The 56684-nt window shown below is 61.9% G+C and carries 55 protein-coding genes and 2 tRNA genes (2 of these 57 cut by a window edge); 37 read left to right on the forward strand and 20 right to left on the reverse strand.

Annotated features, from left to right (window positions below; translation table 11 throughout):
- From mscL to MA07_RS22525, 3 genes are all read left to right on the forward strand, one after another.
- On the forward strand, nt 1-110 hold the final stretch of the coding sequence (gene mscL, locus MA07_RS22515) for a large conductance mechanosensitive channel protein MscL (RefSeq protein WP_036357223.1). 325 nt of this gene lie to the left of the window's left edge; only the last 110 of its 435 coding nucleotides appear in the window; its start codon lies beyond the left edge, outside the window; the stop codon is at nt 108-110.
- A 113-nt stretch (nt 111-223) separates the two neighbouring features.
- Complete coding sequence (locus tag MA07_RS22520) at nt 224-1426, forward strand: pyridoxal phosphate-dependent aminotransferase (protein ID WP_052003437.1); 1203 nt, start codon at nt 224-226, stop codon at nt 1424-1426.
- Nucleotides 1427-1544: 118 nt separating this feature from the next.
- Nucleotides 1545-2594: an AbrB family transcriptional regulator gene (locus MA07_RS22525; RefSeq protein WP_036357227.1), complete on the forward strand. Its 1050-nt coding sequence runs from the start codon at nt 1545-1547 to the stop codon at nt 2592-2594.
- Between the two features lie 2 nt (nt 2595-2596).
- Here MA07_RS22525 and MA07_RS22530 read toward each other — a convergent pair whose 3' ends face one another.
- The gene (locus tag MA07_RS22530; protein WP_244445335.1) at nt 2597-3484 is read right to left on the reverse strand and encodes a MurR/RpiR family transcriptional regulator; all 888 of its coding nucleotides are present in this window, start codon (nt 3482-3484) and stop codon (nt 2597-2599) included.
- Between the two features lie 124 nt (nt 3485-3608).
- Here MA07_RS22530 and MA07_RS22535 point away from each other — a divergent pair, with 124 nt between their 5' ends.
- The 5 genes from MA07_RS22535 (at nt 3609) to MA07_RS22555 (ending at nt 10063) form a co-directional block, all read left to right on the forward strand.
- On the forward strand, nt 3609-4397 hold the full coding sequence (locus MA07_RS22535) for an N-formylglutamate amidohydrolase (protein WP_052003438.1): 789 nt from the start codon (nt 3609-3611) through the stop codon (nt 4395-4397).
- Between the two features lie 62 nt (nt 4398-4459).
- Nucleotides 4460-5995 (forward strand): amino acid permease, encoded by a 1536-nt coding sequence (locus MA07_RS22540; protein ID WP_052003439.1) that lies wholly within the window; start codon nt 4460-4462, stop codon nt 5993-5995.
- A 60-nt stretch (nt 5996-6055) separates the two neighbouring features.
- On the forward strand, nt 6056-7426 hold the full coding sequence (locus MA07_RS22545) for a glutamine synthetase (protein WP_036357233.1): 1371 nt from the start codon (nt 6056-6058) through the stop codon (nt 7424-7426).
- 70 nt (nt 7427-7496) lie between these two features.
- On the forward strand, nt 7497-8888 hold the full coding sequence (locus MA07_RS22550; RefSeq protein WP_036357866.1) for an aldehyde dehydrogenase family protein: 1392 nt from the start codon (nt 7497-7499) through the stop codon (nt 8886-8888).
- A gap of 11 nt (nt 8889-8899) precedes the next feature.
- Nucleotides 8900-10063, forward strand: coding sequence for an iron-containing alcohol dehydrogenase (locus MA07_RS22555; RefSeq protein ID WP_036357236.1), 1164 nt, complete (start codon nt 8900-8902; stop codon nt 10061-10063).
- Here MA07_RS22555 and MA07_RS22560 read toward each other — a convergent pair.
- Both MA07_RS22560 and MA07_RS22565 read right to left on the reverse strand, forming a co-directional pair.
- Nucleotides 10060-10431 (reverse strand): MmcQ/YjbR family DNA-binding protein, encoded by a 372-nt coding sequence (locus tag MA07_RS22560; RefSeq protein WP_052003440.1) that lies wholly within the window; start codon nt 10429-10431, stop codon nt 10060-10062. The two genes, MA07_RS22555 and MA07_RS22560, sit on opposite strands and share 4 nt — an antisense overlap.
- Nucleotides 10432-10580: 149 nt before the next feature.
- The gene (locus tag MA07_RS22565) at nt 10581-11177 is read right to left on the reverse strand and encodes an NADPH-dependent FMN reductase (RefSeq protein WP_036357239.1); all 597 of its coding nucleotides are present in this window, start codon (nt 11175-11177) and stop codon (nt 10581-10583) included.
- A 103-nt stretch (nt 11178-11280) separates the two neighbouring features.
- Here MA07_RS22565 and MA07_RS22570 point away from each other — a divergent pair, with 103 nt between their 5' ends.
- The gene (locus MA07_RS22570) at nt 11281-11682 is read left to right on the forward strand and encodes a helix-turn-helix domain-containing protein (RefSeq protein ID WP_036357242.1); all 402 of its coding nucleotides are present in this window, start codon (nt 11281-11283) and stop codon (nt 11680-11682) included.
- Here the strand turns inward: MA07_RS22570 and MA07_RS22575 are convergent.
- Nucleotides 11679-12338: an HAD family phosphatase gene (locus MA07_RS22575; RefSeq protein ID WP_036357244.1), complete on the reverse strand. Its 660-nt coding sequence runs from the start codon at nt 12336-12338 to the stop codon at nt 11679-11681. The genes MA07_RS22570 and MA07_RS22575 overlap by 4 nt on opposite strands.
- 176 nt (nt 12339-12514) lie before the next feature.
- Between MA07_RS22575 and MA07_RS22580 the strand changes: the two genes are divergently transcribed.
- Nucleotides 12515-13282 carry a potassium channel family protein gene (locus MA07_RS22580; RefSeq protein ID WP_036357246.1) on the forward strand — a complete coding sequence of 256 codons (768 nt, stop codon included), beginning with the start codon at nt 12515-12517 and terminating at the stop codon, nt 13280-13282.
- 5 nt (nt 13283-13287) lie between these two features.
- On the opposite strand, the gene MA07_RS22585 is transcribed toward MA07_RS22580, so the two are convergent.
- The 4 genes from MA07_RS22585 to MA07_RS22600 all read right to left on the reverse strand — a co-directional run bounded on the left by MA07_RS22585 (nt 13288) and on the right by MA07_RS22600 (nt 18646).
- Nucleotides 13288-14397: an ABC transporter ATP-binding protein gene (locus tag MA07_RS22585; RefSeq protein ID WP_244445336.1), complete on the reverse strand. Its 1110-nt coding sequence runs from the start codon at nt 14395-14397 to the stop codon at nt 13288-13290.
- A complete protein-coding gene (locus tag MA07_RS22590; RefSeq protein ID WP_036357248.1) occupies nt 14394-16580 on the reverse strand; it encodes an iron ABC transporter permease in 2187 nt (728 codons plus the stop codon). The genes MA07_RS22585 and MA07_RS22590 overlap by 4 nt, the downstream gene beginning before the upstream one ends.
- Before the next feature lie 109 nt (nt 16581-16689).
- A complete protein-coding gene (locus tag MA07_RS22595) occupies nt 16690-17736 on the reverse strand; it encodes an ABC transporter substrate-binding protein (RefSeq protein ID WP_036357250.1) in 1047 nt (348 codons plus the stop codon).
- A 115-nt stretch (nt 17737-17851) separates the two neighbouring features.
- Complete coding sequence (locus tag MA07_RS22600) at nt 17852-18646, reverse strand: inositol monophosphatase family protein (RefSeq protein ID WP_052003441.1); 795 nt, start codon at nt 18644-18646, stop codon at nt 17852-17854.
- Nucleotides 18647-18833: 187 nt separating this feature from the next.
- Here MA07_RS22600 and MA07_RS22605 point away from each other — a divergent pair, with 187 nt between their 5' ends.
- From MA07_RS22605 to MA07_RS22640, 8 genes are all read left to right on the forward strand, one after another.
- Nucleotides 18834-19280, forward strand: coding sequence for an NUDIX hydrolase (locus MA07_RS22605; RefSeq protein ID WP_036357253.1), 447 nt, complete (start codon nt 18834-18836; stop codon nt 19278-19280).
- 116 nt (nt 19281-19396) lie between these two features.
- Entirely contained in the window at nt 19397-20569 is a 1173-nt protein-coding gene (locus tag MA07_RS22610; protein ID WP_036357256.1) for a zinc-dependent alcohol dehydrogenase, read from the forward strand.
- Between the two features lie 11 nt (nt 20570-20580).
- The gene (locus MA07_RS22615; protein WP_036357258.1) at nt 20581-21156 is read left to right on the forward strand and encodes a hypothetical protein; all 576 of its coding nucleotides are present in this window, start codon (nt 20581-20583) and stop codon (nt 21154-21156) included.
- Nucleotides 21157-21164: 8 nt separating this feature from the next.
- Entirely contained in the window at nt 21165-21614 is a 450-nt protein-coding gene (locus tag MA07_RS22620) for a DUF488 domain-containing protein (protein WP_036357263.1), read from the forward strand.
- A gap of 37 nt (nt 21615-21651) precedes the next feature.
- A complete protein-coding gene (locus MA07_RS22625) occupies nt 21652-22194 on the forward strand; it encodes an MOSC domain-containing protein (RefSeq protein WP_036357265.1) in 543 nt (180 codons plus the stop codon).
- Between the two features lie 306 nt (nt 22195-22500).
- Nucleotides 22501-24312, forward strand: a complete 1812-nt coding sequence (locus MA07_RS22630; RefSeq protein ID WP_036357880.1) for an ABC transporter ATP-binding protein — start codon at nt 22501-22503, stop codon at nt 24310-24312.
- Between the two features lie 44 nt (nt 24313-24356).
- On the forward strand, nt 24357-24854 hold the full coding sequence (locus MA07_RS22635; RefSeq protein WP_036357268.1) for a GAF domain-containing protein: 498 nt from the start codon (nt 24357-24359) through the stop codon (nt 24852-24854).
- Between the two features lie 10 nt (nt 24855-24864).
- Nucleotides 24865-26154, forward strand: coding sequence for an FAD-binding oxidoreductase (locus MA07_RS22640; protein ID WP_036357271.1), 1290 nt, complete (start codon nt 24865-24867; stop codon nt 26152-26154).
- A gap of 286 nt (nt 26155-26440) precedes the next feature.
- Here the strand turns inward: MA07_RS22640 and MA07_RS22645 are convergent, their stop codons facing one another.
- The 4 genes from MA07_RS22645 to hemA form a co-directional block, all read right to left on the reverse strand.
- Complete coding sequence (locus tag MA07_RS22645; RefSeq protein WP_036357273.1) at nt 26441-28123, reverse strand: M10 family metallopeptidase C-terminal domain-containing protein; 1683 nt, start codon at nt 28121-28123, stop codon at nt 26441-26443.
- A gap of 448 nt (nt 28124-28571) precedes the next feature.
- Nucleotides 28572-28832 (reverse strand): hypothetical protein, encoded by a 261-nt coding sequence (locus MA07_RS22650; protein WP_152568982.1) that lies wholly within the window; start codon nt 28830-28832, stop codon nt 28572-28574.
- Nucleotides 28833-29074: 242 nt separating this feature from the next.
- Nucleotides 29075-29149: transfer RNA gene (locus tag MA07_RS22655), tRNA-Thr, on the reverse strand.
- Between the two features lie 64 nt (nt 29150-29213).
- Complete coding sequence (gene hemA, locus MA07_RS22660; protein ID WP_036357277.1) at nt 29214-30440, reverse strand: 5-aminolevulinate synthase; 1227 nt, start codon at nt 30438-30440, stop codon at nt 29214-29216.
- Between the two features lie 156 nt (nt 30441-30596).
- On the opposite strand from hemA, the gene MA07_RS30535 reads away from it, so the two are divergent.
- The 6 genes from MA07_RS30535 to MA07_RS22685 all read left to right on the forward strand — a co-directional run bounded on the left by MA07_RS30535 (nt 30597) and on the right by MA07_RS22685 (nt 34992).
- A complete protein-coding gene (locus MA07_RS30535; protein WP_200879418.1) occupies nt 30597-30764 on the forward strand; it encodes a hypothetical protein in 168 nt (55 codons plus the stop codon).
- Between the two features lie 61 nt (nt 30765-30825).
- Entirely contained in the window at nt 30826-32115 is a 1290-nt protein-coding gene (gene murA, locus MA07_RS22665) for a UDP-N-acetylglucosamine 1-carboxyvinyltransferase (protein ID WP_036357279.1), read from the forward strand.
- 130 nt (nt 32116-32245) lie between these two features.
- Nucleotides 32246-32686 carry a DUF2948 family protein gene (locus MA07_RS22670; protein WP_036357281.1) on the forward strand — a complete coding sequence of 147 codons (441 nt, stop codon included), beginning with the start codon at nt 32246-32248 and terminating at the stop codon, nt 32684-32686.
- Entirely contained in the window at nt 32687-33979 is a 1293-nt protein-coding gene (gene hisD, locus MA07_RS22675; RefSeq protein ID WP_036357283.1) for a histidinol dehydrogenase, read from the forward strand.
- Nucleotides 33980-33996: 17 nt separating this feature from the next.
- On the forward strand, nt 33997-34482 hold the full coding sequence (locus MA07_RS22680) for a UPF0262 family protein (RefSeq protein WP_036357284.1): 486 nt from the start codon (nt 33997-33999) through the stop codon (nt 34480-34482).
- Nucleotides 34483-34485: 3 nt separating this feature from the next.
- Nucleotides 34486-34992 carry a low molecular weight phosphatase family protein gene (locus tag MA07_RS22685; protein WP_280114254.1) on the forward strand — a complete coding sequence of 169 codons (507 nt, stop codon included), beginning with the start codon at nt 34486-34488 and terminating at the stop codon, nt 34990-34992.
- Here the strand turns inward: MA07_RS22685 and MA07_RS22690 are convergent.
- The 3 genes from MA07_RS22690 to MA07_RS22700 form a co-directional block, all read right to left on the reverse strand.
- Nucleotides 34957-35280: an AzlD domain-containing protein gene (locus MA07_RS22690; protein WP_052003442.1), complete on the reverse strand. Its 324-nt coding sequence runs from the start codon at nt 35278-35280 to the stop codon at nt 34957-34959. The two genes, MA07_RS22685 and MA07_RS22690, sit on opposite strands and share 36 nt — an antisense overlap.
- Complete coding sequence (locus MA07_RS22695; protein WP_036357285.1) at nt 35277-35987, reverse strand: AzlC family ABC transporter permease; 711 nt, start codon at nt 35985-35987, stop codon at nt 35277-35279. Before MA07_RS22695 ends, MA07_RS22690 begins: the two co-directional genes overlap by 4 nt.
- Before the next feature lie 65 nt (nt 35988-36052).
- Complete coding sequence (locus tag MA07_RS22700; RefSeq protein ID WP_036357287.1) at nt 36053-36724, reverse strand: TerC family protein; 672 nt, start codon at nt 36722-36724, stop codon at nt 36053-36055.
- A gap of 433 nt (nt 36725-37157) precedes the next feature.
- Between MA07_RS22700 and MA07_RS22705 the strand changes: the two genes are divergently transcribed.
- The 4 genes from MA07_RS22705 (at nt 37158) to MA07_RS22720 (ending at nt 40564) form a co-directional block, all read left to right on the forward strand.
- Nucleotides 37158-37826 (forward strand): tripartite tricarboxylate transporter TctB family protein, encoded by a 669-nt coding sequence (locus MA07_RS22705; protein ID WP_036357296.1) that lies wholly within the window; start codon nt 37158-37160, stop codon nt 37824-37826.
- Complete coding sequence (locus MA07_RS22710) at nt 37826-39328, forward strand: tripartite tricarboxylate transporter permease (protein ID WP_036357297.1); 1503 nt, start codon at nt 37826-37828, stop codon at nt 39326-39328. The genes MA07_RS22705 and MA07_RS22710 overlap by 1 nt, the downstream gene beginning before the upstream one ends.
- Nucleotides 39329-39390: 62 nt before the next feature.
- On the forward strand, nt 39391-40365 hold the full coding sequence (locus MA07_RS22715) for a tripartite tricarboxylate transporter substrate-binding protein (RefSeq protein WP_036357299.1): 975 nt from the start codon (nt 39391-39393) through the stop codon (nt 40363-40365).
- A 122-nt stretch (nt 40366-40487) separates the two neighbouring features.
- Nucleotides 40488-40564, forward strand: a tRNA-His gene (locus MA07_RS22720).
- 535 nt (nt 40565-41099) lie between these two features.
- Here the strand turns inward: MA07_RS22720 and MA07_RS22725 are convergent.
- The gene (locus MA07_RS22725) at nt 41100-41756 is read right to left on the reverse strand and encodes a hypothetical protein (protein ID WP_036357301.1); all 657 of its coding nucleotides are present in this window, start codon (nt 41754-41756) and stop codon (nt 41100-41102) included.
- A gap of 92 nt (nt 41757-41848) precedes the next feature.
- Between MA07_RS22725 and MA07_RS31260 the strand changes: the two genes are divergently transcribed.
- Both MA07_RS31260 and MA07_RS22730 read left to right on the forward strand, forming a co-directional pair.
- Complete coding sequence (locus MA07_RS31260; protein WP_280114255.1) at nt 41849-41980, forward strand: hypothetical protein; 132 nt, start codon at nt 41849-41851, stop codon at nt 41978-41980.
- A 21-nt stretch (nt 41981-42001) separates the two neighbouring features.
- Nucleotides 42002-42205 carry a hypothetical protein gene (locus MA07_RS22730; protein ID WP_152568983.1) on the forward strand — a complete coding sequence of 68 codons (204 nt, stop codon included), beginning with the start codon at nt 42002-42004 and terminating at the stop codon, nt 42203-42205.
- Nucleotides 42206-42479: 274 nt separating this feature from the next.
- Here MA07_RS22730 and MA07_RS22735 read toward each other — a convergent pair whose 3' ends face one another.
- The 4 genes from MA07_RS22735 to MA07_RS22750 all read right to left on the reverse strand — a co-directional run bounded on the left by MA07_RS22735 (nt 42480) and on the right by MA07_RS22750 (nt 45231).
- On the reverse strand, nt 42480-43445 hold the full coding sequence (locus tag MA07_RS22735; RefSeq protein WP_036357304.1) for a hypothetical protein: 966 nt from the start codon (nt 43443-43445) through the stop codon (nt 42480-42482).
- 561 nt (nt 43446-44006) lie between these two features.
- Nucleotides 44007-44270, reverse strand: a complete 264-nt coding sequence (locus tag MA07_RS29775; protein WP_152568984.1) for a hypothetical protein — start codon at nt 44268-44270, stop codon at nt 44007-44009.
- A 67-nt stretch (nt 44271-44337) separates the two neighbouring features.
- Nucleotides 44338-44994: a DUF2971 domain-containing protein gene (locus MA07_RS22745; RefSeq protein ID WP_036357307.1), complete on the reverse strand. Its 657-nt coding sequence runs from the start codon at nt 44992-44994 to the stop codon at nt 44338-44340.
- Between the two features lie 24 nt (nt 44995-45018).
- A complete protein-coding gene (locus tag MA07_RS22750; RefSeq protein ID WP_036357309.1) occupies nt 45019-45231 on the reverse strand; it encodes a hypothetical protein in 213 nt (70 codons plus the stop codon).
- A gap of 856 nt (nt 45232-46087) precedes the next feature.
- On the opposite strand from MA07_RS22750, the gene MA07_RS22755 reads away from it, so the two are divergent.
- From MA07_RS22755 to MA07_RS22790, 7 genes are all read left to right on the forward strand, one after another.
- The gene (locus MA07_RS22755; RefSeq protein ID WP_036357889.1) at nt 46088-46279 is read left to right on the forward strand and encodes a type II toxin-antitoxin system prevent-host-death family antitoxin; all 192 of its coding nucleotides are present in this window, start codon (nt 46088-46090) and stop codon (nt 46277-46279) included.
- Nucleotides 46280-46386: 107 nt separating this feature from the next.
- A complete protein-coding gene (locus MA07_RS22760; protein WP_160195480.1) occupies nt 46387-46890 on the forward strand; it encodes a BrxE family protein in 504 nt (167 codons plus the stop codon).
- 1 nt (nt 46891) lies between these two features.
- Entirely contained in the window at nt 46892-47677 is a 786-nt protein-coding gene (locus MA07_RS22765; protein ID WP_036357313.1) for a DUF1819 family protein, read from the forward strand.
- The gene (locus tag MA07_RS22770; RefSeq protein WP_036357315.1) at nt 47658-48233 is read left to right on the forward strand and encodes a BREX protein BrxB domain-containing protein; all 576 of its coding nucleotides are present in this window, start codon (nt 47658-47660) and stop codon (nt 48231-48233) included. The genes MA07_RS22765 and MA07_RS22770 overlap by 20 nt, the downstream gene beginning before the upstream one ends.
- Nucleotides 48234-48256: 23 nt before the next feature.
- Nucleotides 48257-51883, forward strand: coding sequence for a BREX system P-loop protein BrxC (gene brxC / locus MA07_RS22775; protein ID WP_036357316.1), 3627 nt, complete (start codon nt 48257-48259; stop codon nt 51881-51883).
- Nucleotides 51884-51885: 2 nt separating this feature from the next.
- A complete protein-coding gene (gene pglX, locus MA07_RS29780; protein ID WP_152568985.1) occupies nt 51886-55653 on the forward strand; it encodes a BREX-1 system adenine-specific DNA-methyltransferase PglX in 3768 nt (1255 codons plus the stop codon).
- Between the two features lie 102 nt (nt 55654-55755).
- Nucleotides 55756-56684 carry the beginning of a PglZ domain-containing protein gene (locus tag MA07_RS22790; RefSeq protein ID WP_036357317.1) on the forward strand. The gene runs 1600 nt beyond the window's last position, so 929 of the gene's 2529 nt are visible here — the first part of the coding sequence; its start codon is at nt 55756-55758; its stop codon lies off the right edge, out of view.

Below are 56684 nucleotides of genomic sequence, written 5' to 3' on the forward strand. Positions count from 1 at the left end.
GCACGGAGGACGCTAAGACCGGTACCGCCGACAAGCCTGCGGAAATCCCGGCCGACGTGAAGCTGCTGACGGAAATCCGCGACCTGATGAAATCCGGCCGAGCCGTGTAACTCATCACTGGTTTCGATCGGATTCTTCGCCTTTTGTCATGCGACGCATTCAACGCTTGCCTTGAGGGGCCGAACGGGCCATCCCTGTTCGCCGGCTTCCAAGGAAATTCCCCATGAATGCGTCCGTGTCGATTCCGTCCGTTCTCAACCTGCGCCCCGAAGCGGAGCAGGCGCCGACCAGCGGCATCGTCGACGTGTTCAGCTATGGCCGGCTGAAGCCCGGCATCATTCCGCTCTGGGTGGGCGAGGGCGATCTGCCGACGCCGTCCTTCATCTGCGAGGCGGCGGCCCAGTCGCTCGCGAAGGGCGAGACCTTCTACACCTATCAGCGCGGCATTCCCGAACTGCGCCAGGCCATCGCCCGCTATCACGAGCAGGTCTACCGCAAGACTTTCGATCCCGAGCGCTTCTTCGTGACCTCCGGCGGCATGCCGGCCATGCAGCTTGCCTTCCGCATGCTCGCAGGCAACGGCGACGAGGTGCTGATCCCCACGCCTGCCTGGCCGAACTTCGCAGGCGCCATCACCATCGCCGGCGCGCGTCCCGTGCCGGTGCCGATGACCATCAACGACAAGGGATGGCACCTGGATTTCGAGCGTCTTGAGAAGGCGATCACGCCGCGCACCCGCGTGCTCGTCATCAACTCCCCGTCGAACCCGACGGGCTGGGTGGCAAGCCACGCCGATCTTCGCGCAGCCCTCGATCTGGCCCGCCGACACGGGCTCTGGATCGTGGCGGACGAGATCTACAGCCGCTTCATCCACGATCCGTCCCTCACCATCGATGGGCGCACGCCTTCGTTCCGCGATGTGATGGAGCCGGACGACAAGATCATCTTCGTCCAGACCTTCTCCAAGAACTGGGCCATGACCGGCTGGCGGCTCGGTTGGTTGGAGGCCCCGCCTGCTCTCGGGCAGGTGATCGAGAACCTGATCCAGTATCAGACCTCCGGAACCCCGACTTTTATCCAGCGCGCGGGCGTCGCTGCCATCGAGCAGGGCGAAAGCTTCCTGGCCGATCAGATCGTCCGGGCCCGCCAAGGCCGCGACATCGTCGGGCGGCTTGCCGAAACGGGTCTTGTGGAACTGCCGCCACCGAGCGGTGCCTTCTACGCCTTCCTGAAGATCAAGGGCGCCAGGAACTCCAAGGAGATTGCCTTCCGCCTCATCGATGAAGCCAATGTAGGTTTGGCCCCGGGCTCCGCCTTCGGCGAGGCGGGCGAGGGGTACCTGCGCCTGTGCTACCTGCGCAAGCCCGATGACGTGGAAGAGGCAGTCCGCCGCATCAGCGAAGCCCTGCCGCGGCTCGTCGCCTAAGCGTCCGCGCCTCGACTTCAGGGCACCGGTCTGCGGCCGCGCAGCCCCCGCCGCATGGCTTGTGCGCGCCACGCGCATTTGACCGGCGGGGAAAGGGCGTCCATTGAGCAATACCGTGATGCGTCCCTTTCTCGCCCATCTCGTCCAGATCCTGATCGCTGCCCTCGGCGGCCTCGTCTTCCACTGGCTCGGCGTTCCGGCGGCTTGGCTGTCCGGTGCGGCCATCGCGGCCACCCTGTGGGGGCTCACCGGATGGGCCGTGACCATGCCGCGTGCGCTCGCCGATGCAGCCATGCTGATCTCGGGCGCCGCCATGGGCGCGGCGGTGACGCCGGAAGCCATTGCCGCCATGGGCCGCTATCCCGGCAGCCTCATTCTTCTGGTGATCGGCGTGGTGGCGATCTCGGCGGCCTCGACCGCGTGGCTCGTGCGCATGTCGGGCTGGCGCAGGGCCGATGCGGTGCTGGCCTCCGTGCCGGGTGCGCTGTCCACCGTTCTCGCCGTGGCAGCCGAGCGCAAGGCTGAGGTCGCCTCCATCGCCATCGTGCAGAACTTTCGTCTGTTCGTGCTGATCGCCCTGCTGCCGAGCCTCGTCGTGCTCACAGGCGATGGTGGCAACACGGGCGCGCTGATCGGCGAAGGCTTGCCTGTCGAGAGCCCGGGCGGCATGGCTCTGATCCTCCTCGGCGGATTGGCCCTTGGCGCTGTGTTCAAGCAGTTGAGGGTTGCCGCCCCGATCCTGCTCGGCGCAACCGTCATGAGTTCGGTGAGCCATGGCACCGCATGGGTCACCGGCGTCATTCCTCCCGTCATCGCGACCGGCGGTCTCGTGCTGATCGGCCTCTTCATCGCCGAGCGCTTCCGCAACGTCCAGCGCTCGACCCTGAAGCGCGCCTTCATCGCGGCGCTCGGCTCCTTCACCGTGGGCATGATCGTGGCTGCACTCTTTGCAGGCGTGGCCGCTTGGCTTGCGGGCGTCAGCTTCGCCAATGGTCTCGTGGCCTTCGCGCCTGGCGGCCTTGAGGCTATGACGGTCCTCGCGCTCATTCTCGGGTTGGACCCGCTCTATGTGGGCATCCACCATCTCGTTCGATTCCTGGGCATCGGCCTCGTGCTGCCGTTCCTGATCGGCTGGCTGCAGCGGGACAAGACGGCGGCTGCGGAATAGGCTCAGGATCGCTCGTTGCGCAGGCGCTCCACCGTCTCCATGCGGGGCTTTGCGGTCTCCCACAGGCGCTTGGTCACGGTCGCCACGAGAGCCTCGGTCAGCAGCAGAAGGCCTGCCGAGGAATCCCAGTTCGACGGGGCGACGATGTGAGCGGGCAGCACGTGCCGCGCCACGCGGGCGATGGGGGAGAGCCACGGGTCGGTGAGCAGGACCACCGTGGCTCCCTGCTTCGCGGCCGTTTCGCAGAGCGCCGTGACATCCTCCTGGTAGCGGCGGATGTCGAAGGCGACGATCACGTCCTTGCGTCCGATCTCGATCATCCGGTCGCGCCACAGGGCAGGCTGGCCCTCGATGAAGTCCACATGGCTGCGCACGATGCGGAAATGGCTCTCGGCGTAGCGCGCAAGCGCGCCCGTGAATCGCCCGCCGGTGAAATGGATGTGTCGTCGCTGATCGGAGAGAAGCGCCACGACCGCCTCGAACTCGGCCGGCGCGATGTTCTCCACCGTCGCCTTCAAATTGCCGATCACGGCCTCGGCAAAGGAAGCGAGCGCTGGAGCGCCCTGGCCCTTGTCGGAGGGACTGGCCTTGGCCAGCGGCGAGAGCAGCTGCGCTTCCAGCTCCTCCCGCAGGTGCTTCTGAAAATCCGGGAAGCCGCCGAATCCCAGCCGGGTGACGAAGCGCAGAACCGATGGCGCCGAAATGCCGGCCCGCGAGGCAAATTCCGCAACGGTGTCGAGTCCGGCGAAGGGATAGTGGCTCAGGAGCAGGTGGGCGGCGCGCTTCTCGCTGGGCGTAAAGGATTCCATGTCGAGCCGGATGCGCTCGGCGAGGCTCGGCGGGTCTGTGGGAGGGAGGTGGCGGTCGCCACGCATACCGGATTGATTCACAGCCCCTCCTTGACGCCTCTCAAAAGCTGTATCAGAAATTTCAGAACCTGGGAATTCCATAAGAAACGTATCAAGCGTTCAACCGGGGACAACCCTGCCTTAGGGCAGGTTGACGGAGAACCGCATGACGCAGGCGAGCCGGGTGCCAGCCGATCACGTCTCTGCCGCAACGGCAGGGCAGCCGGTTGCCGCGATCGAGAACCCGCAAGGGCGCTCGCCCATCCTGCTCATCTGCGAACATGCCTCCAACCATCTGCCGGCCCGCTACGGCACCCTGGGGCTCGAGCCCGACGCACTCGAAAGCCATATCGCCTGGGACCCCGGCGCGCTCGGCGTGGCGCGGGAACTCTCGCGGCTCCTCGATGCGCCGCTGATCCATGCGACCGTCTCGCGCCTCGTGCTCGATCTCAACCGCGAGCCGTCCGCGCCGGATTCGATCTGGACCCTGAGCGAGCGCACCACGATCCCGGGCAACCTCGACCTCGACGCGGAGGACCGGGCAATCCGCGTGCGCGAGGTCTACGATGCATTTCATGATGCGGTCGATGCCTTTGCCGATGCACGCCATGCGGCAGGCCAGCTCGGCGCGGTCGTGTCGATCCATTCCTTCACGCCCGTGTACCGGGACGTGCCGAGGCCCTGGCAGATCGGCCTCATCTTCAATCGCGATGAGCGCTACGCCCGCTCTGTGGAGGCAGGCCTGAAGCAGGATCCGGCGCTCACCGTCGGCATGAACGAACCCTATTCGCCAGCAGACCGGGTGTTCCACACCCTGGAGCGCCACGCCGAGAAGCGTGGGCTGCCTCCGCTGATGATCGAAATCCGCAACGACCTGATCCGCACACAAGACGGACAGGCGTCGTGGGCCAACCGTCTGGCGCCGCTTTTGAGGGAGGGGGCACGGACGCTCTGATGACGGGCATGGCGCAGGACGTGCCGTGGCCCGAATGCAGACACTTCTTGGAGGAAGAAACAATGTCAGTCGGACAAGGGAATCCCGGGGTTCACGCCCCACCGGCCGGTGTGCAGAACTCTGCCGGCGTCACCTACACTACGGTGGATCAAAACTACTTCGAAGCCCGGCGTCTCAAGCGCCACGCACGCGTCTGGTCGCTCTGGGCGCTGGGTGTCGGCGCGGTGATCTCGGGGCACTATTCGGGCTGGAACCTCGGCCTCGCCAACGGATTCGGGGCGATGTTCTTCGCCACCATCATCATCGCTATCATGTATCTGGGCCTCACCTTCTCGCTTGCCGAGATGTCGCCGGCCCTGCCGCATACGGGCGGTGCCTATTCCTTCGCCCGCACGTCCATGGGGCCGTGGGCGGGCTACATCACGGGCATCGCGGAGAACATCGAGTTCGTGCTGACCCCGGCCGTGATCGTGTTCTTCATCAGCTCCTATCTCTCGGCGATCTTCGAGACGGCGCCGGCCTTCCAGCCTGTGTACTGGGTGCTGTGCTACGCCTTGTTCGTCGGCCTCAACATCATCGGCGTCGAGCTGTCGTTCAGGGTCACGGTGAGCGTCACGGTGGCGGCCCTTGCCGTGCTTGCGGCCTTTTACCTGTCCGTCCTGTTCTCCGGCCAGTTCGACTTCTCGCGCTGGGCACTGAACATCGGGCCCGACGGCGCAGAGCTTCCAAGCGGGAACGGACCTTTCCTGCCCTTGGGCGTCAGCAGCATCCTGGCCTCGTTGCCCTTCGCGGTCTGGCTTTTCCTCGCCATCGAGCAACTGCCGCTGGCAGCCGAGGAGTCCCACGATCCGCAGCGCGACATGCCCAAGGGCATCATCGCCGGCATCCTGACGCTGATCGCTTCCGCGTTCCTCGTGCTCTTCCTGAACACAGGCATCGCGCCGGGTGCGGTGGGTCTGGGCAAGTCGGGTGAGCCGCTGCTCGACGGGTTCCGCACCCTGTTCGGCACGGACATCGCGAAGGTCCTCGCGGCCATCGCCGTGATCGGGCTCATCGCGTCGTTCCACACCATCATCTTCGCCTTCGGCCGGCAGATCTACTCCCTGTCGCGGGCAGGCTACTTCCCGAGCTTCCTGTCGGTCACGCATGGCGAACGCAAGACGCCGCATGTGGCCCTGATCGCAGGCGCGGTGCTGGGCCTCCTTGTGATGCTGATCATCTGGTTTTCGGCCGGCGCCGAGGCCGGTGCGACCGTCATCGGCGGCACCTTGCTCAACATGGCGGTGGCGGGCGCGATGCTGGCCTACTTCATGCAGGGCATGTCCTATGTGGTGCTCAAGAAGAAGTTCCCGAACCTGCACCGTCCCTACAGGAGCCCGTTCGGCATTGCGGGCGCGGTGATCTGCATGGTGATCGCGGCAGTGACGCTCTACTTCCAGCTCACCGACTCGGTCTTCCGGACCGCGGTCATCGGTGTTGCCGTCTATTACGCGGTGATGATGGCCTACTTCCTGCTTATCGGACGGCATAAGCTCATCCTCTCTCCGGAGGAGGAGTTCGCGCTCACCAAAGGCGAGAGCGAATACAAGTCCTATTGATCCTTCGGGAGCGCGCCCCATGCGCGCTCCCTTTCTCCTCTCGCGGTCAAGGTTTTTCGTATGGACGCTCCCAAGATCAAGAATGCCGCCGATGCGCTGGAATACGTGCGCAGCCGCGATCTGCCCTTCGTGAAGATCGGCCTCACGGACGTGGACGGCATCATGCGCGGCAAGTACATGGCTCGCGACAAGTTCGAGTCCGCCCTCGAGAAGGGCTTCGGCTTCTGCGACGTGGTGCTGGGCTGGGACTCCAACGATCAGCTCTATGACAACACCACGCTCACCGGCTGGCATACGGCCTATCCCGATGCGACGGCACGGGTGATCCCGGAATCCATGCGCCTTATTCCCTTCGAGAACGACCTGCCGTTCTTCCTGGCGGAGTTCGAAGGCTACGCGGAGGCGGCCTGTCCGCGCGGCGTGCTGCGACGGGTCCTCAAGAAAGCCGAGGACATGGGCTTTGCGGTCTCAGCCGCGGCCGAGTTCGAGTTCTTCCTGTTCGAGGAAACCCCGCATTCCGTTCGCGAGAAGAGCTACCGGAACCTCAAGAACATCACGCCCGGCTTCTTCGGCTATTCGGTGCTGCGCTCCGGCGTGCACGCGGATTTCTACCATGAGCTTCTCGATCTGGCGAAGACGATGGACTTCGAGATCGAGGGCCTGCACACGGAAACCGGCCCCGGCGTGCTTGAGGCCGCGATCCGCGTCGACGATGCACTGAACGCGGCCGACAAGGCGGCTCTGTTCAAGACCTATACCAAGATCCTGGCCCAGCACCGCGGCTGGATGGCGACCTTCATGGCCAAGTGGTCCCGCGACTGGCCCGGCCAGTCCGGCCACCTCCATGCGTCCCTGCGGGATATCAAGACCGGCAAGGGTGCGTTCTACGATGCCCAGGCCAAGCACAACATGTCGGACACCATGCGCTGGTTCGTGGGCGGTCAGCAGCAGCTGATGCCCGAGATCCTCGCCATGGTGGCCTGCACGGTGAACAGCTACACGCGGCTGATCCCCGGCTTCTGGGCCCCCACCGACTCCGCCTGGGGCGTGGAGAACCGCACCACGGCTTTGCGCGTCATTCCGGGCTCCGAGAAGTCGCAGCGGGTCGAGTACCGGGTCGCGGCCGCCGATATCAACCCCTACATCGCGCTTGCGGCCGCCATCGGCTCGGGCCTATGGGGCATCGAGAACCGGATCGATCCGGGCGAGCCGATCCAGGGCAATGCCTATGCGGTCGAGCACCCGAAGGAGCGGGCCCTGCCGCGCTCCCTCGGCGAGGCCGCCGAGCGTCTCAAGGGCTCCCAGGCCGCGCGCCAGCTCTTCGGCGACACCTTCGTGGAGCATTACGCCGCAACCCGCGAATGGGAGGAGCGCGAGGCGCGCAAGGCTATCACCGATTGGCAGCTCGCCCGTTACTTCGAGATCATCTAAAAGCCTTTTCGAGACTCAATCACAGGAGAGGACCATGGTCTCTGGATCATGGTCTTTCAGGCATCACATCATGGCCGATACCGATATCGTCTGCATTTCCCCCATCGACGGGCGCGAGCTCGTCCGCCGTCCCATCATGTCCGAGGCCGCCATCGATGCGGCGATCACGTCGGCCCGCGAGGCGCAAAAGGCTTGGCGCAACACCACCATCGCGGAGCGCGCCAGCAAGGTCTCAGCCTTCCTCGACGCGCTGCTCGCCATGAACCAGGAGGTGGTGCCGGAGATCGCCCAGCAGATGGGCCGGCCCGTGCGCTATGGCGGCGAGTTCCGCGGCGTCGAGGAGCGGGCGCGCTACATGATCGGCATTGCCGAGAAGAGCCTGCAGCCCATCCCGGCCGACGACGAGAAGGCGGGATTCCGCCGCATGATCAAGCGCGAGCCCGTGGGCCTCGTGCTCGTGATCGCCCCGTGGAACTACCCGTATCTCACGGCCATCAACACCATCGTGCCGGCGCTCATGGCTGGCAATGCGGTGCTGTTGAAGCACGCTTCGCAGACGGTGCTGGCGGGTGAGCGCTTCCAGATGGCGATGGATCGCGCCGGCATGCCGGAGGGGCTGTTCCAGAACCTGCATCTCAGCCACGACCAGACGAGCCGCATCTTGAGCAATGGTCTCGTCGATCACTGCAACTTCACCGGCTCCGTCTCCGGCGGTCGCTCCATCGAACGCGCGGCGGCAGGATCCTTCACCTCTCTCGGCCTCGAGCTCGGCGGCAAGGACCCGTCCTATGTGCGCCAGGACGCCAACCTCGACCATGCCATCGAGAACCTGGTGGACGGCGCCTTCTTCAACTCGGGGCAGTGCTGCTGCGGCATCGAGCGCATCTACGTTCACGAGAAGCACTACGACCGCTTCGTCGAGGGCGCGGTCGATCTCGTGAACAAGTACGTGCTCGGCAACCCGCTCGATGAGGCGACAACGCTCGGGCCCATGGCGCACAAGCGCTTCGCCGATCTCGTGCGCGGGCAGAACGCGGAAGCGGTGGCGAAGGGCGCGAGGGCGCATATCGACACGAAGCGCTTTGCCGCGGATACTGGCGATACCGCCTATCTGGCGCCGCAGGTGCTGACGAACGTCGATCATTCCATGAGCGTCATGCGCGAGGAGAGCTTCGGCCCCACCGTCGGCATCATGAAGGTGTCGGGCGACGAGGAGGCGATCCGTCTCATGAACGATTCGCCCTACGGCCTCTCGGCCGCCATCTGGACCTCCGACGTCGATGCGGCGGAAGCCATCGGCGACAGGCTCGAGACCGGCACCGTGTTCATGAACCGCTGCGACTACCTCGATCCCGCGCTCGCCTGGACGGGCGTGAAGGATACGGGCCGCGGCGCAAGCCTGTCGCGGCTGGCCTACGAGTCGCTCACCCGTCCGAAATCCTACCACCTCCGCCAGATCTGATTGAAAGCATCATGACCATGTCTCCCCGTTCCAACTGGAGCTATCCCACCGCGATCCGCTTCGGCGCAGGCCGCATTGCCGAATTGGCCGAGGCCTGCAAGTCGGTGGGCATGCAGGCGCCGCTCATCGTGACGGATCCGTTCCTTGCCACTCAACCCATGACGAAGGCGGCGCTCGATCAGCTGATCTCCGCCGGCCTCAAGGCGGCGATCTTCTCCGACATCAAGCCGAACCCGGTCGAGACGAACGTGTACAAGGGTTTGGAGGCCTTGAAGGCCGGCCAGCATGACGGCGTCGTTGCCTTCGGAGGCGGCTCGGCGCTCGATGCCGGCAAGGTCATCGCCTTCATGGCCGGCCAGACCCGCCCCATGTGGGACTTCGAGGATGTCGGCGACTGGTGGACCCGTGCGGACCCGAACGGCATTCAGCCGATCATAGCCGTGCCCACGACGGCGGGAACGGGCTCGGAAGTGGGCCGCGCCGGCGTGATCACGCAGGAGGCGACGCACACCAAGAAGGTGATCTTCCATCCGCTGATGATGCCGAAGATCGTGATCTGCGATCCGGAACTGACGGTGGGCATGCCGCCTCACATCACGGCCGGCACGGGTCTCGATGCGCTGGCCCATTGCGTTGAGGCCTATTGTGCGCCAGGCTATCACCCTCTTGCCGACGGCATTGCGGTCGAGGGCATCCGCCTCGTGAAGGAATACCTGCCGCGCGCCTACAAGGACGGCAAGGACATCGAAGCCCGCGCGCAGCTGATGTCGGCGGCCGCCATGGGCGCCACGGCATTCCAGAAGGGGCTCGGCGCCATCCATGCGCTGTCGCATCCCACCGGTGCGCTCTACGACACGCATCACGGCCTGACCAACGCGGTCTTCATGCCCTACGTGCTGGTCTACAACCGCAAGGCCATCGAAGAGCGGATCGAACGGCTCGCCGCCTATATCGGCCTTGAGCCTTCGTTCCAGGCCTTCCTCGATTGGGTGCTGCAGCTGCGCAAGGATCTCGGCGTACCGCACACGCTGGAGGGCCTAAAGGTCGACAACGCCCGCTTCGAGGAGATGTCCGAGATGGCGCCCAACGATCCTACGGCTGGAGGCAATCCGGTGCCGATCACCAAGGAGAGCGCCCGCAAGCTCTTCGAGGATGCGCTGGCCGGGCGGGTCTAAACCGGATCTCGATCTATCGAGGCGGTTGGCGTAGTGCCAGCCGCCCGTGTGACAAGGCTTCTGGGTGCCACAGCATTCCAGGCGGCGAGAAGGGCGCTTTTCAACGTCATCTCGTCGGTGTGCGCCAATTCGATGCTCGTCCAGCCCTGAAGCCCCCATTTGCCCGATACGGGAGCGAAGACGAGAGGCTCCGCATCGACACGGATCCTCTGATCCTCGGAGGTGAGTTTCACGACAGCGCGCTGCTCGTCCGGATGGAGCGTAGCAAAGATTTTACTCCGCACGCGAAAATCCGGGCGGCTCATGTGAGTGCTCTCGCGGGCTTCCGGCAGAGCCAGGGCAAGACGGCGAACATCGTCCGGTGTCATGTGGTTCTCTTCATGATGCCGGATGCATCCTGACCTGCGGGATCGTCGTTTTCAAGTTTCATGGGCTTGGTGCCCCTGAGCCCTCTGGGCAAACGAAAGGCACCGCTGAGGCTATCAGCGGTGCCTTTGCTTTGATCGAGCCTGGTGCCTTAGGCAGCAGCCTTCATCGTGGTCTTGCGCTCCGCACGCAACGACCTGAGGGCCTCCGTCCAGCGCAAGAGTTCGTCGAGCATCGTCGCGGCCGAGGTCCTGTAGATGTCCTGGGGCCTGAGCTTGCCGTTCTCGTCCAGGTTCTGGAACACCATCGGCATCGGGACGCCTTCCGGGATCGGCATCATCTTCAGGGTGGTGACGATCTGCTTTGCCACCTGGACCGAGCGCAGGCCGCCGGAGATGCCGCCATAGCTCACGAAGCCGGCGGGCGCATAGTTCCATTCGCGCGAAAGGTAGTTCAGGGCGTTCACCAGGGCCGGCGGCGGAGCATAGTTGTACTCGGGCGTCACGAACACGAAGGCATCGGCTGCGGACACGCTCTCGGCCCATGCCTTGGTATGGGCGTGGTGGTAGTTCTGCTTCATCGGGTGCTCGGGCTCGTCGAAGAGCGGCAGGTTGAACTCCGCCAGGTCTACCAGCACAGGCTCGAACTTGCCGTGCTCGGCCGTGTATTCGCTGAACCACTGGGCGATGCTCGGTCCGACCCGACCGGGGCGCGTGCTGGCGATGATGATGTGAAGCTTGGGCTTCATGGGACGTCCTTCATTTGCATTCGGAGGCGGGAGCACTTAAGTTCCCTTTTGTTACCGAGGCTCATTAAGTAACTTCTGCAGGCTTTCGCAAGGAGGCACTTTCATGTCACCCAGTCACATCCATGTGCCCACCGATTGCCGGACAGTGACGGAGATCCTGTCCCGGGTCGGCGACAAGTGGAGCGTCCAGGTGGTGGTCCAGATGGGCGAAGGTCCCAAGAGGTTCAACGAGTTACGCCGAGCCGTGACCGGAATTTCCCAGAGGATGCTGACCCTGACGCTGCGTGGGCTGGAGCGCGACGGGCTCGTCACGCGCACCGTCTATCCGACCATTCCGCCCCGGGTGGATTACCAGCTCACAGGTCTGGGTTGCTCCCTGCTCAAGACTGTACGGGGCTTGGGCGATTGGGCGATCCAGCACCGGGACGAGATTCTCGCCTCTCGGCGGCGTTTTGATGCGGGAGACGGTGACGGGCTTGAGGGCAACCCGCCTGCCGCAGCTTAAGCAGCGAGCCTGCGCTCCAGAACCTCCCAGAGAGCATCGTCGCGGAAGGTCGCAATCGTCCTGTCGGCCCCGACCTTGGTGAGTTCAGCGGCGCTCAAGCCCGTCAGGACCCCAAAGGAGAACAGCCCCGCCGCCTTGGCCGCCCTCATGCCCGAAGGGGAATCCTCGAACGCGATGGCCTCCTCCGGCCGAATGCCAAGCCGCTCGATCGCCGTGAGGTAGGGCAAGGGGTCGGGCTTGCCGCGCTCGACCTGATCGATGGTGATCTTGACCTCGAACCGGTCGGTAATGCCGAGAATGTCGAGGATATGGGTCGCGTTCAGCAACGGGGCATTGGTGACCAGGGCAAGCCTGATGCCGCGGGCATCTGCCCAGTCCAACACATCGAGCAGCCCCTCATGAGGCTCGAGCTCGAGTGCCAGGCGGCGGAAGGCAGCCTCCTTGCGCTCTGCATAGATCTCATGCTCCTCGACCGGCAGGTGAGGCAGGAGTGCGGCAAAGATCGACTCGTTCGTATGGCCGATGATCGAGGTGCGATACAGATCCTCGTCGATCACAATGCCCTGCGGGCCGAGGGTTTGCGCAAAGGCTTCCAGGTGGGTTGGATCGCTATGTACCAGGGTGCCGTCCATATCGAAAATCAGGGCTTTCAGCATCGCGTCGTCTCTCAAACGTCTTAGGAGCAGGCGAGGGAATAACCCCCCTCGCGTAAAAAGGCACCCCGTTGGAAATGTAACCCTGCTCTATAGTTATTTCCGAAGTCGATAAACTGTTCCGAGTGCCGCTCCACCCATGATTTCAGGTCTTCTCCGCCCAAAAACGAGGCATTCCGATGCACCTGAGGGATAGGCTCAGGACGCTTTACGAGGGCGACAGCCAGGAGGCCCACCGTTTCCGCTATGCCCTGCTCGTCTTCGACATCACGACTGTCATCTTCATCGTCGTCTCCTCCTTCCTGCCGCAATCTGCCCTTGTCCAGATCGTCGACGTCATCATCGGGCTGATCGTGCTGGCCGATTTTTCGTCACGGTTGGCGATCAGCCCGCGTCCCTGGAGGGGCCTCCTGCACCCGACGACCCTGGCGGACGTGGCTGCCATCGTGTCCTTCCTGGCCCCTATCGTCGGTGAGGGGATCGGGTTCGTGCGCATCCTGCGGACGGTGCGGCTTCTCAGGACCTATCAGCTTCTCGTGCGCCTGCGCGCCGACAGCATCTTCTTTCGCCGGAACGAGGAGCTGATCATCGCGTCCGTCAACCTCGGCGTCTTCATCTTCGTCATGACGGGCTTCGTCTACGAGACGCAGCACCGGGCCAATGAAAAGATCAACAACTACGTGGATGCGCTCTATTTCACGATGGCGGCGCTCACCACCACCGGCTTTGGCGACATCACCCTGACGGGAACCCTGGGACACCTGATCTCCGTGCTGATCATGATCTTCGGCGTGACGCTCTTCTTGCGTCTCGTGCAGGTTCTGCTGAGGCCCAACAAGGTGCGTTATCCGTGTCCCGTCTGCGCCTTGCAGCGCCATGACAGGGATGCGGTTCACTGCAAAGCCTGCGGGACGATCCTCAACATTCCGGACGAAGGGGCTGTCTGAGTGCCCTAGGCATCCGGAATGATGGCGACGCCGCGCTGGGTTGCGAAGGAGATCGCAACCGGAGTGCCGGGGGCAATCGCCTCCTTGCGTCCGTACTGGACGACGAACAGGTTCCCGATCGGGCTCTCCACGTCGTATTCCACCTGCGTGCCGAGATAGGACGTCTTGCGCACCGTGCCGGCCAGTGTTCCGGCCTGCACCGTCTCGTCGAGAAAAATTGCGTCGGGCCGAGCGGCCAGCTTCACAGGTCCCTGGCTTGCGCCGCGATGGGGAAGCTGAAGGTTGAGGCCGCCGATCCTCACCTGCGCGGTCGGTCCAGTGATGCTGGCGAGGTCTCCGGTGATGATGTTCGCATCGCCGATGAAGTCGGCGACGAACAGGTTGGCCGGTTCCTCGTAGAGCTCGTGCGGCGTGCCCGTCTGGGCAATGCGGGCGTTCGACATGACGATGATGTGGTCGGAGACCGCAAGCGCCTCCTCCTGGTCGTGCGTCACGTAGGCTACGGTGAGGTTGAGGTTCTGCTGGAGCTCGCGGATGTCCTCGCGCACGCGGCGGCGCAGCTTGGCGTCGAGGTTGGACAAGGGCTCGTCGAACAGCAGGACCTGCGGCTCCAGCACGAGCGCTCGAGCCACCGCCACACGCTGCTGCTGCCCGCCGGAAAGCTCGGACGGCGCGCGCTTCTCGAGACCTTTCAGGCCGATCAGCTCGAGCTTCTCCATGGCCATCGCGTAGGCATCCTTCTTGGGGACGCCTTGCACGCTAGGCCCATAGGCCACGTTTTCCAGGACCGACATGTGCGGGAAGAGCGCATAGGACTGGAACACCATGCTCACATCCCGGTCGGCGGCGGACAGGTTCGTCACGTCCCGGTCGCTGATCAGGATCTGGCCTTCGCTCGCCATCTCAAGTCCTGCGATCATGCGCAGGGTGGTTGTCTTTCCGCAGCCAGAGGGGCCGAGAAGGGTGACGAGCTGGCCGGGCTCGATGGTAAAGGACACGCTGTCCACGGCCGTGACGTTGCCATAGCGCTTCGTCACGTTGCGGAATTCTACGGAAGAGGCCTGCTTCTTGGACGCGGCGTTGGAGATGGAATGGACGGAGGACATCGTGTTCATGGAACCGCCTGCACGGCAACGGGGGAGGGGGCGGCGCTCGCGCTGCGGCGCCCGAGGCGCCGCTCGCCGACGATGAGCTGGATCGCCACGATGGCAAGCAGCATGACGATGATGAGCGCGGTGGAATAAGCAATGGCAAGGCCGAACTCGCCTGCCTCGACGCGGCCGACAATGTAGGTCGTCGCCATGTTGTACTCGGCGGTGACGAGGAAGATCACGGCGCTCACGGCCGTCATGGCGCGCACGAAGGAATAGACCAGCGAGGCGACAATCGCCGGGCGCAGCAGCGGCAGCACCACGCGGCGCATCGTGGTGGCCGAGCGGGCCCCTAAGGTAAGAGAGGCCTCGTCGAGGCTCTTGTCGATCTGGCTCAAGGTGGCGATGCCGGAGCGTACGCCCACGGGCATGTTGCGGAACACGAAGCACATGACGAGGATGAAGCCGGTGCCGGTGATCTCGATCGGCGGAACGTTGAAGGCTAGGATGTAGGATACGCCCACGACGGTGCCTGGAATGGCGAAGCTCAGCAGCGTGCCGAACTCGAAGGAGCGTTGCCCGGAGAAGCGCTGGCGCGTGAGGAGATAAGCCGTGAGCAGGCCGATGGCGGCGGTGAGCGGCGCGGAAAGAGCCGCCACCTTCACGGTGGCGAAGAACGAGTTCCAGGCCGAGCCCGAGAAGTAGAGGCCCCAATCGGCACGCTCGACCCGGAAGGCGGTGAGGAAGTGCTCGAAGGTCGGCGTGTAGTCGCGGCCCATGGAGCGCACGAAAGCCCCCACGACGATGATTGCGTACACGGCAACCGTGAAGATCGCCCATGGGATGGCCGTGAAATAGGAGGCGAGTGCGACCCGCCGCGGCAGCGGTAGCGGAATGCCTGAATCGCCCTTGCCCGTCACAGTGGTGTAGACCTTCTTGCCGAGCCAAGCGTGCTGCATCCAGAAAGCCCCGAGCGTGAAGGCGAGCAGGATGATGGAGAGCACCGCTGCGCGGCCCTGATCCTGTTGCGCGCCGACAACCGCGAAGAAGATCTTGGTGGAGAGCACCTCGTAATTGCCGGCGAGCACCAGGGGATTGCCGAAGTCGGCCAGACTCTCGACGAACCCGAGAAGAAATGCATTGGCGAGGCCGGGGCGCATGAGCGGCAGCGTCACGGTCCAGAACGTCGTCCAGCTTTTGGCGCGCAGGGTCTGAGAGGCTTCCTCCAGCGTGGGGCTGATGCCCTGCACCACCCCGATGAGAACGAGGAAAGCGATGGGCGTGAAGGCCAGGAGCTGCGCGATCAATACGCCGGGAAGGCCGTAGATCCAGCGCGAGCGCGGGACGCCGAACCACTCCCAGAGAAGGTTCGACAGGGCGCCCGAACGGCCGAAGAGGAGGATCAGGGCGAGGCCGATCACGAAAGGCGGGGTGATGATCGGCAGGACGCTCATCACGCGCAGGAGCTTCTTGTAGCGGAACTCCGTGCGGGTCGCGATGAGCGCGAAGGCAAGGCCCAGGGCCGTGGTGCCGAAGGCGACGAGCAGCCCGAGGAACAGGGTGTTCCACGCCACGCCGCAGCGCAGGTCGCTCGTCACGCAGTCGAGACCCCAGATCGACTTGTCCATGAACTTGGAGATGAACTCTGACGGCGCGAAGTTGCCGCTGTTGTCGGCGAATGCGCTCGCCAGGATCGTGGAGACCGGGAAGAACACGAAGACGAGGATGAGCGCGACCACGGCTCCGATGGAGGAGGTGATGAAGGCATCGCCGCGGCACCAGCCGCGCGCCGCGAGGCCATGGCAGAGAACGATCAGGAGCGCCGCCGAGGCGAGCGCGGCGCCATAGCCCATGCCGGCCTGGCGGGGGCCAGGCTCTCCGAAGACCTTCAGGGCGTCCATCGTCCAGCCGTTCAGACCGATGGAGAAGCCCTGAAGAACGATGAGGGCGAGGCCGAGAAGCCCGGACGCGAGGAGCCAAGTGCCCTTCTGTCGGAGCGATGGCCGGATAACCGGAACCAGCGTCATCCCGAGCGGCACGAGGATGGGCAGAAGCCACCAGGCGCCCCGGAATCCATGGGCCACCGCCGATCCGCTGACGAAGTAATCGGCGATGGTGGGAGAGGCGGAACGGTCGAAACCATACCAGGGCAGGAGGGCAAATCCGACCCAGCACAGAACGATCCAGCCAAGGGTTGCCCGCGTCATCAAGATTTTCCTGCCTCGCGGCCGGTGCGAAGACCGGCCGGCCCATCGATCAAGTTCGGATCCCCTTCGGCGAGGCGCAAGGCGTCCCGCCGAAGGCGCTGCTGGCCGACTATTTCGGCAGGTTCTTCACCTCGTTGTCCCACTTGGACAGGAGGCGCCTGCGCTCGTCGGAAGATCCGTACTTCGCGAAGTCGAAGTTGATGAGCTTCACGTCGGTGAGCTTCGGAGCCTGCGGCGGGATCGGCGTGTTCTTGTTCGACGGCACCTGGTAGGACTTGGCCTCGGCACCGAGCTTCTGCGCGTCTGCAGTCAGCGCCCAGTCGTAGAACTTCTTGGCGCTGTCCATGTTCTTGGCGCCCTTGATGATCGACATGGAGCCGATCTCATAGCCTGTGCCCTCGCAGGGGGCCACGACCTTCACCGGCGCCTTGTCGACGACCATCGTCACCATGTCGTGCATGAAGGTGATGCCGACGGTGGTCTCACCCAGAGCTGTCGCCTTCGCCGGGGCTGCGCCCGACTTGGTATACTGGTTGACGTTCTTGTGCAGCGCCTTGAGGTACTCGAAGCCTTTATCCTCGCCCATGATCTGAATGATGGTGGCGAGAAGCGTATAGGCTGTGCCGGAGGAGTTCGGATCGGCGACCTGCACCTCATCCTTCAACTCGGCTTTCAGCAGGTCGGCCCAGCACTTCGGTTCGCCGATATTGTTCGCCTTGGCCTGCTCGGTGTTGTAGCCGAAGCCGAGGGCGCCTGAATAGATCCCGACTGTGCGCTGTTTGGACTGCTCCCATTGGCGTACGGCCCAATCCTGCAGCTCGCTCATCTTGGGCGACTTGTATTCTTCCGTCAGGCCTTCCTCGGCGGCCTGCATGTGTGGGTCTCCCGTGCCGCCCCACCAGATGTCGGCGCGGGGGTTCTGCGACTCCGCCTTGACCTGCGCATAGATCTCGCCGGAGCTCTTGCGTGTCATGGAAACTTTGATCCCGGTCTCCCGCTCGAATGCGGTAGTCATGGCGCGGCACCATTCCTCCTGCACGGCGCAGTACATGACCAGCGCGCCTTGCGCCTGGGCCGCTCCGGCGGACATGAAGGACAGGGCCGTCATGGTGCCTGCCAGCATGGTTGCCGCAGCAAATGTCTTCTTGAGCTTCATTCCATCCTCCCGTGTTGTCATTTTTGATTGGCCGGCTAAGCTCCCCCCATTGCAGCGGCGGGTCAAGAGCCTTGCCGATCATTCAAATGTGAATCTTTGGAATAACATGCCTGCCTCAAGGCTCTTTGGAGATACCGGTTGCGGCCATGAGGGCAGGGGCCAGTTCCGGCGTGCAGGCGAGAACAGGATTGCCTTTTCTCAGGCCGTCCTTGGCTAGGAAGTTGTTGGTCCAGCCGCCCGCCTCCTCGATGATCAGAAGGCCGGCCAGGGCGTCCCAGGAATTGATGTGGAGCTCGCAATAGGCGTCGATCCGCCCATCGGCGACGTAAGCCAAGCCAAGGGTTCCCGATCCTGCACGGCGCACGTTGGCCCCGCCCGTCTTCAGCTTGTCGACCGCCGCGATATAGGGCTCGGGCGGCAGGCGCGGCGACCAGCCCGCCTCTACGGTGGCCTGGTTCATGTCGGCCAGGCCGCTGACCCGGATCGGCTCCCCGTTGAGGATCGCTCCGCGTCCGCGCTGGGCGGTATAGAGCTCCGCATGCATCACGTCATAGATCACGCCGATCTCGACGCGGCTGTCGCGCACGAATGCGATGGAGATGGCGAAATGCGGGATGCCCCGGGCGAAGTTCGCCGTGCCGTCGATGGGATCCACGACCCACACGTCACGCTCGAAGGAGCCGCCGCCCTCCTCGCCGAAGAAAGAGTCTTCCGGGAACAGTGCACTCAGGCGGGTGCGGATCAGCTCCTCCACCTCCGCATCCGTGGCGGTGAGGAAGTCCTGAGGCCCCTTGAAGTCGGGCCGCTGCGAGCGCGGCCGCTCCAGAAAGCGCTTGCGCGCCAGCACGCCCGCCTCCCTGGCGATGGCGCAGGCGGCGGCAAATCTCATGTCCAGATCGTTGGTCGTCATCGGGGCAGGGTGTCCTTCTGGATCAAAAGCGGGGCCTTCATTGTTATGAGCCCGTCATGGAGCTTCGAGAGGATCGTGTGACTTGAAAGGCAACAATGTCTTCATATCTTTCCGTCCAAGTCCTTCCTTAGCCGGCTCAAATCATCTACGTTACAATTTTACCCGATAGGAACCCTACTCTCGTCGAATGCCTCAGATCTCCAAAGATAAACTCAGTCAGGTTGCTGCGCTGCCCTTTCGCATCCGGGACGGAAGGATCGAGGTGCTTCTCGTTACGTCACGGGAGACCAAGCGCTGGCTGATCCCCAAGGGCTGGCCCATGAAGGGCAAGAAGCCCCACAAGGCGGCCGCGCAGGAGGCGGAGGAAGAGGCGGGCGTCAAGGGCGAGATCAAGAACAAGCCCCTCGGCTCCTACGATTACTGGAAGCGCCGGGCCGCGCATTTCGACCTCTGTCAGGTCAATGTCTATCCGCTCGAGGTGTCCAAGCAGCTCAAGTCGTGGCGCGAGAAAGGACAGCGTCAGGCGCAATGGTTCGGGGTGGAGGAGGCGGCCCACCAGGTGCTGGAACCGGCGCTCGCCGACCTGATTCGAAGCTTGCCCGAACACCTCCGCCCCGTTTCTCCGACGGGGTAGGCGGCAGTTTTTCAAGCCCCCCAGGGAACGCAAAGCCCCTCCAAGAAGTCTTTCCTGTGACGAAGGCGGTCGAGCGATAGAGCTTGGCCATTTTCCAGACAGTGAGGGAGACGTCGATGAAGGCGCTTGTTTGGCATGGCACCACCGATATCCGCTGCGATTCGGTTCCCGATCCTCAGATCGAGCATCCGCGCGACGCGATCATCAAGGTGACGAGTTGCGCCATCTGCGGCTCGGATCTCCATCTCTACGACCATTTCATGCCGGGCATGAAGTCGGGCGACATCATGGGCCACGAGTCCATGGGCGAAGTGGTCGAGGTCGGCCCGGAGGCGAAAGGCAAGCTGAAGGTCGGCGATCGCGTCGTGATCCCCTTCACCATCATCTGCGGCGAGTGCGACCAGTGCAAGCGCGGCAACTTCTCGGTCTGCGAGCGGACGAACCGGAACGGCCACATCGCCGCCAAGGCCTTCGGACACACCACGGCGGGACTCTTCGGCTACACGCATCTGACCGGCGGCTATCCGGGCGGGCAGGCCGAGTATCTGCGCGTTCCTTTCGCCGATGCCACGCACATCAAGGTTCCCAGCACGTTGTCCGACGAGCAGCTGCTCTTCCTCAGCGACATCTTCCCCACCGGCTGGCAGGCGGCGGTACAATGCGACATCGAGCCGACAGACACGGTGGCGATCTGGGGCGCGGGACCTGTCGGCCAGATGGCGATCCGCAGCGCCATCCTGCTCGGCGCGAAGCAGGTCATCGCCATCGACCGCGTTCCCGAGCGTCTCGACATGGCACGGGCCGGCGGTGCGATCACGATCAACTTCGACGAGGAGAGCGTCATCGAGCGCCTCAACGAACTCACCAACGGAAAAGGGCCTGAGAAGTGCATCGACTCCGTCGGCATGGAGGCTCATGCGGCGGGCACGGTCGACGCCATGTACGATCGCGTGAAGCAGGCCACCATGATGGAGACGGACCGTCCACATGTGCTGCGCGAGATGGCCTATGTCTGCCGTCCCGCAGGCACGCTCTCGGTGCCCGGCGTCTATGGCGGCCTTCTCGACAAGATCCCGTTCGGTGCGATCATGAACAAGGGCCTCACCATCCGCACGGGCCAGACGCACGTGAACCGCTGGACCGACGATCTCCTGCGCCGCATCGAGGAGGGGCAGATCGACCCGTCCTTCGTCATCACCCACACGGTGGGGCTCGATGAGGGCCCGGACATGTACAAGATCTTCCGCGACAAGCAGGACGGCTGCATCAAGGTCGTTCTCAAACCCTGATAGGTGAGATCATGCGCTACGAAACCGAAAGAACACGCCGTCGTGGCCATGCCGATACGGCCACCGACACCCTGGCCCGCGGCCTCGGGATCTTCTCCATTGCTCTCGGCATCGCCGAGGTCGTGGCGCCGCGCGCCCTGGCGCGGGCGCTCGGCATGAAAGGGCAGGAGGGTCTGATCGCAGGCTATGGTGTGCGCGAGATCGCAACCGGCATCGGCATTCTGGCCTCTAAGGATCCGACGCCGTGGATCTGGGGACGCGTGGCGGGCGACGGGCTCGATCTGGCGACATTGGCGACCGCGCTCGAGGGCAGGAACCCGAAGAAGGGCAATGTCGGCATCGCCATGGCGGCGGTGGCCGGTGTAACGGCCCTTGACGTCTACTGCGCCCAGACCCTGAGCCGCGAGACCACGCACCCCCTGCCGCCGATGCAGGACTATTCGGATCGCACGGGATATCCAGGCGGGATCGAGCAGAGCCATGGCGCGGCGCGGGACTTCGAGGTGCCGCGAGACTTCCGCGCGCCGGAGGCCATGCGGCCCTACACGCAGCCGCAGGCGCCGCAACGGCCGACGCCGTCCATGTAATCTGCGGCATGACGAAGCCGCAGGTTTTTACGATCGGATATGAGGGAGCGGACGTGGACCGCTTCCTCACCACCTTGAAAGATGCAGGGGTCGCGACGCTCGCCGACGTGCGCGCCGTTGCGCTCTCCCGCAAGCGCGGGTTCTCGAAATCCGCCCTACGCGATGCCTTGGCCCATCAGGACATTGGCTACGAGCATTTCATCAAGCTGGGAACCCCGAAGGAGGGCCGCCAGGCGGCACGCGCCGGCGACGGCGATCTCATGCGCCGGATCTATTGTGACGAGGTTCTCGCGACCGGGCCGGCGCAAGAGGCTTTCCGTGAGTTGGAGACGCTGGCTGGGAGCCAGCCGATCTGTCTCCTGTGCTTCGAACGCGATCCCGCAAACTGCCATCGAACGGTATTGGCGCAGCGATTGGCCGAACGCGGGTTCGAGACGGTGGATCTCACGGTTCTCTGACGCTACAAGGAGCAGCAGCGCAGGGAAGTGGGCATTCATGAACGCAATCGTCACGGCCGTGAGCCGCAGCTCCAGTCACAGCTTCAGCAAGCCCAATCAGGACTCCATCCACCTGCTGGCCGGTCTTGGCATCGAGGGAGACGCCCATCTGGGCACCACGGTCAAGCACCGCTCGCGGGTGGCGAAGGATCCCACCCAGCCCAACCTGCGGCAGGTTCATCTCATTCATGCGGAGCTTTTCGACGAGCTTACGACCAAAGGCTTTGCCGTCGCGGCCGGTGAGATGGGCGAGAACGTCACGACTCATGGGATCGACCTTCTGAGCCTGCCGGCCGGCGCGCGCCTGTTGCTTGGCGAGAGCGCCGTCATTGAGGTCACCGGCCTGCGCAATCCTTGCGTCCAGATCGACCGGTTTCAGAAAGGTCTCATGAAGGCGGTGCTGGGCAAGGACGAGCAGGGCAATACAATTCGCAAGTCCGGCATCATGGCGATTGTGCTCGAGAGCGGGGAGGTTCGGCCCGGAGATGCCATCCGGGTGGAATTGCCGGCCGAACCGCATCGGCCGCTCGAAGTCGTGTAAATCTCCAGAAAGCGGTGAAACAAAAGTGCGGTTGCCAAGTTGAACGAACTGCACTACTTTGCGTTCAGGTTTTTATTCCAGAGAGGGAGGGCTGCATGGCTTTTGTGTGCTTGCTGAACGTTCCTCCCGCGTCCCGCCCGAAATCCTAGGCTGGACCAGGCGGGGCTCCAAGGCCCGGCAAACCTTATCAAGATCTCCATATCCTTGACCATCGAGCGACGTCGAACGCGGTAAGCCGCCGTTCCTGCTGTCGCTCCTCGAAATTCCGGGAGAGGTGTGCGCACCAAGCGTCACCTGTTCGTTGCCATGAACCAGCAGAAGAAGGGCGGGGATGCGACCCGCGACGTTCTGAGATTCACGTTTCGCCACTGGCGCAATGAGCCGCGTTACGTGGCGTTGATCGTCGTCACCATGATGGTCTCGACGCTCGCCGATGTGTTCATGCCGGTCTTCGCCGGCCGGCTCGTCGACGCCATCGCCATGGGCGGCGACGATCGCGAGGCTGCCCTGCATGCGGCTCTCATGGCGTTCGCGTTCATGACCGGGCTCGGCCTGCTCATGATCGTCATGCGCCACCTTGCCTTCTACGGCATCGTGGAGCTGACCCTGCGCGTGATGGGCCGCGTGGCGCAGGATGCCTTCGCGCGCGTGCAGCGCTTCTCGACCGACTGGCATGCCAATTCCTTCGCCGGATCCACCGTGCGCAAGATTACGCGCGGCATGTGGGCGCTCGACCTGATGCACGACACGCTCCTGCTGGCCCTGCTGCCGTCACTGACGGTGCTTGCGGGATCGATGATCGTGCTGGGCTTGCGCTGGCCCGTCATGGGGTTCGTCATCGGCGTGAGCGCGCTGGCCTACATCGTCATGACGGCTCTGCTCTCGACCCGCTATGTCGCGCCTGCCGCACGGCTGGCGAATGCCTGGGATACGCGCGTGGGCGGCACGCTGGCTGATGCCTTGAGCTGCAACCCTGTTGTGAAGGCCTTCGGCGCGGAAACTCGGGAGGACGCGCGCCTCACGTGGGTGCTGAACAAGTGGCAGAAGCGCACGAGCCGCCTCTGGCAGCGTGGGACCAACAGCGGTACGGTGCAGTTCATCGCGCTGCTCGGCATCCGCGCGGCGATCATCGGCACGGCCATTTGGCTGTGGTGGGACAACCGCGCCACGCCGGGCGACCTCGCCTATGTGCTCACGACCTATTTCGTGATCCACGGCTACCTGCGGGATGTGGGCATGCACATCAACAACCTGCGCCGCTCGGTCAACGATATGGAAGAGCTGATCGACATTCATCGGGAGCGCGTCGGCGTGCCGGATCGTCCCGGCGCGAAGCCGATCCGGATCGGTCGCGGGGAGGTCGCGTTCGACCAGGTCACGTTCCACTATGCCGGCCATGACACGCCGCTCTATCGGAACCTGTCGCTGACGATGCATGCGGGCGAGCGCGTGGGCCTCGTGGGTCCCTCGGGCTCGGGCAAGACGACTCTCGTCAAGCTGATCCAGCGGCTCTACGACGTAACGGGCGGCGAGATCCGCATCGATGGGCAGAACATCGCCGAGGCTCAGCAGGCGTCCTTGCGTTCGCAGATCGCCATCGTGCAGCAGGAGCCGATCCTGTTCCACCGCACGCTGGCCGAGAACATCGCCTATGCGCGGCCCGGAGCCCGCATGGCGGAGATCGAGCGGGCGGCGCGGCTTGCCAATGCGCATGATTTCATCATGAGCCTGCCGAAGGGCTATTCCACGCTCGTGGGTGAGCGCGGGGTGAAGCTCTCCGGCGGCGAGCGCCAGCGCGTGGCCATTGCCCGTGCGTTCCTCGCCGATGCGCCGATCCTGATCCTCGACGAGGCCACCTCGGCCCTCGACTCGGAATCGGAGGTGCTGATCCAGCAGGCCATGGAGCGGCTCATGGTGGGGCGTACCTCCATCGTGATCGCCCATCGCCTCTCGACGGTGCGTGCCCTCGACCGTATCCTGGTGTTCGACAAGGGACGGATCGTGGAGGAGGGGGATCACCACAGCCTCTACGGCAAGGGCGGCCTCTATCGCCGCCTCTGCGACCATCAGGGGCTGGATTTCGGAAGAGCTCACCGGCCCGACATGGCGGCCGAATAGGCCGGGCTGGACAAGAAGCCCTCGAACTCATTAGGAAAAACCGCATGTTCGAAGTCAAAGATATCGCCGTCTCCGACAACAAGCGGGACTTTTACGCCTCGCTTGCTCAGCAGCTCACCGGCCTTCTGGAAGGCGAGCGGGACATGATCGCCAATGCGGCCAACATGTCCGCGCTGATCTTCCAGTTCCTGCCCGACCTGAACTGGGCCGGGTTCTACTTCATGCGTGAGGGCGAGCTCGTGCTCGGCCCCTTTCAGGGCAAGACGGCCTGCGTGCGCATCGCGGTCGGGCGTGGGGTCTGCGGGTCGGCGGTGGAGCGCCGGGAATCCATAGTGGTGCCGGACGTTCATGCCTTTCCGGGCCACATCGCCTGCGACAGCGCCTCCCGGTCGGAACTGGTCGTGCCGCTGATCAAGGATGGCCGCGTTCTCGGCGTGCTCGATCTCGACAGCCCCAATCCGAACCGCTTCGACGAGGAGGATCGCGAGGGCTGCGAACAGCTCGTGCGGATCTTCCTCTCAGCCACCGACATGACGCTCTAGTCAGTCCAGCATGTCGTCCGCCTATATCGACACCTATTACAGCCGGACCGTCTCCACGTCGGAAACCTATCCGGCTGCGACTGGTCGGATCGAAGCGGACGTCTGCATCGTCGGCGGCGGGCTCGCCGGATTGACTGCGGCGCTGAAGCTCGCCCGCAACGGGTGCAAGGTCGTGCTGCTCGAGGCGCAGCGGGTGGCATGGGGCGCTTCCGGGCGCAACGGCGGCTTCGTCTCGGCGGGCTATGCCACAGGACTGTCATCCATCGAGCGGCGGGTGGGGAAAGACCAGGCGAAAGAGCTCTTTCGCCTGTCGATGGAAGGCGTCGAGATCATCCGTCGAAATATCGATGAATTCGGCATAGCGGATGCCAAGCTCGTTCCCGGCATCGCAAAGGCCTTGCGCTACAACTCGCGCGGCGCGCTGCAGGCGGCCTGCGAGAGCCAGCAGCGCGCGTTCGGGCTGAACCTGCGCCACTTGGGCCGGGACGAGGTGAGAAGTCTCTTCGTCTCCTCGAAATATTATGAGGCGATCCTGGACGAGGATGCGTTCCATTTTCACCCGCTGAACTACGGACGTGCGCTTGCCCGCGAGGCAGCGCACCTGGGGGCTGCAATCCATGAGAACTCCGCGGTCGCGTCCGTCGATCTGGACGGCGCTCGAAAGATCGTCCGCACAAACAGCGCCGAGATATCAGCCGGCCATGTGGTGTTCACGACCGGCGGCTATACGGGCGCCATCTCGCCTGCCCTGAAACGCGCCTTCCTGCCGATTGCCACTTACGTCATGCTGACGGAGCATGCGCCTGAACTGCTGCAAAGCGCGATCCGCACCCCTGCGGCGATCCTCGACGATCGCCGGGCCGGGGACTACTACCGGCTCGTCGATGATGGCGGCCGCATTCTCTGGGGCGGGCGCATCACCACACGCACGGCGGATCCGCGGGACATCGCGGCCCTGCTGCGGCGCGAGATGGTGACGACGTACCCGCAGCTCGCCAGTCTGAAGGCCGAGATCGCCTGGTCGGGGCTCATGTCCTATGCCCGACACCTCATGCCTCAGATCGGGCAGCTCAAGCCGGGTGTCTGGTTCTGCACGGCCTTCGGTGGCCACGGCATGAACACTACGGCTATCGGCGGCACGGTGGTTGCGGAGGGGATTGCCGGCGAGAGCGACCGCTACCGTCTCTTCGAGCCTTTCGGCCTTGCATGGAACGGCGGCATTCTCGGGCGTGCCGCGGTTCAGCTCACCTATTGGGGCTATCAGGCCACTGACGCAGCCAAGGAATTCCGCTCTCGCTGAGCATGCTGCCTTACATCTTGGCCGCGGAGGCGACGATCCAAAGGCAGCTGATGCTGAAGGCGAGGCCGATCAGGTTCATCAGATAGGCCAGCGCGTCATTGGCAGGGTGGCGTCTTCCCGGACGATCCATCGTGCTTCCCCAAGAGCCCAGAGATGGTTCAGTGGGAATATGCCCAAGCTTGGAGCTTGTCCAGATGGTTAACACGGAGTTTCTGTGCACTGAGCCCAGCCAATATAGCTGAGCTCAGTGGCCATGACCGTGACTGCCGTCCAGATCGGGTGGGGATCAGAGATAGAAGTCGCCCTTGGACATTGCCGAAAGCCCGGCGACAGTGATGCCAAAGTCGGCGATCTTGTCGCCGTTCGTATCGCCCGACACGATTCCATCGGCAAAACGCAACTCTCCAGCCTTGCCGTGGAAGGCGGTCTTCCCGATGAAGGCGAACGCCTGATCGCCTGCGACCTTCGTGTTGGCATCGATGGCACGCAGATCGATGTGGTCGGAGCCGCGACGGAAATCCTTGATGGTGTCTGCCGAAGACATCCGTGAATGGGACGGCGAGGAGAAGACGAAAGTATCCGCCCCACTTCCGCCGATCAGCACATCCTTTCCGCTCCCTCCATAAAGTTTATCGCGACCTGCGCCGCCATTCAGCACGTCGTTGCCGCCTCGTCCATAGAGCGTATCATTTCCGGATCCGCCCTTGATCTCGTTGGCTGATCCATTGCCATAGAGGGTGTCGGTGTAAGAGCTGCCCGTGAGCCACTCGATGCTGGAATACGAGTCGCCGGCGGCATCGCCGCGGTTGTTGCTTCGCGTCTGAAGGTCGGCCACCACGCCGGCTTTCGCCGTGCTGTAGCTGGCAGTGTCCGTTCCGGCGCCTCCGCTCAGGAGGTCTTTTCCGCTGCCGCCGATCAGCACATCGTTGCCGCTCAACCCATAGAGCTTATCGTCGCCTGCATTGCCGCAAAGCGTGTTCTTGGCGTCATTGCCCTTGATGCTATCATCAGCGGAGCCGCCATAGGCATTCTCGATGAGGGCGCGGGTGTCGCCCTGATGCAGAAGCGCATTGGCGATGTTGCCGACGGCGAGCCTGGATCCATCCCAGTGGAGCTTGGCGCGCTGTTCCTGCGAGGTGATGCTCCACGCGCCAGGCTGAAGATCGATTGTCAGGGCCGTCGTGTAGTTGGTGAAGCTGTACGTGTCCGTGCCGCCGCCGTCCCAGACCGTAAGGAGAATCTGATTTCCGCCGGGAGCGCCCTGCCCGACCCCGTTGACGAACATCTCGCCGGTGGTCGGGCTCCATGAATACGTCGTGCTGCCGCTGTTGGTCTGATAGTTCGCGCCGTAGATATGTTGGAGGGCGGCGATGTCGTACATCATCAGGGACTGCGCATAGCCCCAGGTCTCGTTCATGTAGCCCGCGCCGGTCGATGCACCGGAATACGAGCGGTAGCTCATAACGGTGTATTCCATGCTGTCGTGCGACAGGGGCATGACTTTGCCTTCGTGCGCATGCTCAAGCCCGAGGGCATGCCCGATCTCGTGCACGATGGTGAGATAGGCGTAGTTACCCTTGGCAGGGCTTTCGTAGTTCCGGCTGGAATTGTTGACCCAGACATCGCCGCCGGTTGCGTCAGTTGTCGGGAAGTAGGCCCATGCGGTTCCCGGCACGTCCGATTGCGCAAAGCGCAGATCGGCTGACGACGCGCTCGCCCCGGTGGCTTCCTGGAACGTCAGGTTACTCACGGATGAGAACAGCTTCAAAGCCGAGCGCGTGATCGCCTGCTGCGTGTCGTTGAAGGAGCCGAAGCCCTTGGCCGTCTCACCGTCGCCATAATACGCACCATAAGCGCTGGCCGCGGTGGGGAAGCTGTACGTCAGGTCGCTCGGCACCCATTTGAGGTTGCCCAGAATGGAGTCGATGTACAGATTCCCAGTGGAGCTATAAGACTCGACAGCAGGCATTTTCAGCTAACTCTAAGAATAGAATAAGAGATGCGATGTCTCGCGCGCGATCTGGCGCGGGAAGCAAGCCGGGTTGCTCTGTGAAGGGCGATTTAGAATTCAGAGAGAACAGGCAATTGCTGCGCCAGGAAATGTAATCCTAAGCGCTACAGTAAATTGACGTGTGCCATTGTAATTTGCCCCATAGCAAGACTGTTATGTTTGTTTGTCTGGCTTAGAAAAATGACGTTAGGTAAGTTATTAAAAGATTAGCGGCAGGACTAAAAGCAGATTGGCTTGAAATTTAACCCTTTAGACAATGTGCCGCACGACCGGCCTTTGCAGCCTCACCAGGTGGGACGCCGCCAATGCTCAAAAGCAGAGGGTTCGTGATGCAAGGGCCAAGGCCCAGGAGGTGAACGCCCTTAGATGGGCATCTCCGGCGGCTCGCCTGACCCACCGGCCTTCTTCAGGTCGGGCGTCCCTCGTTGCGCTGTACGGAAATCGGCGCTTCTGAACTCATCTTCATGCGAACCCGAGCCTGGATGATCGCCTTGGCGCGTTCCGCATCGTCCAAGCTGCCTCGCTTTGCGAGCGCCTCCTGAGCCAGGAGGCGAATGTCCTCAAGGCGCCACTCCTCGCTCAGCCACGATCTGCCGATAACTTTGAGAATTGTCTCGAGAGTCGCATACGGATCCGCGATCTCAGGCGCTATGGCCGAGTCTTTCATGGTCCTCATCCCCCTTGTCCAAGCCGGAGGTTCTCCTCCGGTCATGTTCTTCAGGAGGGCTTCGTCTCAATGGCGAAAGCCTCTCCCGATGCAGGATTATTGCAAGGCTTTAGGGAGAAAGACAACTGCGCCTTTGGTCAGGACGCGCAGGCACACCTTCAAATGGAACGAGCGTTTATCTGTGCGGATAAAGAAGAAGCCCGAGGTCGTAGTTTCGAACTCTTGAGCCACGTGGCGGTGGCTGGTGCTGCCAGAGAGGATCGAACTCTCGACCTCTCCCTTACCAAGGGAGTGCTCTACCACTGAGCTACGGCAGCGCGCCAACGGGGAGGGCCGCTTACTGCCACAGGGCTGCCCTCCATGCAAGCTTGAAAATGATCTTTATTCGGCCGCCTGGACTTTCGGCTCCAGAGGGAGCCCGAGCGCGGTCCAGACCTCGATCAGGGCGGCGGCCAGGGCATCGATGTGGGCGTTGGAGTGGGAAGGCCCGGGAGTGATGCGCAACCGCTCCGTGCCGCGAGGCACGGTGGGGTAGTTGATCGGCTGGATATAGATGCCGTGCTTCTCCAGCAGCCGGTCGGAGGCCGCCTTGCAGGCTTCCGCATCGCCCACCATCACCGGCACGATATGCGTAGGCGTATCGAGGACCGGCAGGCCGGCGCCGCTCAGGACCGCCTTGGTGCGGGCGGCCTGGCGCTGTTGCTGCTGGCGCTCGGTGGAGGAGGACTTGAGATGCCGGATCGACGCCATGGCAGCGGCGGCGACGGCCGGGGGCAGGGCCGTGCTGAAGATGAAGCCCGGGGCAAAGCTGCGGATGGCATCCATCACGGCCCTGGTGCCAGTGAGATACCCGCCCATGACGCCGAAGGCCTTGGCCATGGTGCCCTCGATCACGTCGATGCGGTGCATGGCGCCCTCGCGCTCGGCGATGCCGCCGCCGCGGGGGCCGTACATGCCCACCGCATGAACCTCGTCGATATAGGTCATGGCGCCGTAGCGCTCGGCCAAGTCGCAGATGGCATGGATCGGGGCAATGTCGCCGTCCATGGAATAGACGCTCTCGAACACGATCAGCTTGGGCCGGTCGCCGGCCGCCTGGAGCAGCTCCTCCAGGTGCGCGAGATCGTTGTGGCGGAAGATCGCCTTGTCGCAGCCGGACTGGCGCACGCCCTCGATCATGGAGTTGTGGTTGAGGGCGTCCGACAGGATCAGGCAGTTCGGGATCAGCCGGGCGAGCGTCGAGATGCCGGTCTGGTTCGAAACGTAGCCCGAGGTGAAGACCAGGGCCGCCTCCTTGCCGTGCAGGTCGGCGAGCTCCGCCTCCAGCTCGACGATCGGGTGGCTGTTGCCCGAGATGTTGCGGGTGCCGCCGGCCCCGGTGCCGAGGCGCCAGGCCGTCTCCACCATGGCGCGGGTCACGTCCCGGTTCTGGCCCATGCCGAGATAATCGTTGGAGCACCAGACCGTGATGGGGCGCGGACCGTCCGGGGAGTGCCAGATCGCCTGGGGATAACGCCCGGCCAGGCGCTCGATATCGGCGAAGACGCGGTAGCGCCGCTCCGCCTGGAGACGATCGAGGGCTGACGTGAAGAAGTTCTGATAATCCATCATCTCACCGGGTGGGCAGTGCAACGTGCCCGGGGATATTGATCCCATTATGCCAGATCACATTGATCCGGGTCAAAGTTCTCAAGCGTGATATTGCGGTTGAGGGCCGCGTGCGAAGCCTCTATTGGGTAAAAGCGACGATGGGTCGCGTGAACCATGACTGACGTGAAATCGCAAGAGAAAGCCGACCGGCTCAAGGCGGCTCTGAAGGAAAATCTCAAGCGGCGCAAGGCGCAGGCGCGGGGGCGGCAGGCCGTCAGGGCGTCTGGAAACGAAATTGGCAGCTTGAGCGTTTCGGCAGAGCGCGACAAGCCGTCCGACTAGCCTGGAAAGCTCAGGGCGCGCATAGCGCACAGCCTACTGACCATTTTGCAAGGGAATATCGATGGATCGCATTCGCATCCGGGGCGGCGCGCCCCTCAACGGCCTGATTCCGATCTCAGGCGCCAAGAATGCGGCCTTGCCCCTCATGATCGCGAGCCTGCTCACGGCGGACACGCTCGAACTCGGCAACGTGCCGCGGCTTGCCGACATCTCCTCCCTGTTGAGGATCATGAGCAATTTCGGCGTCGATCACTCGATTGCCGGCCGTCGGCCGGGTCAGTCCTCGGAGACCGGCCAGACCGTCCGCCTGACGGCCAAGAACATCATCGACACCACGGCCCCCTACGAGCTGGTCTCGACCATGCGGGCGAGCTTCTGGGTCATCGCCCCCCTGGTGGCCCGCTTCGGCCATGCCAAGGTCTCCATGCCCGGCGGCTGTGCCATCGGCACCCGTCCGGTGGACCTGCTCATCATGGCTCTGGCCAAGCTGGGCGCCGTGATCGAGATCGAGTCCGGCTACGTGGTGGCGACAGCTCCCAAGGGGCTCCGCGGCGCCGAGATCGACTTCCCGAAGGTGACCGTGGGCGGCACCCATGTGGCCCTGATGGCCGCAACCCTCGCTCAGGGCACCACGGTGATCCGCAACGCCGCCCGCGAGCCGGAGGTGGTGGATCTCGCCGAATGCCTCATCAAGATGGGCGCCAAGATCCAGGGCGCCGGCAGCTCCGAGATCGTGATCGAGGGCGTGTCCAGCCTGCACGGCGCCTCCCATGACGTGATGCCGGACCGCATCGAGACCGGCACCTACGCCATGGCGGTGGCCATGACCGGGGGCGACCTGGTGCTCGACAACACCCGGCCCGACTATCTCCAGGCGGCCCTCGACGTGCTGGGCCAAGCCGGGGCCGAGGTGACCCCGACCCACGGGGGCATCCGCATCCGCCGCAACGGCAACGGCCTCCAGCCGGTCGACGTGACCACCGATCCGTTCCCGGGCTTCCCCACGGACCTCCAGGCGCAGTTCATGGCCCTCATGACCCGGGCGAACGGCACTTCGCGCATCCGTGAGACGATCTTCGAGAACCGCTTCATGCACGTGCAGGAGCTGGCCCGTCTCGGCGCCCAGATCCGCCTCGATGGAGACAGTGCCTATGTGGACGGTGTTCAGGGCCTCAAGGGCGCTCCGGTCATGGCGACCGACCTGCGCGCCTCGGTGTCCCTGGTGATCGCCGGCCTCGTGGCAGACGGCGAGACCACGATCAACCGGGTCTATCACCTGGATCGCGGCTTCGAGTCGCTGGAAGCCAAGCTCACCCGATGCGGCGCCTTGATCGAGCGGGTCAGGGGCTAAAGATCAAAAGGCCGGCATCAACGCCGGCCTTTTTCTTTTCCGGGCCGGAAGGCGAACCTGAGCGAAAGGTTGCGCCGGGGCAGGGGGCTCTCTACTTAAAGATCAAAGTTCAACAACAGGTTGGTGGGCCATGGACCTCCTGAGACTCGTCGCATTCGACCCTGAAGACCTTTCCGTCATCTCCGCTCACCTGCAGGATTCGCTGCTGCAGGTCGGGGACATCGCCTATCTGCCCAAGGAGCGGCGCTTTGCCATCCAGGTCCGCCGCTACGACTGGGAGGCGGCAACGCCCCAGCGGCGGCTGACCTGCATGCATTTCGAGAATGTTACGGGCGTGCGCGTCCGCGGCATCGACCGGAGCAACAAGGACGCGGTTCTTAACCTTCTCGCCATTGCGTTCGAGGAGAACGATGCCCCTTCGGGCACCGCCACCTTGATCTTTGCCGAGGGCGGAGCCATCCAGGTGGACCTGGAGTGTATCGAAATGCAGATGAAAGATACCGGCCCGGTCTGGGCTGCGGAAAGCCGCCCCTCCCACGAGGACCAGCTGCAAACGGCGGAGCGCCCGTAAATGGCGCAGAGGCTCGATGCGCGGGATGCCTCTTTCCCGCAAGCCTTCGCCGCCCTGCTCTCCGCCAAGCGAGAAGTCTCGGAGGATGTGGACCAGGCGGTGCGCGCCATCATCGAAGATGTGGTGGTGCGCGGCGACGAGGCGCTGATCGACTTTACCTACCGGTTCGATGGGCTGGCGCTTCAGCCTGAGACCCTGCGCGTGTCCGACGCCGAGATCGATGCCGCCGAGGCCCAGTGCTCCAAGGAAGCTTTGGAGGCCCTGGCGCTGGCCAAGGAGCGCATCGAGACCTATCACCGGGAGCAGCGCCCGAAGGACTTCAAGACCACGGACCCCGTCGGCGTGACCCTGGGCTGGCGCTGGACGGCGATCGAATCCGTCGGCCTCTATGTCCCCGGCGGCCTTGCGAGCTATCCGTCCTCAGTCCTGATGAACGCCGTGCCGGCGAAGGTGGCGGGGGTTCCACGCATCGCCATGGTGGTGCCGACCCCGCGCGGGGAGACGAACCCGCTCGTGTTGGCGGCCGCGCGCCTTGCCGGCGTCGACGAGGTCTTCCGCATCGGTGGCGCCCAGGCCGTGGCTGCACTGGCCTACGGAACTCAGAGCGTGAAACCCGTCGCCAAGATCGTCGGACCCGGCAATGCCTATGTGGCCGCCGCCAAGCGCCGCGTCTTCGGTCAGGTCGGCATCGACATGATCGCGGGTCCGTCCGAAGTGCTGATCCTGGCTGATGCCCATGGCAATCCGGACTGGATCGCCGCCGATCTCCTGGCCCAGGCCGAGCACGATACGGCCGCGCAATCGATCCTCATCACCGACAGCCCGGCGCTGGCCGACGCGGTGGAAAAGGCCGTCCAGCGCCAGCTCAAGACCTTGCCGAAGGCGGAGATTGCGGGCGCGAGCTGGCGGGATTACGGGGCGATCATCCTGATCGACCGGCTGGAAAACGCCATTCCCCTGGTGGATCGGCTGGCTCCCGAACATCTCGAAATCGAGACGGAGAACGCCGAGGAGCTTGCAGCCAAAGTTCGCAATGCAGGCTCGATTTTCCTCGGCAGCCATACACCGGAAGCCATTGGCGATTATGTGGGCGGCCCCAACCACGTTCTGCCTACGGCGCGCTCGGCCCGGTTCTCGTCGGGACTCGGCGTGCTTGACTTCATGAAGCGAACCTCGATCCTGAAATGCGATGCGAGCGCTCTGCGGACGCTCGGCCCGGCAGCAATCGCCCTCGGGCGGTCGGAGGGTCTGGAGGGGCATGCGCGGTCGGTTGCGATCCGCCTGAACCTCTGACCGGCAGAGGAGGCGGGATGGCGAGCGAAGCGAAGGAGCGGACCCGGCTGGTCGCCGTCACCCTCGACGAGGCCTCCATCGGCCGTGGCAACCCCGATCAGGAGCATGAGCGGGCCATCGCCATCTACGACATCCTCGAAGAGAACACCTTTGCGCTGCCGAACTACGATGGCGGGCCCTATGCCCTGCGCATCTCGCTCATCGACAAGAAGCTCTGCTTCGAGGTGACCACGCAGGACGGCGCGCATCTCATCTCGCACCATCTGTCGCTGACGCCGTTCCGTAAGGCTATCCGGGACTACGAGATGATCTGCGACAGCTATTACCAGGCGATCCGTTCCGCCTCGCCCGCGCAGATCGAGGCCATCGACATGGGGCGGCGCGGTCTGCACAACGAGGCGGCCGAACTGCTGATGAAGCGGTTGGAGGGCAAGCTCATCCTCGATTTCGGCACCGCGCGGCGCATCTTCACGCTCATCTTCGCGCTTCACTGGAAGGGCTGACGCTTGGAGGAGCGCCAAGACGAGCCCCTGGACGAGCCCCGCCCGAAACGGATCCATTCGGTTCTGTTCGTCTGCGCGATGAATGCGGTGCGGTCGCCCATGGCTGAGGCCATTGCGCGCCATTATTTCGGCAAGTCGATCTACGTGCAGTCCGCCGGCGTGCGCAAAGGCGAGCCGGATGGCTTCGTGTCCTCGATCCTGTCCGAGATCGGCATCGACGCCTCCAAGCACAAGCCGCGCACCCTGGACGAGCTGGAAGAGTGGGAGGGGCTCAACTTCGACCTCATCATCTCCCTCTCGCCGGAAGCCCACCACGCAGCGCTCGAGCTCACGCGCACCATCGCGGCGGATGTGGAATACTGGCCGACGCCGGACCCGACGATCACGCAGGGCTCGCGCGATCAGGTGCTCGACGCCTATCGCAACATCCGCGACGGGTTGATGTACCGCATCCGCCTGCGGCTCAAGCAGACCTCACCCAAAAGCCCGAATGACGGCCAGGGTGCCTAGACCGGCCACGAGGCCGACGATATCGATCCGCGTCACTGCCATGGCCACGATGGCGGCTGCGAGCGCGATCATGGCGGGCCAACCGTTGTCGATCACCACGGGCAGGATGGTTGCCAGGATGATGGAACCGGGCAGAGCGCGCAGGCCCCGCTCGATGCGCGGCGTGATGCGCACCCTGCTCATGACAACGACGCCTGCGATGCGGCACAGGAACGTCACCAGCGTCATGCCCGCGATGGCGAGGATCGAGCCCCAAGGGCTCGCGATGAAGCTACTGAGGCCGTTCATTCGATCAGCATCCCGGCGACGACGCCCGCCAGCGCACCGGCGATGATGAAGAAATAGCCCGGCACCAGTGCATGAACGATGAGCGAGACGAGCCCTGCCACCAGCCAGGGGAGGGCAGGCTTGGCGCCTTTCCACAGGGGCACGAGCATCACGCCGAAGAAGATCGGCATCACGAGATCGAGGCCGAAGCGCTTGGGCTCGGGCACGAGTGCGCCCGCGAAGAAGCCCACAAAGGTCGTTGCCAGCCAGACCAGCCAGAGAATGAGCGCGCAGCCCAGGAGCACGCCCACATTCCGTCCGCCTTCATTGTGATACCGGGTGCCGATGAGCCAGCCAGCCTCCGTGAGGAGGAAGAGGTTGAGCGCCGTGCGGGGAAGAGGCTCGTGCTTGAGCCATGGCTGGAGGGTTGCTCCGAGCATGATCATGCGCGCGTTCACCACCGCGGTGACGGTCATGATCGTGAGGATCGTCGCGGGCGTCCAGACCTGCTGCCAGATCTCGAGCCCCACCATCTGCGAGGCGCCGGCATAGACGAAGGCGGAGAGGCCCAGGGTCTCGCCGAGAGACAGGCCCTTCTGGGCTGCCGCCGTGCCGAACGCCAAGGCGAACATGATGAAGCCTGGGAAGGCCGGAAGGGCGGCGCGCGCCCCGTGGCGCAGGCCTGAGTAGGAAAAATGAGGGCGGAGAGCGGGGGGCATGAGCGTCATGCTCTGTGCCCTCCCGCATCCCCGCCGTCAATTGGAGATTGGAGGTCTCGGATCGATGCTAAGGCCTAGCCGGTGGCGCCGTTGATGAAGGGAGCCACCTCGACATAGCCCTCGTAGATCATCTTGAGCGCCACGTAGAGGATGATCGCCAAGCCCACATAGGCGATCCAACGGTAGCGTTGTAGCAGGCGGGCGATGTAGGAGGCTGCAAGGCCCATGAGGGCGATCGACAGCAGGAGGCCGAAGGCCAGGATGTAGGGGTGCTCGCGGGCCGCACCCGCCACGGCGAGCACGTTGTCGAGGGACATGGACACGTCCGCGATGATGATCTGCCAGGCAGCCTGTGCGAAGGTCTTGCGCGGAGCCCCGCTGGCGACGGTGCCATCCCTGTCGAGATCCTCACCCGCCAGAGCCTCCTCGGCCGCATGCTGCTCTTCCTCATGGCCCGTGCGAAGCTCGCGCCACATCTTCCAGCACACCCAGAGAAGGAGGACGCCGCCTGCGAGCAGGAGCCCTACGATCTGGAGGAGCTGGGTCGTCAGAAGAGCGAAGATGATGCGCAGGACGGTTGCAGCGAGGACGCCGAGCAGGATCGCCTTGTTGCGCTGCTCCTTGGGAAGACCAGCGGCGGCCAGGCCGATGACGATGGCATTATCGCCGGCGAGCGCCAGATCGATGCCGATCACCATCAGGAAGGCGACGACCTCGGGTCCAAAATACTGCGAGAGATCAAACATGCAGTGCCTCATATGTCGGTTTGCGGGCAGCGCATGCGAAACGTTCAAAGAGACGCATCTGGCATTGCCCTGCCGCGGAAATTTTCGAGGCAGGAGCCGAAATGCAGGCAAAACCGTCTGTTTGAACGAACCCAGGCCGCCCTGGTTTTCATCCAGTCCGACATCGCCGCTCCTGTGAGGAGCGACCAGAGGGGCCCGGCCTGGCTACGGGGTCCATCTAGACAACCCGGGTCCAGGGATCAAGTGACCTCCCATGGAAGGCAGCGTCTATCCTAAGGATGATGGGCGGTTTCCCTTCTGTCCCCTAGTTCCCAAGACGTATTGTTGAGAAGGCCTGCTTCAGGGAAACAGAAGCTTGATCCGGGTTGGTGCCTCAGGCCATATCGATTTGAAAGAACATTGGGCGCTCGAGGCGTCTGTCGGGAGGTCGTTCATGTCCACTCTTCACGAAGACTCAGGGCCGGCGGGGCCCGGCGGGCCCGTCCGCGCCCCGCAAAACGTGGCGGGCGGTCTGGTTCTGGTGGCGCTGGCGGCCCTGGCCCTGTGGCTCACGCGGGATCTCGACCAGGGCACCCTGAACTCCATGGGCCCGGCGATGCTGCCCCGATGGCTCGCCATTGCGGTCGGCCTGTCGGGACTTGCCCTCCTCGCCTTCGCGTTCATCAAGCAGGGGGATGCCCTGGAGCGCTGGAACCTGCGGGGTCCGGTCTTCGTGATCGGCGGGATCCTGGCCTTCGCGCTGACCATCCGCCCCTTTTCGATGGGAGGTTTCACAACCCCAGGGCTGGGCCTGCTGTTCGCCGGCCCGCTGGCGATCATCATCGGCGGCTATGCCACGCCCGAGGTGCGCCTGCGCGACCTCGTTGTTCTCAGCCTGAGCCTTACGCCCTTCTGCATGGTCCTCTTCGGCGATCTCCTCAACCTGCCGATCCCGGTCTTTCCGCAGGCGCTCACCGGGCTGTTTCCCCCCGACTGGTCGCAGAAGGCGGTGCTGCGGGCCACTGCCGCCATCATGGCCGTTGCCGCCCTGATCGTATTCTTCGTGACCCGTGGTCGGCGTCGCGGTCCGGTTGATGTCGCCGACCACAGCGGGAGAATCTGATGGGTGATCTGGTTTCCAACCTGAGCCTCGGCTTCGGGGTCGCCCTGACCCTGCAGAACCTTGGCTTGGCCTTCCTGGGCTGCCTCGTGGGTACGCTCATCGGCGTGCTGCCGGGTGTCGGCCCTATCGCCACCATCGCGATGCTGCTGCCGATCACCTTCGGGCTCGACCCGACCGGTGCCCTCATCATGCTGGCCGGCATCTACTATGGTGCCCAGTACGGCGGTTCGACCACCGCGATCCTCGTCAACATTCCGGGTGAGGCCACCTCCGTGGTGACGGCGCTCGATGGTCACCAGATGGCCCGCCAGGGCCGCGCCGGCGTTGCGCTCGGGATCGCGGCCATCGGCTCGTTCTTTGCCGGCACCGTAGCGACCCTGGTCATCGCCGCCCTGGGGGCTCCGCTCACCAGCCTGGCCCTGATCTTCGGGCCGACCGAGTACTTCTCCCTCATGGTCATGGGCCTCGTCTTCGCGGTCGTCCTGGCACGCGGCTCGATTCTCAAGGCCGTGGCGATGATCCTGGTGGGCGTGCTGCTTTCCACCGTCGGCACGGATCTGGAGACAGGCGAGGAGCGCATGACCTTCGGCCTGCCGTTCCTGTCCGACGGCATCGATTTCGCCGTGCTGGCCATGGGGATCTTCGGCATTGCCGAGATCATGCGCAATCTCGACCATACCGAGACCCGCGACGTGGTGCGCCAAGCCATCGGGCGTCTGCTGCCGAACAGGGACGACTTCAAGCAGTCCTACAAGCCAATCCTGCGCGGCACCTTCATCGGCGCAGCCCTGGGTATCCTGCCCGGCAATGGTGCAGTGCTCGGGCCGTTCGCCGCCTATACGCTTGAGAAGAAGCTCGCCAAGGACCCCAGGCGCTTCGGCCGGGGCGCCATCGAGGGCGTGGCGGGACCTGAGTCCGCCAACAATGCCGGCGCGCAGACCTCGTTCATCCCGCTGCTGACGCTCGGCATCCCGCCGAATGCCGTGATGGCCCTCATGGTCGGCGCCATGACCATCCATGGCATCATCCCGGGCCCGCAGGTGATGACCAAGAACCCGACCCTGTTCTGGGGCATGATCGCCTCCATGTGGGTGGGCAACCTGATGCTGCTCATCATCAACCTGCCGCTGGTGGGCATGTGGGTGCGCCTGCTGAAAGTGCCGTATCGCCTGCTGTTCCCCGCGATCCTGATGTTCTGCTGCATCGGCATCTACTCGATCAACTCGTTGCCCACCGACGTCATGTTCATCGCCTTCTTCGGGCTGGTGGGCTACATGCTGATCAAGTTCGGCTTCGAGCCTGCCCCGATGCTGCTCGGCTTCGTGCTCGGCAGGCTGATGGAGGAAAACCTCAGGCGCGCGCTCATCATTTCGCGCGGCTCGCTGGAAACCTTCATCGAGCGTCCGGTCAGCGCCGGACTGCTCGCGGTGGCCGTTATCCTACTTGTGATCGCTCTCCTGCCCTCCATCCGGAAGGGGAGGGACGAGGTCTTCACCGAGTAGCTTGCCTTCAACTCCATCTTGCCCACATGGTAGGCCATAACTTTTCCAAGGGAGGAAAATTGATGAAGAAGGTTGTACTGGCTCTGGCCGCAGTCGCCGGCTTAGCCGCAACGGGCGCCCAGGCCCAAGGCTATCCCACCCGTCCGATCACCATGATCGTCCCGTTCGCGGCTGGCGGCCCGACCGACGTGGTGGCCCGCATCGTGACCGACAACATGAGCCGGACGCTGGGCCAGCAGATCGTGATCGAGAACGTGGCCGGGGCCGGCGGCACCACGGGCATCACCCGTGCCGCCCAGTCTCAGCCCGACGGCTACACCATCATGATGGGCCACATGGGCACCCATGGCGCCGCACCGGCCCTGTACCCGAACCTCAAGTACGATCCGACCAAGGACTTCGCCCCCATCGGCCTGGCGGCCGGCACCCCGATCGTGATCGTGGCCAAGAAGGACTTCCCGGCCAACGACCTGAAGGGCTTCCTCGATTACCTGACCAAGAACGCCGACAAGGTGAACATGGCCCATGCGGGCGTGGGTTCGGTGTCCCACTCCACGGGCATCTTCTTCAACTCCGTGGTCAAGGCGAAGCCCACCATGGTGGCTTACCGCGGCACCGGCCCGGCCCTGAACGACCTGATGGCCAACACGGTCGACTTCATGACCGACCAGATCGTCAACGTGGCGCCGCAGATCCAGGGCGGCAACATCAAGGCTTTCGCCATCGCGACGCCCGAGCGCTCGCCCGTGCTGCCGAACGTGCCGACCACCAAGGAAGCCGGCCTCGAAGGCTACGAGGTCAGCGCCTGGAACGCGGTCTTCGCCCCCAAGGGCACCCCGCCGGACGTGGTCAAGAAGCTCAGCGACGCCCTCATGAAGTCCCTGGACGACGAGAACACCAAGAAGCGCCTTTCCGAACTGGGCGGCGTCATCCCGAGCAACACCGAGCGGACCCCGGAAGCCCTGCAGAAGCTCGTCGAGAGCGAGGTCGCCCGCTGGACCCCGGTCCTCAAGGCCGCTGGCGCGACGGCGGAATAAGCGTTCTCAAGCTTGAGCATGCGACGCGGCGGGCCTTGAGCCCGCCGCTTTCATTTCCGGAGCATCGGGCCATAATCAGGTCTTGAAATTGCTCGTCCGGGCGATTACACCCTGCCTCACGTGCAGCCGTAGCTCAGTTGGTTAGAGCACCAGATTGTGGATCTGGGGGTCCCCCGTTCGAGCCGGGGCGGCTGTACCATTTAAAATCAAGAACTTAGGCCTCGCAGGTTTGAGGGTCTGCTTACTAGGAAGTGTAGTTGGTAAGCAAATGGTAAGCGGATGCCTCGCTTCGCGAATGATTGGTTTCGTAGGGCAGCTCTATACCTTCGTAACTTTCAGTTCATTCCTTGCATTTTGACATACGGGTTCGAATCCCTCAGTCCCGCCATTATCAAATCCGAAGTTGTTCGAAGCTGTCCAATGGACGGCTTTCTCGGTCTGCGCTTTGATTTATAAGGGGTTGTGCTACTACGCTTGATCCGTCGGCGTCCGAAGCAATCCCCCTCACATCCGAACCGTTGTAGGAGTACATCGACTTCTTTGACTTCACCGGTGACGAGGCGGTCTAGATCAGGTCCGCGACAAGCTCGAAGGGTTTACGGCTCGATTGCACGCCGCCAATCAAGGTCACGAGGCCTACCCCGTTCGGAAGAGATGGCCGGAGATCCGATAACAAGCGAGGCGCCCAGGGGTGGGAGCCGGCGCCGACCTCTGGAGCCCAGCGACCCACCTAGCTACTCCGCCGTCGGGTCAAGCACGACCACGACCCCGTACCGCTGTGGCAGTCTGGGGAGCGCCTGCTCAAGCTCCTGCATCATGCGATCGAAGCATCGGCGCATAATGGGGTGCCGGGAGCCCCAGTCCAGCATCTCTTGCGGGTCACTGCCGAGAGGTCGATCAGCCGCATGCTTGTCGACAGTTGACGCCACGGGATAGCGGCCGGCCCACTCTGCAATATGGGTGAGCGCAAGGAGAACGAGCTTCTCTTGATGCGCAAGGGAAAACTGGGCCGCTTCAGCGAGCCGGACCAGTTTGTGTGATTGGAGGCGTTTACTGATGCTGCCGGGCACGATGAGCTCAGGATTGCGCGCTACCATCAACCCCTTAAGCGCATTCTCCATCGCGTAGGCATACAGGAGCTGCGCAGGCAGATAATTTGGCGGCAGGTAGGTGATCTCGGCATCAGCCGATCCGCTTGGATCATGGATGGCGGCCGCTTGCGCCTCCTCGCCAGCCTTGTGAACCGCGGCGAAATAAGGCTGCTCCTCGGCGAGCTGGTCGCGGAGGATGATCTCCGCTGCGTCTCGTAGACGCTCTGCGCTCAGGAACCAATTTCCGGGGGACTGAGCCGCTTTAAAGAAGGCGGTGGGGGAGAGTATTGAATCCAGCATGTAACCTTCCTTCGAGATCCCAGCATTTAACCGGTAGTCGCGCGGTCGTGAATCGAAACTAGAGCCTCCTGATTCAGACTTTTGGAGCCTAGATGGCCCGATCCGCTGACGCTCTCCGCGACGAGGTAATTGCCGCGATCCGCCGGCTGACTGTCGAGCCCGGCGTCAAGGAAGGCGTCCGCCTCGCGCGCGAGCAGTACCCAGACATCCCCGATGGCACCTAGGGGCGTTGGCGGCAGATGGCCGTGGGCAATGTAGCGGGCCAGCGGAAGGCGGCCGGCGATGCCGTGGCGGCGCTCTCTGCCCAAGTGCGGGACCAGATTTCGGCACCGGAGGCTTTAGCCACGCAGGCGGAGGCAGTGCCGGCCACGCGCCGGGCACTGGACTTCTTGCGGATGCTCGACGAGCTCGACGATGATGCCCGTTGCTCCGCGAATCTGCCACGATGACAGGTGCCGATGGAAAGCGGAAGGTGAAGGTTACGTTCGGTTTGCGAGATGCCCACCGGATGCCTTGCAATCTGATCCGGCTAGAATTGCAGCACTCAGGTCGGCGTGGAGTGTGAGCCAGATGCAGAGTTTCTACGACGCGATCGTTGCTGAGCTCGAGGCGGAGCCGCTTGAGTTGCAGCGCCAAGTGATCGAACGGCTGCGCCGCCTCAGCTCGGACGCAGAGGTGCGCGGCTTCTAACGAAGGCCGATCAGTCAGCTGCGGGAGCTTCCATCAGCTGCTGATCGCGATAGCGTTAATCTGACCGACGTATGTGAAGCTCTCAATCCTATCCAGCAGGTCGCCTGTGGATACCACAATGTAGTCCAGGACGATTAGGGTCTCCGCCTCTGTCAGCGACTTATCGGAGATCATGTTAAGAGGCGTCGAGTGAAGGAGTTTGCTCGTATATGGATAGAGAAAGCGGTAATGCTTCTCCATGCCAGCGTCCTTCGCGCGTTCGGCCCAATTCCACTTCTCGGACGCTAATCTGGTCAATCGTGCATCGAGCAGCGACGGCAGCACAGTCTCGAGTTCCACCTTGTGCTGAGTAACCTCGGCCAAGTGTGCCTCGTACTTCGGGATGATCTTCGTCCTCAGCAGATAGGCCTGGTAGCTGTACCCGTTCCAAGTGGCCGGTCCTGAAAACAAACTGAACTCCCGCCGGACCATATCGTCCAGCATGTCGCTTTTCGACCTGTGCGCTGCGTGCGCCTCTGCAATCTCATCGGGTAATGGGTTGTTGGCGACTACTTCGCCGAGCGTCGACATCAGAGCGTGGTCGTCAAGGCTGTCTATCGACTCGAATAGATCTGCCTCATCCGAGATCTTCCTGATCAGGCCCTCAAGGTTGCCGACTTGCTCACGAAGGAGCTGGCCGTAGAATATTAGGCCGTATCGGTGATCATTCTTCATGAGCCGAAGCCAGACCAAGTTCTCAAATATGTTTCGAGCTAAGGCCAGGAGCTCGAGGGTTTCATATGGCCCATCCCGTCGAAACAGACCCTCTAATTTGTCGAGCGTACCAAGGTGGGCAAGGTGAACCCACCATACGGCGGAATGGTTGCGGTCCCGCTCAGAGGAAAGGCCGAACTCGAGGAACGCCCGCTGTCCAGCAACGTGAGCCCGGATGAGCGGGACACGGTTTCGGAGGGTATCTCTAAACTCGCTTATCAGCGACTTCTCAGTTCTGGGGTTCATTTTGCACTCTTACCGATATAAGCCAGAGATAAAGCTTTACCTAGCCGTGCGCCATGCCTGTCCTGGCTGGCATGCGCCTTCTGCTGCCGATCTGGGAAGCGCCGGCGGCGAGCCCCTGAGCTTACCAACTCACTGGGTCACTTCCTATATTCGCCGGTGTGCTCCACGGTCCGCCGATCCTCCCAGGCAACAACCTCGTGGAGTGGATAGAGCACCCGGCCGCCCAGGCATTCCGCACTTCGAATGCGAGCGCCTTCGGGCGAGCCTGTCAGTCGAGTCCTGCTCAGGCGACTGGCGCCGTGCAAACCACGAGCAGAATCTAGAGCATCGGACGAGAAGTTGAACTCGGTGAGTTCTGTACCCCGCGATAGCGGGTCCATTTCGGAATCGGTCAAGGGTGCGTGCACGTAACAGTCCGATGCTCTAGGGCGCCCTTGCTGCAAGGGTTGCGCGGTCGGCGCCCTGTATGCTGGAGAGGGAGGCGTCAGCCGCTCACCATTCCATGGCATGAAGATCTGCGGTCGGTGCCATCGCTCGGCGACGCGACTGATCCGGAAACACCTATGCTTCAGCTGTTTCAATCGCGAGCGTGAGGTGATCAAGGGCCGGAACGCGAAAGGCACAAAGCCGCTCAAGCTGACGGCCCTGGACGCGCGCAGCGTTACATTCCAGCGGGTCGATAGGACCGTTCACACGCGGTCGATCGATCGGACCCTCGGCACTACCGAGGTGATAAAAGCGGTCCTTCATGGCGAGAAGCAGCATGTCCAGTTTTGCTTTTGCGGGGAGATCCCGGTAACCGACCGTGCGGACCTTGGGCTGCACGAGCTGGATCCGGTCGAATAGGTCTGGCGCTCCGCATAGCGAAAGGGCCTCTGGAGGGCACCGCTGCTCAGCCGCCAACCACCCCTAGCGCTTGCATGCTCGGCTGGAGCGACGGAGTCGGTCCGACGACGACGAGGATACCTTGCATCCGATCGAGCTCCATTGTCACAATCTCTATATGCCCGAACAGCGCCTTTCGCAGTAGTGCTGCCTGCTCATCCGGGACCATCGGACCAAGCAAGAGGCGGGAAGGCTTTGACGGCAGATCGAAGTATTGGCGGTCAGTGATGATCCGGTACTCCTCCTCATAAGCCCACTCCTCACCCTTCCCGTTGAACAAGTGCCTCATGTCCTCTTGGGTCTGAGCCTTCTCTGAGAAAATTGACGAGAATGGCGAGTAGGTGACTTTTGTCAGCTCCGGGTGGTCCTCTGGAATGTCTACCTCAATGGCAACGCCTTTATGGCCGTCGGCGTAGTGCGACCAAAGTAGGAAGTTTGTGGCCGCCGCCGAAAGCGACGCGATTCTGAACCCATTCCTCGCCTGCTCAATGCGGCTGACCATGATCGACTCGAGCTTGGATGGCTTGTTGCCGAGAAAAATCTCGTAGCGTCCCTCCAGCGGGTCATTCAGCGTCGACCAATGTGCGCAGTACAAGCGCTGGTTGAGTACGAGATCGAGTACATGCCACAGATTGGCAAGCGACTTGTATTTGTACAGTTTCATGCCCCACGTTCCGGTTCGTGACCTCTACCGGCGCACTTCCGCCAAGCACGCCCCGCGCAAATCAGGCCGGCTCACCGCATAACACATGCCGATATCTTTCCGCGCAATGGCTAGGAAGGCGTTGCGCACGTCGCTATTGGACATGGCGTAGCAGGGGCTGGCGTCGGTCGCGGCTGCATGGGTGGTCGAGATGGCGACGAACGGTATCGCCAGCGAGATTCGGTAGGCTTCTGTCATGGCGTCCCCCTCGCGAGCATCCTACCCGATGGCGTGACGGTGCGGAACTGCGTGCTTAGTGGCCTTGGCCGCACCCACAGTGACGCATGTTGTCTGTGCTAAACGACAGCCTGTCAGCCCGCGAAAAGGCGAGGTATATTTCTGGGTACATGGAGGGTGATTGCGCTTAGTTACCCGGAAATCCTTATGAAGAGCCAATTTCCGAGAACTCCGTCTCCGCCATCATTCTCGCGCAAGCTGCTGAAAATCGGAGATTTCTTGGTTCACGGTTGATATGGCCTCAACACAGGGCCGGGTTGTAGTGGCGCGTTACTCTCTTTATCAGGATATCAGCTGGCAAGTTTGAGAAATCGGCAGCGCATCTGACTTTATCAGTGGGTCCTTGGTTTGATGCCCAGTGGCTCATCACCTCAAATTCTTAACCCGCAAGGGTTTTGCGATCGGGATGTACTTTGTGCATCTTCCTAAGCTCATCTCAGCGTAACGCGTCAGTGAGAACATAAACTGAGCATACGCTGATGCCCCTGCCACCGTTAAGTAGAACATATTCCTAGAGAGCGCATCGTCGTGAACCTAGTGCTTGGCATTTTGCCTCGCGCCACGCAGCGTCCCGGCCCATGCGGGTCAAGATCCTTGGCGTGACGCCAAAAGGGCTCGGGAGCCCACCACCAGAGCGGTCCCTTGCTTTGCTGTTTCCGGCGCCGTTCCTTCGGTGAGAGGGCGACAGATGGCTCCAGACGAAGAAGGCTTATAAATTGTTGACGGTTGATCCATTCCGGAAAACCGTACCGCTTTGCAGTTGCGGGACCTGGCTGAAATAGCCATTGTGGACCAAATCCACGCTGGGATCAGCATTATGAAATCCATGTCGGCAAAGGACGCGAAGAACGCCTTCGGGCTGTTGCTCGATACGGCCCGCGCTGAACCTGTCACGGTCGAGAAACATGGGCGGCCAGTCGTGGTGGTTTTAAGTGTCGAAGAGTTTGAGCGATTGAAGAAGCGGCAAGATATGGAGAAGGCTCCGCGCAAAGGGGCGATCGATCGCTGAGAGTGGTTGAGGGGGAAACGCGATGCAGGCGAACAAAGTCGATCATAGAGTGAGAGGCTCGCGCTTACCTTACGCAGCTCGCCATTCGTGCTGGTAAGGAGATGGCAGTGCCAAACGACTCATTGAATGATCTTCTGAGAGTCAGACTTCTTGTCGGCTATCTCGGTGAGATCAATCAGTTTGGCTGGTGGAAAACCTCATTCTACCAACCGGCAAGCCAGGCGTTTCTCGAGCCCGTCTTTCCGCGCACCAGCCATATCGCCAAGTATCATGGCGTAGCTGAAGCGGCACGGCTCGCTCATGACGAGAGCCTAAGTGTCGGCTCGTATCACCTATTTCGGCTGCCAGAAGAGCTAGAGCATGACCTGCACATGGCTTTGGCTGGCGATGAGGGTAGATCGACTCAAGATGAAATCATCCAAACCAAAGACGTTGCACTGGATATGCTCCGCGCCATAGGCACAGCATCCAAAATCACCGCAGATGGCCCCATTTCTCTAGGAGCGATAGACGGGGTGCGCACGTCAGGTGTTATTGTGCGAATGGCAGCCATTTACGCGTCCGCGTACAAGAGGGGGATCAAGGCTTTTCCCTATTTGACGCGAGCGTGACGTGGCCAGCGTACAGTATACAACGCAGCTTCAGGCAGGACTGGGTTTGGTTGCTGAGACCAAGGCCCTTCTGGACCTTTGGCGCCCAGGAATGAGCACTAGGCAACTGCAAGAGGTTGCAAGAGAATCTGGGAGTTTTCCCACGATCACCGCGCGGAGGTTGCGCAACATCGTTAACGAGTGTTTTGCGCCCCGCTACCTCATTTCAGATGCGTCCCCAGCCGCTCATCTGAAAAGGCTAGCGGCTTACGTGCCCATGGCTGACCTCATGCAACTTATGTTGCTCTTCACAAGCAGAGCAAACCCTATCCTTGGAGACTTCATTAGGGAGATCTATTGGGCGCGTTATGCAGGCGGCTATCAGCAAATTAGCAACGAGGGGGCGCGCGCCTTTGTTGAGCGCGCAATTGACGATAATCGCACATCAAAGCGCTGGTCTGAGACCACCGTCCGGAGAGTAGCGGCCTATCTCACGGGTTGCTGCGCAGACTATGGGCTCTTGGAAAAAGGCGCCAAGTCAAATAGGCGAATTCTACCTTATCGCGTCACGCCCACGGCTTCAGCTTACCTTGCCTATGACCTGCACTCGAAGGGGCTTGGGGACAACGCCCTACTCACCCATCAGGACTGGCAGCTCTTTGGGATGAGCCGAGAGGATGTCATCGATGAGCTTAAGCGTCTGTCCTTGAAGGGCCACATGATCGTCCAGGCAGCTGGCGACGTAGTACGTATTGGCTGGAAGCACCAAAGCATGGAGGCGCTCTGTGATGTCATCTCTAAGAGCTGATTTTGACGAGCTGCGTGAGCGCATAAAGCAGGGCCGAGAACTCGGTCACGCTAGCTTCGAGCCCATATTCTACCTCGTCTTCCCGCCGGAACAGATCCTGGAAGTCAAGCGACAAACGCTCGCGTGGATTTCGAAACTTCGGCAGGATCAATGGGAGGTGGAAGTCTTCTCTATTGCGGAGCACTTGTGGGCGCTTCTTAGGGAAGATCCGTTCTGGGATCTTTGTGTGGCCGAAGATAAGACGGCGCCGCTCGACTGGCAGCGCTCCAACAAAGCCCTTGCAGATATAATCGCTACCGGCAACGGACTGCTATCGCGGCTGGAGGCAGTTCTGGCCAGATATGAAGGCAAAGCCAACGGCCTAGTCTTGGTGACAGACCTAGAAGCGCTGCATCCCATTATGCGCATCGGCGCAATCGAGAGCCAGCTGCAGGGGAAGTTCCACGTGCCGACCGTCTTCCTCTACCCGGGAGTGAGGACTGGTAAGACAAGACTGAAATTTCTGGGCTTCTACCCGGAAGATGGCAATTACCGCTCCGTCCACGTGGGCGGGTAAACAAACTACGCAGTGAGATGACCATGGCGATCCGCGCGCTTTTCGACCCGAGCAAAGACATTCAGAGAAGTATTGAGAAGGTTATCAGTTATGGCGCTTCGCAGGAAAACCGCCTCAAGGCGGAAATCTCTGAATATGTAGTCACAGAAAGCATAGAAGAGCAATTCCGTAAGCTGCTCGATCGCATGCAGTTGGCCATGGAAGCGGGCGGAGAGAACGAGATCGGCGTCTGGGTTTCCGGCTTCTATGGGTCAGGCAAGAGCTCGTTCACGAAGTATCTCGGGATGGCGTTTGATGACAAACGCACTATCGATGGAACACCCTTCATCAATCACCTTCAGGACCGGCTCAACAAGGCGCAAACCAAAGCACTGCTCGCCACGGTGGCAAAACGATTCCCCGCCGCTGTCGTGATGCTTGATCTAGCAAGTGAGATGCTCGCTGGGGCCACAATGGAGGACGTCTCAACTGTTCTCTATTTCAAAGTCCTGCAATGGGCAGGTTATTCTCGCAACCTGAAGGTCGCCGCATTCGAGCGTATGGTCGAAAAAGATGGCCGAATGCAAGAACTGGAGGAGCATGTCGCTCGCGCGCTCAAGGGTGCAAACTGGGCACGCGTTCAAAATAATCCTCTCGCTATCGACGGTCTTATTCCTAAGATTGCGCACGAGATGTATCCGGCGTTGTTCCCGGAGCCCAAATCCTTCTCTTCGAGCACCGAAGGCTTCTACGAATTTGAGGATCAGCGCGTTCAAGCAATGATCGACATCGTTCGTGAGAAGAGCGGCAAAGAGAACATCATCTTCGTCGTTGATGAGGTTGGCCAGTACGTAGCGTCGCGCGACAACCTGATCCTCAATCTTGACGGGCTGGCGAAGAATCTGAAGCGTCTGGGTGACGGCAAAGTCTGGATAATTTCAACCGCGCAGCAAACGCTGACGGAGGACGACCCTCGCGCAGCGCTTAATTCGGATAAGTTGTTTAAGCTGAAGGATCGCTTCCCGATCCAAATCGACCTTGAGTCAAACGACATCAAGGAAATTTGCTATCGGCGCCTCCTCGGCAAATCCGCTGCCGGGGCTGCTGAGCTTGGCAAGATGTTTGATACACACGGTCAAGCGTTGCGCCACAACACAAAGCTCCATGACGCTAAGTACTACGATGCAGACTTCAGTCGCGAGAGCTTTATTAATCTCTATCCGTTCTTGCCAGCCCATTTCGATATTCTGCTCCACCTGTTGGGAGCCCTGGCGAAGTCAACAGGCGGCATCGGCCTGCGTTCAGCGATCAAGGTCATTCAAGACGTTCTCAAAGGCGAAGGTGGATCGAAGCCGATGGCCGATCAGGCAGTCGGCTGGCTTGCCACAACCGTGACGCTCTTTGACGATCTGGAAAAGGATATCAGGCGTGCCTTCCCTTCGATCTATCAGTCGGTCGGTAAGGTACAAATCGAGTACTTTGGGAGCGATCTCCACCTAGAGGTGGCGAAGACCATCGCCGTTCTTCAGACCCTGGGCAACCTGCCGGTGACAGTCCAGAACGTTGCAGCTCTAATGCAGCCCAGCGTAACGGCGCCTTCTCGGCTTGAGGATGTCAAGAAAGCGGTAGATGAGATGCTCGCCAACGTGCGCGTGCCTCTTGGCGAGAAGGACGGCAATCTCGTCTTCTTAAGTGAGCGCCTGCGCGATATCGAGGAAGAGCGCGGCGGCATCGCCCTCAGAACCGTCGATCTGAAGAGCATCTTTGCCGCAAACTTACGTGAGGTGTTCGACCCCTTGCCGCGCCACACACTCCAGGGAACGATGGCTGTTGCGACGGGGCTAAAGCTCCACTCTGGGAGTGCCGTCACCAGCGTAGCGGGAGATCAGAACGCCATTCAGACGGTCGTCGAATTCGTTAAACCAGACGATGCAGAAGCGGCGCGCACGCGGATGCTCGACGACTCGCGGGGGCGCCAGAACCGCAACGTCATCGGTTTGGTTGCGCGTACCAACCCAGAGATTGATGAGCTGAATGGGGAAATCTACCGGTGTCAGCGCATTGCTGAGCTTCATCGCAATGATCCCGAGCAGGAAATCAGGGATTATTGTGCCGGCCAGTTGGAGCGCGCAGCCAAGTTGGCGCTCCAACTTCAGAGCAAGATTAAGCAGTCGTTGCAGGCGGGCTCTTTCATTTTTCGTGGAGAGGCAACAGCGGCCGCGGCGCTTGATCCCGATCTTCTAGATGCCTCCAAGAAGCTGCTTGCAAAGGTGGCAGCGGAGGTCTTCGACCGCTACGCAGAAGCCCCGGTTCGCGTCTCCACTGACAACGCAGAGAGATTTCTCAAGGCGGCGAACCCTGCCGCCCTTGCAAGCAATCTTGATCCTTTAGGGTTGGTGCAGACCGTTGCTGGTAAGGCCAGTTTCCGCACGGATCACCGCGCGATGACCAGCATCCGCGATTACATCGATCGCCATGGCATCGCTAACGGTAAGCGGCTGCTGGATGATTTCTCAAGCGATCCGTTCGGCTGGTCGCCTGATACGACCCGATACATTTTGGCAGCGATGCTGATGGCGGGTGAGATCAAACTCACTGTGTCAGGACGGGAGGTCACCGCGGCGGGCCCCCAGGCGATTGAGGCGCTCAAAACCAACAATTCGTTCCGACAGGTCGGCGTTGCTCTTCGCCATGAGCGGCCCTCGAATGAAACTCTAGGCCGAGCGGCACAGCGCTTAACCGACCTCATCGGGGACATCGTAATTCCGCTGGAGCAGGAGATCAGTAAGGCGACAGCCAAGCACTTCACGCGGTTCCAGCTAGAGTATGGAACTCTCTCGGAGCGCCTCAGCCGCCTCGGGCTCGGCGGTAGTGAGCGGGTGAAAGGCATGAACCAGGAGATTGCCGACATTCTCTTCACAGATGCGTCCGATGCGCCGCAGCGCCTAGGGGCTGAGGACTCATCGATTTATAACAACTTGAAGTGGGCCCTTGAGGTCAAACGCGCCCTCGACAACGGGCTCGAATCGACCCTCCGCGACCTTCAGGACCACTGCCGTGAGATCGGTCAGCTGCCTGACACCGGTATTCCCGGCGACCTTCGCCGAGATTCGGAAGATGCCCTCAAGTCAGTGACCGATTGGCTCGCAAAGGACGAGTTTTATCGTCATACAGCAGATTTCAGCACGCAGCTCACAGAGACGAGGGCGCGCGTAAGAGCTGCCGTCGCTACGCTGGCGGAGCAGCAGAAGCATCGGCTTAAGGACGGCCTTGATGATCTGCAGCGCGTTCCGGAATGGAATGAGCTGACTCAAGAGGAACGGAGCAACGTGGCATCAAGGCTCGATGCTTTGGAGCTCACTGTAGGACATGACCTCGCCGGATTGAAGCGGCTCTTGACCCGCGACTATGACATCAACAGCACAATCGATGACCTTCGCCGGTCTATTCAGCGGCAGGGACAAGAGCGTGTCCTGCAGCGCGTAGCGCAACAGCAGAAGGGTATGGCTGAGGACGGTCCCAAGAAGCTCACCGAGGCGGTTCCTCTGCCGGCGAAGCTGACGACTCTCGCTGATCTGGAATCGCTCATTCAGCGCCTCAATCAGCTTCGGGATCAGTTCGCCGCTTATCAGGATGTCGAGCTCTCGCTCATTATTGAGGGAGAGAAGTAATCATGGCTTTCGACCAGGCGACGCGCAATCGCTTGCAGCGATTTGTAAATGAGGCGCGCAAAACTCTAGAGGAGGAGTTCGCCCGTCAGCTGCAGCTCGACTACGGGCTTGATCCCGCTTCTGGCACAGTCACGCCTATAGAGAATCTGCGTCACTTAAACGATGCTCAGCGGGAAACGGCTCGCATCCTGCGTGATACGCTTGCTCACTATTGCGCAAGCCCCGGCACGGATACGGCTGCAGGCCTCGACCGGATCGTCCGCGAACAGGCCTTTACCATCCTCAACCGGCTGGCGGCGCTGCGTATGGCAGAAGCGCGCGGGCTGCTGATCGAGTCAGTAGGAAACGGCTACAGGGCAAAAGGCTTTCAGCTCTATTCCCGACTAGCTAACGCCGGCCTTGGTGAAACCGGGGACGCTTATCGGATGTATCTCTTAAGCATCTTTGACGAGTTGTCGCAGGACTTGCCGACCCTCTTTGATCGATACTCGGCACAAGGGCGCCTGTTCCCACGTGAGGCGGCGCTGGTTCAGCTTCTGTCTCTGATCAATCACGGTGAGATCGATCCTCTTTGGACTGAGGACGAGACGATTGGATGGATTTACCAGTACTTTAACTCGAGAGAGGAGCGCAAGGCGATGCGCGATGCGTCACAGGCGCCGCGCAACAGCCGGGAGCTTGCCGTTCGCAACCAGTTCTTCACGCCGCGCTATGTGGTCGAGTTCCTGGTCGATAACACCCTGGGGCGACTCTGGTTCAACTGGACGGCCGGACATACCTCGTTACGCGATCGCTGCCAGTACCTACTGGTGAAACCGGATGAGGTGCCCGCTTCTCTTCACCGACTGCGCGACCCGCGGACGATCAAGCTACTCGACCCTGCCTGCGGCTCAATGCATTTCGGCCTATATGCCTTCGACCTTTTTCTGGAGATCTACCGCGAGGCCTGGGAGTGGGAGCAGATGCACGGCCCAGGTGCGCTTGATACGGAAACTGGCGGCAGCCATGATCTGGAACCGCTCAGCCGGACCTATGCGGACCAGGATACCTTCCTGCGCGATGTGCCACGGCTGATCATTGAGCAAAATATCTATGGCGTCGATATCGACCCGCGAGCGGCGCAGATCGCCTCGCTTGCACTGTGGCTACGGGCGCAGCGGGCTTGGCATGAGGCCGGTGTAAAGGCCAAGGAACGACCGCGCGTTGGAGAGGGCCAGGTGGTGGCTGCCGTAGCGCCCCCCGCCGAGGTAGATTTGCGCAAGCAGTTCATGGAGGAACTCGCCCCCCTGGATGCTGAGCTGTTCGAGCAGACGCTGTTCATGCTCAAAGGTCTGCCTGAACTGGGAGTTCTGCTTCAGGTCGAAGAGGAACTGCCTAGGTTGATCCGTAAGGTCTATGGTGAACATGGCGCTCTGTTCCGAGCCGAGGACATGGCACAGTGGCAGAAGGCCGAGGCGCGGCTGCGCGAGGCGCTCATGGACTATGCTCGCGCGGCCAGGTCCACCTACCAGGGGCGTCTGTTCGCTGAGGATGCGTTGCAAGGGCTCCGGATGATCGATCACTGTCGCGAAGTCTATGACGTTATCGTGATGAATCCGCCGTTTGGGCAACCGACCGATGTTGCTTCTCAGTACCTTGAATCTCGAGATAGCGACGGCTGGAAGGACATATATGCTGGCTTTTTCGAGCGGGCTATAGTTTTGAAACGGAGTGGTGGCCTAATCGGAGCAATCACTTCATCACAGTTCTTCCATACGCGGCAAATGAAGAAACTTAGAGAGGATCTGATTGTCAACGAACGGCCACTTGCGATCGTTGATTTAGGTAAGGATGTTCTCGACGATGCCGCGGTCCAAACTGCTCTTACGGTATTGGCGGATCCGCAACGAAATGCGGTTATGGCATATGCAGATCTTTTTGAGATCGAGAGTAAGGACGCTGAGCTTCTCGGGAGGATCACCAGCGGAACCTTACAATATCTTCCTTTGAGGGACATCGCTGCAATTCCGGGACGCCCACTATGTTTGCATGCCTCGCCGCAAATTTTGCACCAATGGAGGCTTGATAAGCCTCTTGATCCGGAGACGGTCACTGTAGCAACTGGGAACCATACTTTCGATGACGAGAGATTTTTGCGTATTTTCCCGGAGCTGGTGCACCCAGCTACCGATTGGATCCAATATGAGAAGGGCGGGGAGTTTCAGCCGTTCTTCAGTCCATCGAGCATTTTTGTTCGATGGTCAGGTTCGGGCGCGCAACTTAGAGCAATGAACATCGCGGCTCATGGCGGTGACTCGCAAGTTATGCAAGCCAGTAAGCATTGGGGCAAAATTGGTCTCTGCTTTAATCATGTCAGTAGCGTCGGCTTTTCGCCGAGAGTTTTGCCCAAGGGAACAATGTTCTCATCGGAGTCCATCGCTATCCTATTACATGAAAGGCGAGAAGCCGATGACAGTGTATTGCGGAACAAATATCTAACGCTGCTTGGGTTTCTTTCATCAACTGTGGCTCAGGAACTGGTTTACGTATTTGGGCGCGTTAGGAAAATTGAGAATAGAGCGGTCTCGGGAATTCCGATCTCTTTCCCGCGTCTTGAGCAACAGCAAGAAGCCCTAGCCTCGGCAGCGATGAAAGGAATATCGATCTCTAGGCGCCTCTCGTCCTTTGACGAAACATCTGCGTGCTTCGTCATGCCGGAAAAGATCGCGCAGGTCCTGTATCACGGTGTAACCCGAACATCTCTGAAAAGAGACGCAGAGGAACTCTACAATCAGCTAGACGATATCTGCAATCGTATTGTCGATGTCTCAGATGGTGACATCCTTGCAGAACGGCGAAGCAGATTGGTGGGGCAGTTCTCGTTACTTAGGGCGAACCATTCAGAGCGGCATCTCAATGATGAAATCCTATCATGGGCGGTTGGCGTCGCCTTCGGCCGTTTCGACTGGCGTCTTGCCACCGGCGAGCGGGAAGCTGCGCCTGAGCCTGACCCATTCGATCCTCTCCCGCCTAAGAGTCCCGGCATGCTGCCCGACGGTGCTACGCCATTCCATGCCCACCATGGGATCTTGGTGGATGACCAGGGTCATCTACATGACCTGCCCAGGCTGATCGAAGAAGTCCTTGTGCGTGTTAATGCCGAGGTCCCTGAAGACGTGCGCCGCTGGCTGCAAAGCGACTTCTTTCCTCTGCACCTGAAGCAGTATAGTAAGAGCCGTCGCAAGGCCCCGATCTATTGGCCTCTGTCGACCACTTCTGGCAGCTACACGCTCTGGCTATACTACCCGAGCCTAACCAGCCAGACGCTTTACACTGCCGTTAACGATTTCGTCGAGCCGAAGCTGAAACAGGTTGCCCGCGACGCTACCGCGCTGCGCGACAAAGGAAGTGCCCGCTCGCGCGACGACGAAAAGTCTTTGGAGACGCTGCGGAGCGTGGAGCTCGAGCTGATCGAGTTGCGCGACAGCTTACTAAGGATTGCTCCGGCCTATCAACCAGACCATGATGACGGCGTTCAAATCACTGCCGCGCCGCTATGGGAACTGTTTCGCCATAAGCCATGGCAGAAGGTGCTAAATGATACCTGGGCCAAGCTGAAGAAGGGTGACTATGACTGGGCGCATCTAGCCATGGTGTATTGGCCCGACCGCGTACGGGACAAGTGCAAGACCAACAAATCGCTGTCCATCGCTCATAACCTCGAAGCGCACTATCTGCCTGATCCAACCACAGAGCGTGGCGGGCGTAGGAGGAATGGGGGCAGAAAATGAGTATGCAGTATAGTGTAGTAGCGCTCACTTATTTCTCTTACTCTCTACTGCATCGCAAAGCACCTTATCGTATTTATGTATCTCTAAAAGAGCTTTAGTTCGATGAGCATTTCGAATTTCATCAAGGAGCACATCCTTCTTCCGCGCCTCAGGCGGGCGGGATGCATGGTTGTCTATGATCCCGAGCACCGCTATCGCGACCAATGCCTCAGTTTGGCGAGCGACCAGATGGTCATCGTGGACGCCTCTGGGAGTGGGATTGAGGCGCGTCAGGCGGCCCTCGCTGCTCTGGTTGATCTTGGCAAGCCCGACCCGGCCATTGAGGGTGTGCTCATCTATGTTCCTGCCCGTAAGCCCGACACTGACGACGCGATGCAGGTTGATCCGTTTTCCATATATTGGAAGTGCGGCGCGGTCTTTCCTCAAGACGATGGTGACGAGTATCTGAGCCTTTGCCTTCGTGCGCGTCCGGATCATATCACCGAGATTAGAAAGGCTTTCTCCGCCACCCCATCAGGGCCGGCATTCTCGGTTATTGATGCCATTGGTGGCGGAGGAAGCTGGCCCCACCTCCGGTCAGCATTAGGTGTCGAGTCAGGGCGCGAAATTCTGACCGCTCTTCTCGTACCTAGTGATAGGCAGTCAGCTGAGCTCAAGAGCCAGGAGGGGTGGGCTGACGAGGCGCGCGAGTTTCTCCGCGCGACGTTGTCCATGGCGGTGAAGACGCGCGGCAAGACATGGGGTGCGTTAGCCGATGAGCTTTGGCGGTTCATTCTGTTCAGTGAGTTCGTGTTCGATCTACCAGGGGCGTTGCCGGAGTCCCTTAAGGGCGTACCTCACGCGCCTGTTGAGGCGCGCCCTGTGGTCGAGGATGTCTGCGAGCGCCTGCGCAATGATCCGCGCTTGCGGTCGGCCTATATCGAGCGTGCAGAAACCATAGAGGCCGAACTCGATCTCCAGAAGCAATGTGCCTCAATCGAAGACCTAGGGGAGCGTGATACCTTCCCGTTTGAAGAGCGAACTTACCTCAA

Origin of the sequence: Microvirga sp. BSC39 (genome assembly GCF_000739015.1) — a bacterium.
Taxonomy (GTDB): domain Bacteria; phylum Pseudomonadota; class Alphaproteobacteria; order Rhizobiales; family Beijerinckiaceae; genus Microvirga.

Excerpts from the sequence above, each read along its gene's own strand:
- MA07_RS22520 (WP_052003437.1), top strand. The coding sequence starts at position 224 with ATGAATGCGTCCGTGTCGATTCCGTCCGTTCTCAACCTGCGCCCCGAA.
- MA07_RS22525 (WP_036357227.1), top strand. The coding sequence starts at position 1,545 with ATGCGTCCCTTTCTCGCCCATCTCGTCCAGATCCTGATCGCTGCCCTC.
- MA07_RS22535 (WP_052003438.1), top strand. The coding sequence starts at position 3,609 with ATGACGCAGGCGAGCCGGGTGCCAGCCGATCACGTCTCTGCCGCAACG.
- MA07_RS22540 (WP_052003439.1), top strand. The coding sequence starts at position 4,460 with ATGTCAGTCGGACAAGGGAATCCCGGGGTTCACGCCCCACCGGCCGGT.
- MA07_RS22545 (WP_036357233.1), top strand. The coding sequence starts at position 6,056 with ATGGACGCTCCCAAGATCAAGAATGCCGCCGATGCGCTGGAATACGTG.
- MA07_RS22550 (WP_036357866.1), top strand. The coding sequence starts at position 7,497 with ATGGCCGATACCGATATCGTCTGCATTTCCCCCATCGACGGGCGCGAG.
- MA07_RS22555 (WP_036357236.1), top strand. The coding sequence starts at position 8,900 with ATGACCATGTCTCCCCGTTCCAACTGGAGCTATCCCACCGCGATCCGC.
- MA07_RS22560 (WP_052003440.1), bottom strand. The coding sequence starts at position 10,431 with ATGACACCGGACGATGTTCGCCGTCTTGCCCTGGCTCTGCCGGAAGCC.
- MA07_RS22565 (WP_036357239.1), bottom strand. The coding sequence starts at position 11,177 with ATGAAGCCCAAGCTTCACATCATCATCGCCAGCACGCGCCCCGGTCGG.
- MA07_RS22570 (WP_036357242.1), top strand. The coding sequence starts at position 11,281 with ATGTCACCCAGTCACATCCATGTGCCCACCGATTGCCGGACAGTGACG.
- MA07_RS22575 (WP_036357244.1), bottom strand. The coding sequence starts at position 12,338 with ATGCTGAAAGCCCTGATTTTCGATATGGACGGCACCCTGGTACATAGC.
- MA07_RS22580 (WP_036357246.1), top strand. The coding sequence starts at position 12,515 with ATGCACCTGAGGGATAGGCTCAGGACGCTTTACGAGGGCGACAGCCAG.
- MA07_RS22585 (WP_244445336.1), bottom strand. The coding sequence starts at position 14,397 with ATGAACACGATGTCCTCCGTCCATTCCATCTCCAACGCCGCGTCCAAG.
- MA07_RS22590 (WP_036357248.1), bottom strand. The coding sequence starts at position 16,580 with ATGACGCGGGCAACCCTTGGCTGGATCGTTCTGTGCTGGGTCGGATTT.
- MA07_RS22595 (WP_036357250.1), bottom strand. The coding sequence starts at position 17,736 with ATGAAGCTCAAGAAGACATTTGCTGCGGCAACCATGCTGGCAGGCACC.
- MA07_RS22600 (WP_052003441.1), bottom strand. The coding sequence starts at position 18,646 with ATGACGACCAACGATCTGGACATGAGATTTGCCGCCGCCTGCGCCATC.
- MA07_RS22605 (WP_036357253.1), top strand. The coding sequence starts at position 18,834 with ATGCCTCAGATCTCCAAAGATAAACTCAGTCAGGTTGCTGCGCTGCCC.
- MA07_RS22610 (WP_036357256.1), top strand. The coding sequence starts at position 19,397 with ATGAAGGCGCTTGTTTGGCATGGCACCACCGATATCCGCTGCGATTCG.
- MA07_RS22615 (WP_036357258.1), top strand. The coding sequence starts at position 20,581 with ATGCGCTACGAAACCGAAAGAACACGCCGTCGTGGCCATGCCGATACG.
- MA07_RS22620 (WP_036357263.1), top strand. The coding sequence starts at position 21,165 with ATGACGAAGCCGCAGGTTTTTACGATCGGATATGAGGGAGCGGACGTG.
- MA07_RS22625 (WP_036357265.1), top strand. The coding sequence starts at position 21,652 with ATGAACGCAATCGTCACGGCCGTGAGCCGCAGCTCCAGTCACAGCTTC.
- MA07_RS22630 (WP_036357880.1), top strand. The coding sequence starts at position 22,501 with ATGAACCAGCAGAAGAAGGGCGGGGATGCGACCCGCGACGTTCTGAGA.
- MA07_RS22635 (WP_036357268.1), top strand. The coding sequence starts at position 24,357 with ATGTTCGAAGTCAAAGATATCGCCGTCTCCGACAACAAGCGGGACTTT.
- MA07_RS22640 (WP_036357271.1), top strand. The coding sequence starts at position 24,865 with ATGTCGTCCGCCTATATCGACACCTATTACAGCCGGACCGTCTCCACG.
- MA07_RS22645 (WP_036357273.1), bottom strand. The coding sequence starts at position 28,123 with ATGCCTGCTGTCGAGTCTTATAGCTCCACTGGGAATCTGTACATCGAC.
- MA07_RS22650 (WP_152568982.1), bottom strand. The coding sequence starts at position 28,832 with ATGAAAGACTCGGCCATAGCGCCTGAGATCGCGGATCCGTATGCGACT.
- hemA (WP_036357277.1), bottom strand. The coding sequence starts at position 30,440 with ATGGATTATCAGAACTTCTTCACGTCAGCCCTCGATCGTCTCCAGGCG.
- MA07_RS30535 (WP_200879418.1), top strand. The coding sequence starts at position 30,597 with ATGACTGACGTGAAATCGCAAGAGAAAGCCGACCGGCTCAAGGCGGCT.
- murA (WP_036357279.1), top strand. The coding sequence starts at position 30,826 with ATGGATCGCATTCGCATCCGGGGCGGCGCGCCCCTCAACGGCCTGATT.
- MA07_RS22670 (WP_036357281.1), top strand. The coding sequence starts at position 32,246 with ATGGACCTCCTGAGACTCGTCGCATTCGACCCTGAAGACCTTTCCGTC.
- hisD (WP_036357283.1), top strand. The coding sequence starts at position 32,687 with ATGGCGCAGAGGCTCGATGCGCGGGATGCCTCTTTCCCGCAAGCCTTC.
- MA07_RS22680 (WP_036357284.1), top strand. The coding sequence starts at position 33,997 with ATGGCGAGCGAAGCGAAGGAGCGGACCCGGCTGGTCGCCGTCACCCTC.
- MA07_RS22690 (WP_052003442.1), bottom strand. The coding sequence starts at position 35,280 with ATGAACGGCCTCAGTAGCTTCATCGCGAGCCCTTGGGGCTCGATCCTC.
- MA07_RS22695 (WP_036357285.1), bottom strand. The coding sequence starts at position 35,987 with ATGACGCTCATGCCCCCCGCTCTCCGCCCTCATTTTTCCTACTCAGGC.
- MA07_RS22700 (WP_036357287.1), bottom strand. The coding sequence starts at position 36,724 with ATGTTTGATCTCTCGCAGTATTTTGGACCCGAGGTCGTCGCCTTCCTG.
- MA07_RS22705 (WP_036357296.1), top strand. The coding sequence starts at position 37,158 with ATGTCCACTCTTCACGAAGACTCAGGGCCGGCGGGGCCCGGCGGGCCC.
- MA07_RS22710 (WP_036357297.1), top strand. The coding sequence starts at position 37,826 with ATGGGTGATCTGGTTTCCAACCTGAGCCTCGGCTTCGGGGTCGCCCTG.
- MA07_RS22715 (WP_036357299.1), top strand. The coding sequence starts at position 39,391 with ATGAAGAAGGTTGTACTGGCTCTGGCCGCAGTCGCCGGCTTAGCCGCA.
- MA07_RS22725 (WP_036357301.1), bottom strand. The coding sequence starts at position 41,756 with ATGCTGGATTCAATACTCTCCCCCACCGCCTTCTTTAAAGCGGCTCAG.
- MA07_RS31260 (WP_280114255.1), top strand. The coding sequence starts at position 41,849 with ATGGCCCGATCCGCTGACGCTCTCCGCGACGAGGTAATTGCCGCGATC.
- MA07_RS22735 (WP_036357304.1), bottom strand. The coding sequence starts at position 43,445 with ATGAACCCCAGAACTGAGAAGTCGCTGATAAGCGAGTTTAGAGATACC.
- MA07_RS22745 (WP_036357307.1), bottom strand. The coding sequence starts at position 44,994 with ATGAAACTGTACAAATACAAGTCGCTTGCCAATCTGTGGCATGTACTC.
- MA07_RS22750 (WP_036357309.1), bottom strand. The coding sequence starts at position 45,231 with ATGACAGAAGCCTACCGAATCTCGCTGGCGATACCGTTCGTCGCCATC.
- MA07_RS22755 (WP_036357889.1), top strand. The coding sequence starts at position 46,088 with ATGAAATCCATGTCGGCAAAGGACGCGAAGAACGCCTTCGGGCTGTTG.
- MA07_RS22770 (WP_036357315.1), top strand. The coding sequence starts at position 47,658 with ATGTCATCTCTAAGAGCTGATTTTGACGAGCTGCGTGAGCGCATAAAG.
- brxC (WP_036357316.1), top strand. The coding sequence starts at position 48,257 with ATGGCGATCCGCGCGCTTTTCGACCCGAGCAAAGACATTCAGAGAAGT.
- pglX (WP_152568985.1), top strand. The coding sequence starts at position 51,886 with ATGGCTTTCGACCAGGCGACGCGCAATCGCTTGCAGCGATTTGTAAAT.